The 57,671-nt window shown below is 44.6% G+C and carries 60 protein-coding genes and 1 tRNA gene (2 of these 61 cut by a window edge); 52 read left to right on the plus strand and 9 right to left on the minus strand.

Annotated elements, in window-relative coordinates; all coding sequences use genetic code 11:
- The 14 genes from J4N44_RS05290 to ybgF form a co-directional block, all read left to right on the plus strand.
- Positions 1-1,084 carry the 3' portion of a methyl-accepting chemotaxis protein gene (locus J4N44_RS05290; RefSeq protein ID WP_252044920.1) on the plus strand. The gene continues 368 nt to the left of window position 1, outside the view, so only the last 1,084 of its 1,452 coding nucleotides appear in the window; its start codon lies beyond the left edge, outside the window; its stop codon occupies positions 1,082-1,084.
- A 78-nt stretch (positions 1,085-1,162) separates the two neighbouring features.
- Positions 1,163-1,777: a Holliday junction branch migration protein RuvA gene (gene ruvA, locus J4N44_RS05295; protein WP_009698278.1), complete on the plus strand. Its 615-nt coding sequence runs from the start codon at positions 1,163-1,165 to the stop codon at positions 1,775-1,777.
- 21 nt (positions 1,778-1,798) lie between these two features.
- Positions 1,799-2,803, plus strand: coding sequence for a Holliday junction branch migration DNA helicase RuvB (gene ruvB / locus J4N44_RS05300; protein ID WP_009698277.1), 1,005 nt, complete (start codon positions 1,799-1,801; stop codon positions 2,801-2,803).
- 461 nt (positions 2,804-3,264) lie between these two features.
- On the plus strand, positions 3,265-4,851 hold the full coding sequence (gene cydA / locus J4N44_RS05305) for a cytochrome ubiquinol oxidase subunit I (RefSeq protein WP_005450312.1): 1,587 nt from the start codon (positions 3,265-3,267) through the stop codon (positions 4,849-4,851).
- A gap of 17 nt (positions 4,852-4,868) precedes the next feature.
- On the plus strand, positions 4,869-6,005 hold the full coding sequence (gene cydB / locus J4N44_RS05310; protein WP_005450311.1) for a cytochrome d ubiquinol oxidase subunit II: 1,137 nt from the start codon (positions 4,869-4,871) through the stop codon (positions 6,003-6,005).
- Positions 6,006-6,017: 12 nt separating this feature from the next.
- Positions 6,018-6,125, plus strand: coding sequence for a cytochrome bd-I oxidase subunit CydX (gene cydX / locus J4N44_RS05315; RefSeq protein WP_000270284.1), 108 nt, complete (start codon positions 6,018-6,020; stop codon positions 6,123-6,125).
- The gene (gene ybgE / locus J4N44_RS05320; RefSeq protein ID WP_017188312.1) at positions 6,118-6,420 is read left to right on the plus strand and encodes a cyd operon protein YbgE; all 303 of its coding nucleotides are present in this window, start codon (positions 6,118-6,120) and stop codon (positions 6,418-6,420) included. The genes cydX and ybgE overlap by 8 nt, the downstream gene beginning before the upstream one ends.
- Positions 6,421-6,591: 171 nt before the next feature.
- Entirely contained in the window at positions 6,592-7,011 is a 420-nt protein-coding gene (ybgC, locus tag J4N44_RS05325) for a tol-pal system-associated acyl-CoA thioesterase (RefSeq protein WP_045488017.1), read from the plus strand.
- Positions 7,001-7,699, plus strand: coding sequence for a protein TolQ (gene tolQ / locus J4N44_RS05330; protein ID WP_005450306.1), 699 nt, complete (start codon positions 7,001-7,003; stop codon positions 7,697-7,699). Before ybgC ends, tolQ begins: the two co-directional genes overlap by 11 nt.
- Before the next feature lie 3 nt (positions 7,700-7,702).
- On the plus strand, positions 7,703-8,146 hold the full coding sequence (locus J4N44_RS05335; protein ID WP_053049287.1) for an ExbD/TolR family protein: 444 nt from the start codon (positions 7,703-7,705) through the stop codon (positions 8,144-8,146).
- A 13-nt stretch (positions 8,147-8,159) separates the two neighbouring features.
- Positions 8,160-9,224 carry a cell envelope integrity protein TolA gene (gene tolA, locus J4N44_RS05340; RefSeq protein ID WP_252044921.1) on the plus strand — a complete coding sequence of 355 codons (1,065 nt, stop codon included), beginning with the start codon at positions 8,160-8,162 and terminating at the stop codon, positions 9,222-9,224.
- Between the two features lie 16 nt (positions 9,225-9,240).
- Positions 9,241-10,593 carry a Tol-Pal system beta propeller repeat protein TolB gene (gene tolB / locus J4N44_RS05345; RefSeq protein ID WP_009698274.1) on the plus strand — a complete coding sequence of 451 codons (1,353 nt, stop codon included), beginning with the start codon at positions 9,241-9,243 and terminating at the stop codon, positions 10,591-10,593.
- A gap of 32 nt (positions 10,594-10,625) precedes the next feature.
- A complete protein-coding gene (pal, locus tag J4N44_RS05350; protein ID WP_005450296.1) occupies positions 10,626-11,147 on the plus strand; it encodes a peptidoglycan-associated lipoprotein Pal in 522 nt (173 codons plus the stop codon).
- A gap of 15 nt (positions 11,148-11,162) precedes the next feature.
- On the plus strand, positions 11,163-11,918 hold the full coding sequence (gene ybgF, locus J4N44_RS05355; protein ID WP_005450293.1) for a tol-pal system protein YbgF: 756 nt from the start codon (positions 11,163-11,165) through the stop codon (positions 11,916-11,918).
- A 72-nt stretch (positions 11,919-11,990) separates the two neighbouring features.
- On the opposite strand, the gene J4N44_RS05360 is transcribed toward ybgF, so the two are convergent.
- From J4N44_RS05360 to ptsP, 4 genes are all read right to left on the minus strand, one after another.
- Positions 11,991-12,968: a KpsF/GutQ family sugar-phosphate isomerase gene (locus J4N44_RS05360; protein ID WP_017819044.1), complete on the minus strand. Its 978-nt coding sequence runs from the start codon at positions 12,966-12,968 to the stop codon at positions 11,991-11,993.
- Positions 12,969-13,053: 85 nt separating this feature from the next.
- On the minus strand, positions 13,054-13,512 hold the full coding sequence (locus J4N44_RS05365) for a heme-degrading domain-containing protein (protein ID WP_017819045.1): 459 nt from the start codon (positions 13,510-13,512) through the stop codon (positions 13,054-13,056).
- 1 nt (position 13,513) lies between these two features.
- The gene (locus J4N44_RS05370) at positions 13,514-14,554 is read right to left on the minus strand and encodes an oxidoreductase (protein WP_074050268.1); all 1,041 of its coding nucleotides are present in this window, start codon (positions 14,552-14,554) and stop codon (positions 13,514-13,516) included.
- 67 nt (positions 14,555-14,621) lie between these two features.
- Positions 14,622-17,129, minus strand: a complete 2,508-nt coding sequence (gene ptsP, locus J4N44_RS05375; protein WP_252044922.1) for a phosphoenolpyruvate--protein phosphotransferase — start codon at positions 17,127-17,129, stop codon at positions 14,622-14,624.
- 432 nt (positions 17,130-17,561) lie between these two features.
- Between ptsP and J4N44_RS05380 the strand changes: the two genes are divergently transcribed.
- From J4N44_RS05380 to J4N44_RS05410, 7 genes are all read left to right on the plus strand, one after another.
- Positions 17,562-18,635, plus strand: coding sequence for a PTS fructose transporter subunit EIIC (locus J4N44_RS05380; protein WP_114321294.1), 1,074 nt, complete (start codon positions 17,562-17,564; stop codon positions 18,633-18,635).
- A 103-nt stretch (positions 18,636-18,738) separates the two neighbouring features.
- Complete coding sequence (locus J4N44_RS05385) at positions 18,739-19,062, plus strand: PTS fructose-like transporter subunit IIB (RefSeq protein ID WP_114321293.1); 324 nt, start codon at positions 18,739-18,741, stop codon at positions 19,060-19,062.
- A 133-nt stretch (positions 19,063-19,195) separates the two neighbouring features.
- Positions 19,196-21,496 carry a formate C-acetyltransferase gene (locus J4N44_RS05390; RefSeq protein ID WP_053049292.1) on the plus strand — a complete coding sequence of 767 codons (2,301 nt, stop codon included), beginning with the start codon at positions 19,196-19,198 and terminating at the stop codon, positions 21,494-21,496.
- Positions 21,486-22,337 carry a [formate-C-acetyltransferase]-activating enzyme gene (locus J4N44_RS05395; RefSeq protein WP_503064194.1) on the plus strand — a complete coding sequence of 284 codons (852 nt, stop codon included), beginning with the start codon at positions 21,486-21,488 and terminating at the stop codon, positions 22,335-22,337. Before J4N44_RS05390 ends, J4N44_RS05395 begins: the two co-directional genes overlap by 11 nt.
- 1 nt (position 22,338) lies before the next feature.
- On the plus strand, positions 22,339-23,202 hold the full coding sequence (locus tag J4N44_RS05400; RefSeq protein WP_114321291.1) for an SDR family oxidoreductase: 864 nt from the start codon (positions 22,339-22,341) through the stop codon (positions 23,200-23,202).
- A 103-nt stretch (positions 23,203-23,305) separates the two neighbouring features.
- Entirely contained in the window at positions 23,306-23,983 is a 678-nt protein-coding gene (locus J4N44_RS05405) for a fructose-6-phosphate aldolase (protein WP_114321290.1), read from the plus strand.
- Between the two features lie 128 nt (positions 23,984-24,111).
- A complete protein-coding gene (locus tag J4N44_RS05410) occupies positions 24,112-24,447 on the plus strand; it encodes a PTS fructose transporter subunit IIB (protein WP_026138354.1) in 336 nt (111 codons plus the stop codon).
- 3 nt (positions 24,448-24,450) lie between these two features.
- On the opposite strand, the gene J4N44_RS05415 is transcribed toward J4N44_RS05410, so the two are convergent.
- Complete coding sequence (locus J4N44_RS05415; RefSeq protein WP_017819053.1) at positions 24,451-25,320, minus strand: AraC family transcriptional regulator; 870 nt, start codon at positions 25,318-25,320, stop codon at positions 24,451-24,453.
- Positions 25,321-25,649: 329 nt separating this feature from the next.
- On the opposite strand from J4N44_RS05415, the gene J4N44_RS05420 reads away from it, so the two are divergent.
- The 8 genes from J4N44_RS05420 to J4N44_RS05455 all read left to right on the plus strand — a co-directional run bounded on the left by J4N44_RS05420 (position 25,650) and on the right by J4N44_RS05455 (position 33,363).
- Entirely contained in the window at positions 25,650-26,738 is a 1,089-nt protein-coding gene (locus J4N44_RS05420) for a glycerol dehydrogenase (RefSeq protein WP_038898151.1), read from the plus strand.
- Positions 26,739-26,811: 73 nt separating this feature from the next.
- The gene (locus J4N44_RS05425; RefSeq protein ID WP_252044924.1) at positions 26,812-27,486 is read left to right on the plus strand and encodes an HAD-IA family hydrolase; all 675 of its coding nucleotides are present in this window, start codon (positions 26,812-26,814) and stop codon (positions 27,484-27,486) included.
- Positions 27,487-27,525: 39 nt separating this feature from the next.
- The gene (manA, locus tag J4N44_RS05430; RefSeq protein WP_252044925.1) at positions 27,526-28,713 is read left to right on the plus strand and encodes a mannose-6-phosphate isomerase, class I; all 1,188 of its coding nucleotides are present in this window, start codon (positions 27,526-27,528) and stop codon (positions 28,711-28,713) included.
- A 246-nt stretch (positions 28,714-28,959) separates the two neighbouring features.
- On the plus strand, positions 28,960-30,021 hold the full coding sequence (gene nadA, locus J4N44_RS05435; protein WP_005450292.1) for a quinolinate synthase NadA: 1,062 nt from the start codon (positions 28,960-28,962) through the stop codon (positions 30,019-30,021).
- Positions 30,022-30,153: 132 nt separating this feature from the next.
- Positions 30,154-31,197, plus strand: coding sequence for a potassium channel family protein (locus J4N44_RS05440; protein ID WP_005450291.1), 1,044 nt, complete (start codon positions 30,154-30,156; stop codon positions 31,195-31,197).
- The gene (locus tag J4N44_RS05445) at positions 31,197-31,613 is read left to right on the plus strand and encodes a DUF350 domain-containing protein (protein ID WP_005450290.1); all 417 of its coding nucleotides are present in this window, start codon (positions 31,197-31,199) and stop codon (positions 31,611-31,613) included. Before J4N44_RS05440 ends, J4N44_RS05445 begins: the two co-directional genes overlap by 1 nt.
- Positions 31,614-31,621: 8 nt before the next feature.
- Positions 31,622-32,191: a DUF1190 domain-containing protein gene (locus J4N44_RS05450; protein WP_049535761.1), complete on the plus strand. Its 570-nt coding sequence runs from the start codon at positions 31,622-31,624 to the stop codon at positions 32,189-32,191.
- A 5-nt stretch (positions 32,192-32,196) separates the two neighbouring features.
- Entirely contained in the window at positions 32,197-33,363 is a 1,167-nt protein-coding gene (locus J4N44_RS05455; protein ID WP_029789032.1) for a glutathionylspermidine synthase family protein, read from the plus strand.
- 66 nt (positions 33,364-33,429) lie between these two features.
- On the opposite strand, the gene J4N44_RS05460 is transcribed toward J4N44_RS05455, so the two are convergent.
- On the minus strand, positions 33,430-33,999 hold the full coding sequence (locus tag J4N44_RS05460) for a YecA/YgfB family protein (protein WP_005450287.1): 570 nt from the start codon (positions 33,997-33,999) through the stop codon (positions 33,430-33,432).
- A 94-nt stretch (positions 34,000-34,093) separates the two neighbouring features.
- Between J4N44_RS05460 and J4N44_RS05465 the strand changes: the two genes are divergently transcribed.
- The 3 genes from J4N44_RS05465 (at position 34,094) to J4N44_RS05475 (ending at position 37,768) form a co-directional block, all read left to right on the plus strand.
- A complete protein-coding gene (locus J4N44_RS05465; RefSeq protein WP_050936873.1) occupies positions 34,094-36,514 on the plus strand; it encodes a hybrid sensor histidine kinase/response regulator in 2,421 nt (806 codons plus the stop codon).
- 572 nt (positions 36,515-37,086) lie between these two features.
- Positions 37,087-37,536: an L-alanine exporter AlaE gene (locus J4N44_RS05470; protein ID WP_005441741.1), complete on the plus strand. Its 450-nt coding sequence runs from the start codon at positions 37,087-37,089 to the stop codon at positions 37,534-37,536.
- 144 nt (positions 37,537-37,680) lie between these two features.
- Positions 37,681-37,768, plus strand: a tRNA-Ser gene (locus J4N44_RS05475).
- A gap of 122 nt (positions 37,769-37,890) precedes the next feature.
- Here J4N44_RS05475 and exsE2 read toward each other — a convergent pair.
- Positions 37,891-38,181, minus strand: coding sequence for a T3SS regulon translocated regulator ExsE2 (exsE2, locus tag J4N44_RS05480; RefSeq protein ID WP_005450284.1), 291 nt, complete (start codon positions 38,179-38,181; stop codon positions 37,891-37,893).
- A 7-nt stretch (positions 38,182-38,188) separates the two neighbouring features.
- Positions 38,189-38,635 carry a type III secretion system chaperone gene (locus J4N44_RS05485; RefSeq protein WP_252044926.1) on the minus strand — a complete coding sequence of 149 codons (447 nt, stop codon included), beginning with the start codon at positions 38,633-38,635 and terminating at the stop codon, positions 38,189-38,191.
- Between the two features lie 373 nt (positions 38,636-39,008).
- Between J4N44_RS05485 and J4N44_RS05490 the strand changes: the two genes are divergently transcribed.
- From J4N44_RS05490 to J4N44_RS05585, 20 genes are all read left to right on the plus strand, one after another.
- A complete protein-coding gene (locus tag J4N44_RS05490) occupies positions 39,009-39,416 on the plus strand; it encodes a YscW family type III secretion system pilotin (protein ID WP_005450280.1) in 408 nt (135 codons plus the stop codon).
- Positions 39,417-40,000: 584 nt separating this feature from the next.
- A complete protein-coding gene (locus J4N44_RS05495; RefSeq protein WP_005450279.1) occupies positions 40,001-40,861 on the plus strand; it encodes a helix-turn-helix transcriptional regulator in 861 nt (286 codons plus the stop codon).
- A gap of 143 nt (positions 40,862-41,004) precedes the next feature.
- Positions 41,005-41,985 carry a T3SS regulon anti-activator ExsD domain-containing protein gene (locus J4N44_RS05500; RefSeq protein ID WP_286037165.1) on the plus strand — a complete coding sequence of 327 codons (981 nt, stop codon included), beginning with the start codon at positions 41,005-41,007 and terminating at the stop codon, positions 41,983-41,985.
- A 12-nt stretch (positions 41,986-41,997) separates the two neighbouring features.
- Positions 41,998-42,426, plus strand: a complete 429-nt coding sequence (locus J4N44_RS05505; RefSeq protein ID WP_005450277.1) for a YscB family type III secretion system chaperone — start codon at positions 41,998-42,000, stop codon at positions 42,424-42,426.
- Positions 42,427-42,491: 65 nt separating this feature from the next.
- Positions 42,492-44,297, plus strand: a complete 1,806-nt coding sequence (gene sctC, locus J4N44_RS05510) for a type III secretion system outer membrane ring subunit SctC (protein WP_252045085.1) — start codon at positions 42,492-42,494, stop codon at positions 44,295-44,297.
- Positions 44,298-44,302: 5 nt separating this feature from the next.
- Complete coding sequence (gene sctD / locus J4N44_RS05515) at positions 44,303-45,604, plus strand: type III secretion system inner membrane ring subunit SctD (RefSeq protein ID WP_005450275.1); 1,302 nt, start codon at positions 44,303-44,305, stop codon at positions 45,602-45,604.
- Positions 45,591-45,797, plus strand: coding sequence for an EscE/YscE/SsaE family type III secretion system needle protein co-chaperone (locus tag J4N44_RS05520; RefSeq protein ID WP_005450274.1), 207 nt, complete (start codon positions 45,591-45,593; stop codon positions 45,795-45,797). Before sctD ends, J4N44_RS05520 begins: the two co-directional genes overlap by 14 nt.
- Before the next feature lie 15 nt (positions 45,798-45,812).
- Positions 45,813-46,061, plus strand: coding sequence for a type III secretion system needle filament subunit SctF (gene sctF / locus J4N44_RS05525; RefSeq protein WP_009698265.1), 249 nt, complete (start codon positions 45,813-45,815; stop codon positions 46,059-46,061).
- A 3-nt stretch (positions 46,062-46,064) separates the two neighbouring features.
- Entirely contained in the window at positions 46,065-46,421 is a 357-nt protein-coding gene (locus J4N44_RS05530) for a YscG family type III secretion system chaperone (protein WP_005441753.1), read from the plus strand.
- On the plus strand, positions 46,421-47,053 hold the full coding sequence (locus J4N44_RS05535) for a YopR family T3SS polymerization control protein (RefSeq protein WP_009698264.1): 633 nt from the start codon (positions 46,421-46,423) through the stop codon (positions 47,051-47,053). The genes J4N44_RS05530 and J4N44_RS05535 overlap by 1 nt, the downstream gene beginning before the upstream one ends.
- A gap of 8 nt (positions 47,054-47,061) precedes the next feature.
- The gene (gene sctI, locus J4N44_RS05540) at positions 47,062-47,406 is read left to right on the plus strand and encodes a type III secretion system inner rod subunit SctI (RefSeq protein WP_005450269.1); all 345 of its coding nucleotides are present in this window, start codon (positions 47,062-47,064) and stop codon (positions 47,404-47,406) included.
- Positions 47,407-47,408: 2 nt separating this feature from the next.
- Positions 47,409-48,152 (plus strand): type III secretion system inner membrane ring lipoprotein SctJ, encoded by a 744-nt coding sequence (gene sctJ / locus J4N44_RS05545; RefSeq protein WP_252044928.1) that lies wholly within the window; start codon positions 47,409-47,411, stop codon positions 48,150-48,152.
- Positions 48,145-48,810 (plus strand): SctK family type III secretion system sorting platform protein VscK, encoded by a 666-nt coding sequence (gene vscK, locus J4N44_RS05550; RefSeq protein ID WP_009698262.1) that lies wholly within the window; start codon positions 48,145-48,147, stop codon positions 48,808-48,810. Before sctJ ends, vscK begins: the two co-directional genes overlap by 8 nt.
- Entirely contained in the window at positions 48,789-49,424 is a 636-nt protein-coding gene (locus J4N44_RS05555) for an HrpE/YscL family type III secretion apparatus protein (RefSeq protein WP_017819085.1), read from the plus strand. The genes vscK and J4N44_RS05555 overlap by 22 nt, the downstream gene beginning before the upstream one ends.
- Before the next feature lie 224 nt (positions 49,425-49,648).
- The gene (locus tag J4N44_RS05560) at positions 49,649-50,044 is read left to right on the plus strand and encodes a hypothetical protein (protein WP_005450263.1); all 396 of its coding nucleotides are present in this window, start codon (positions 49,649-49,651) and stop codon (positions 50,042-50,044) included.
- Between the two features lie 3 nt (positions 50,045-50,047).
- On the plus strand, positions 50,048-52,939 hold the full coding sequence (locus J4N44_RS05565) for an ADP-ribosyltransferase (RefSeq protein ID WP_222325723.1): 2,892 nt from the start codon (positions 50,048-50,050) through the stop codon (positions 52,937-52,939).
- A gap of 482 nt (positions 52,940-53,421) precedes the next feature.
- Positions 53,422-53,862, plus strand: coding sequence for a type III secretion system chaperone (locus J4N44_RS05570; protein ID WP_005450259.1), 441 nt, complete (start codon positions 53,422-53,424; stop codon positions 53,860-53,862).
- A gap of 11 nt (positions 53,863-53,873) precedes the next feature.
- Complete coding sequence (locus tag J4N44_RS05575) at positions 53,874-54,851, plus strand: hypothetical protein (RefSeq protein WP_252044929.1); 978 nt, start codon at positions 53,874-53,876, stop codon at positions 54,849-54,851.
- Positions 54,852-55,071: 220 nt separating this feature from the next.
- On the plus strand, positions 55,072-55,530 hold the full coding sequence (locus J4N44_RS05580; protein ID WP_252044930.1) for a CesT family type III secretion system chaperone: 459 nt from the start codon (positions 55,072-55,074) through the stop codon (positions 55,528-55,530).
- A gap of 11 nt (positions 55,531-55,541) precedes the next feature.
- A complete protein-coding gene (locus tag J4N44_RS05585; RefSeq protein ID WP_045488059.1) occupies positions 55,542-57,020 on the plus strand; it encodes a single stranded DNA-binding domain-containing protein in 1,479 nt (492 codons plus the stop codon).
- A gap of 179 nt (positions 57,021-57,199) precedes the next feature.
- Here J4N44_RS05585 and sctU read toward each other — a convergent pair whose 3' ends face one another.
- Positions 57,200-57,671: the 3' portion of a type III secretion system export apparatus subunit SctU gene (gene sctU / locus J4N44_RS05590; protein WP_005450246.1), read on the minus strand. 581 nt of this gene lie beyond the right edge of the window; 472 of the gene's 1,053 nt are visible here — the last part of the coding sequence; its start codon lies beyond the right edge, outside the window; its stop codon occupies positions 57,200-57,202.

Genomic DNA, 57,671 nt, shown 5'->3' on the forward strand with positions numbered 1-57,671 from the left:
TGGCACTCGTATTATGGCGATCTCTTGGAGCGCGTTAGTGATAGTGCTTTCTGCGGTAATGACGTATCAGCATGTGTCTGGTTTTGGTTTTCCCCAACTCCTGTTGTCTGAATCGGCGCAGCGTGTGGAGATATGGTCAGGTACCGTGTTACCGCTGGTGGTGATTTGTATTGCGCAAGCCTTTACCGCCAAGCAGCGAGACATCGCGATTGAAAGTGCAGAGAAAGCTAAAGCAGAAAGTGAGTTGGTGGCACAAAAGGCGACAGAAGGGGAGCTACGTTTAGCAGAGGTGCTAGAACAGGCGAATCAAAACTCAAGTGAGTTGAAACAAGTCTCCCAAGTGTTGGATGAACAATCATCGCAATTGGATGCTCAAGTGAACGCCCTTAATGTAAACAGTGAATCCCAAGCCAGTGCAGCCGAGCAAATGAGTCAGCAAGTGCATCACATGACGACTGGGATTGAAGAGTCCAGCAAGTTTGTCGAAGAGCTGCGTGAGAAGAGTGAGGGCGTTCATCAACAAGCTGAGAAAAGCTCGGAATTATTGGAGGACTCTACCCAAGCTATCAGCCTGATCATTACCAGCCATGAAGACATCATGAAAGTGGCGGACTTGATTACGTCAGTTGCGGAACAAACCAACTTGCTCGCTCTGAATGCCGCTATTGAAGCGGCGAGAGCGGGTGAGCAGGGCAGAGGTTTTGCGGTCGTTGCGGACCAAGTGCGAGAGCTTTCAGCTAAGAGCAGTCAGTCGGCGGTGGAAATTCGGAACTTGCTTGATCGCAGTGAGCAAGAAGTGAAGCATGGTCAAAGCGTCGTGACATCGAGTACAGAGCGAATGAACACCATTATTCAGCAAGTTACCACCATCTCTCACGATGTGCAGAGTCTGTCTGGCATCATGGCGACGCAAATGACGGCTTTAAAAGAGTTAGATGAAGCCAGCAGTGAAGTTGCTAACGGCGTAGTGAACACCAAAACCATTGCCGAAACTGTCGCGCAATACGGCAGCGAACTGAACGGGCAAGTGGTCGCGGTGCGCAATCTGACTCAACAGCTTGATCAAGTTGTCTCAAAAATCTAACCCCACCGCATAAAGGACTGGATGTCTATCCAGTTCTTTATTATCCTGTCGCAAATTCATTTCCAAAGAGTATTTATAGTGATTGGACGTCTTCGCGGCACTCTGCTTGAAAAGCAACCACCTGAAGTTTTAATTGAAGTTAATGGCATTGGTTATGAAGTTCAGATGCCAATGAGCTGTTTCTACGAACTGCCAAATGTCGGTGAAGAAGCCATTATTTATACTCACTTTGTTGTGCGTGAAGACGCGCAATTGCTTTACGGTTTCAACACAGTAAAAGAGCGTGCGCTTTTCCGTGAAGTGATCAAAGCGAACGGTGTTGGGCCTAAGCTAGGTCTAGGTATCCTTTCTGGTATGACAGCGAGCCAATTCGTTTCTTGCGTTGAGCGTGAAGACATTTCAACGCTGGTGAAGCTACCAGGTGTTGGCAAGAAGACTGCTGAACGCCTAGTTGTAGAAATGAAAGACCGTTTGAAAGGGTGGGGTGCTGGCGATCTGTTTACGCCATTTACGGATGCAGCACCTGCGGACTCTGGCTCTGCGGGTTCTAATAACGCTGAAGAAGAGGCAATCAGTGCGCTCCTTGCTCTGGGCTACAAGCCGACTCAAGCGTCGAAAGTGGTTTCTCAGATCGCTAAACCGGATATGACCAGTGAGCAACTGATCCGTGAAGCACTAAAATCAATGGTGTAACGGAAAGCCCAAGGGAACAATATGATTGAAGCCGATCGTTTAATCGCTCCAGAAAATCCTTCGTTTCGTGATGAAGATGTCATCGACCGTGCGATTCGTCCTAAGAAACTGGCAGATTACCAAGGTCAGGATCACGTTCGTGATCAGATGGAGATTTTCATCAAAGCTGCTCAATTGCGAAATGAAGCGCTTGACCACCTTTTGATTTTTGGTCCTCCGGGCTTGGGTAAAACCACGCTTGCGAATATCGTCGCCAATGAGATGGAAGTGAACATTCGAACCACTTCTGGCCCAGTGCTTGAGAAAGCAGGAGACTTGGCGGCGCTGCTGACTAATTTAGAAGAAAACGATGTGCTGTTCATTGATGAGATTCACCGCTTAAGCCCAATGGTTGAAGAGGTGTTGTATCCAGCAATGGAGGATTACCAGTTGGACATCATGATTGGTGAAGGTCCTGCAGCACGCTCTATCAAAATTGATTTGCCACCTTTCACTTTGATCGGTGCAACGACGCGTGCAGGTTCTCTGACTTCGCCACTTCGTGACCGTTTCGGTATTACGCAGCGCCTTGAGTACTATAAAGTAAAAGACCTGCAAGATATCGTTCAGCGCAGTGCCGATTGCTTGGGCTTGTCGATGGAATCAGAAGGTGCATTGGAAGTCGCTCGCCGTGCTCGTGGTACACCACGTATTGCTAACCGACTATTGCGCCGTGTTCGTGACTATGCCGAAGTGAAAGGTAATGGTCATATATGTGCTGATACAGCAGACAAAGCGCTGAACATGCTTGATGTGGATGCAGAAGGCTTTGATTACATGGACCGTAAGCTGTTGCTTGCGATCATGGAGAAATTTGGCGGTGGACCTGTCGGTTTAGACAACATGGCAGCCGCGATTGGCGAAGAGAAAGACACCATTGAAGACGTTCTTGAGCCATATCTAATCCAACAAGGCTACTTGCAACGCACTCCCCGTGGTAGAATTGCCACAGATCGCGCTTATCTGCATTTCGGAATTGAAAAGTAAGATTCCATCGCTGGGCGCTTAGCGCTCAGCGTTTCACCAATGTTGACCGACCTCTCATTTATTAAATCTCTTCTAATACTAAATAGGTAATAGAAACTTATAGATTGTTAACTCTATGTTCTTGCCTAACTGATTATTTTCTCTCCTGATTACTCTCTATTAACATACTCATCGAATATCGATTGATCTGGATCAATGTGATGGATTTTTGTGCAAAATCAGCGCATAAAGATTGATGTATATCAAAGCGGTTTCCCGCCATAAACCTTTTGAAACAAACTGTTTTTACAAGTAATATTAGATCTAGCTATATTAGCTGATGCTTAACAATTAACTAACCAATGAAGCACATTTTTGCAACAAAGCGTTGTGATAATTCAACATTTTTCAAGTGTGAATAACACTTGTGTATGGATTGCAATATGTAGAGAGTGTCATTCAGCCGACACATAGGAGTTACCATGATTGACGTAGTTGATCTGTCGCGGTTGCAGTTTGCACTGACAGCGATGTATCACTTCCTATTCGTACCATTGACTCTTGGTATGGCCTTCCTTTTGGCCATTATGGAATCGATGTACGTAATGACGAACAAGCAAATCTACAAGGACATGACCAAGTTCTGGGGTAAGCTGTTCGGTATTAACTTTGCACTTGGTGTGGCTACCGGCCTTACCATGGAGTTCCAGTTTGGTACGAACTGGTCTTACTACTCCCACTATGTAGGTGACATCTTCGGTGCACCACTGGCGATCGAAGCACTGGTTGCTTTCTTCCTGGAGTCAACTTTTGTTGGTCTATTCTTCTTCGGGTGGGATCGTCTATCTAAACGTCAACACTTAGCGGTAACCTGGTTGGTTGCTCTGGGTTCTAACTTCTCTGCACTTTGGATTCTTATTGCGAACGGCTGGATGCAAAACCCAGTTGGCGCTGAGTTCAACTTTGAAACCATGCGTATGGAAATGGTGAGCTTCGCAGACGTTGTTCTAAACCCTGTAGCGCAAGTTAAATTTGTACACACAGTAGCGTCTGGTTACACATGTGGTGCAATGTTTGTTCTAGGCATCAGTTCTTACTACTTATTGAAAGGTCGTGATGTGGCGTTCGCTCGTCGTTCGTTTGCTATCGCAGCTTCTTTCGGTATGGCAGCAATCCTGTCTACTATCGTGCTAGGTGATGAATCTGGTTACGAGCTTGGTGAAGTTCAAAAAGTGAAGCTTGCAGCAGTCGAAGCTGAGTGGCACACAGAACCAGCACCAGCGGCGTTCACACTGTTCGGTTTACCAAACCAAGAAACAATGAACACCGATTACGCAATTAAGATCCCTTACGTTATGGGTATCATCGCGACACGTTCATTTGACGAGCAAGTAACAGGTCTACACGACTTACGTGAAGAGCACGTTGACCGTATCCGTACTGGTATGTACGCATATGAATTGCTTGAAAAACTGCGTGCAGGCGACAAGTCTGAAGCAAACATGACTGCGTTTGACGAAGTGAAGGGTGACCTAGGTTATGGTCTACTTCTAAAACGTTACACAGAAAATGTTGTTGACGCGACAGAAGACCAAATCCAAGCTGCTGCAGATGACTCAATCCCAACAGTATGGCCGCTATTCTGGTCATTCCGTATCATGGTTGCGTGTGGCTTCATCATGCTATTCGTATTTGGTGCATCATTTATCCAAACATGTCGTCAGAAGATCGAACAGAAACCATGGATTCTTAAAGCTGCATTGTTCAGCATTCCACTTCCATGGATTGCGATCGAAGCAGGTTGGTTTGTTGCTGAGTACGGCCGTCAACCGTGGGCAGTAGGTGAAATCCTACCGGTACACGTTGCGGCTTCAGCACTAACAGCAGGTGAAATCTGGACTTCACTATTTGCAATCCTAGCGCTGTACACTGCATTCCTAATTGCAGAAGTATACCTAATGGTGAAATTCGCTCGTAAAGGTCCAAGCAGCCTGAAAACTGGTCGCTACCACTTCGAGCAAAACGCTGACTCTGTTGAAGACAAAGTTAGCCGCCAAGTAGAAGCGTAAGGTAAGGAGACAACAAGATGTTTGATTACGAAATCTTGCGATTCATCTGGTGGGTACTGATCGGTGTTCTACTAGTTGGTTTCGCTATTACTGACGGTTTCGATATGGGTGTAGGCGCGCTTGTACCTGTTATCGGTAAAAACGACACACAACGTCGTGTCATGATTAACTCAATCGCTCCGCACTGGGATGGTAACCAAGTTTGGCTTATCACTGCTGGTGGTGCATTGTTCGCAGCATGGCCTTTGGTTTACGCGACATCGTTTTCTGGTTTCTACCTAGCGATGATCCTAACTCTAGCGGCACTTTGGCTACGTCCGATTGGTCTTGATTACCGCTCAAAAATCGAAGATCCAAAATGGCGTAACACTTGGGATATCTGTATCTCAATCAGTGGCTTCGTTCCACCAATCATCTTTGGTGTAGCGTTTGGTAACCTTCTACAAGGTGTTCCATTCCAGTTGAACGAATTCCTAATGCCAACGTACCACGGTTCATTCTTTGGGCTACTAAACCCATTTGCTCTACTATGTGGTCTAGTAAGCTTGTTCATGATCCTGATGCAAGGTGCAACTTGGCTTCAAATGAAGACAACTGGCGAAGTACATACTCGTGCTCGTAATGTGGCTCAGCTAACAGGTCTACTAACTGTTATTGCATTTGTGGTTGCTGGTTTCTGGATCCAAAGCATCGAAGGCTACGTTATCGTAGGTGGCATCGACACTGCAGCGGCTTCTAACCCTCTAAACAAAGAGGTTATCCGTGAAGCTGGTGCGTGGATGAACAACTTTGAAGCTTACCCACTACTATGGGCTGCACCTGTACTGGGTGTTGCTATGCCGCTACTAGCTGTATTGGCATCTCGCCTAGAGAAGTGTGGTATCGCGTTCCTAACGTCAAGCCTTGGCAACGCTGGTGTTATCTTTACTGCTGGTATCGCAATGTTCCCATTCGTAATGCCTTCAGACCTAATGCCAAGCCAAAGTCTGACAATGTGGGATGCAACTTCATCTGAACTGACTCTGAACCTAATGACAGGTGTAGCGTTTGTTATGGTTCCTATCATCCTTGCTTACACGTCTTGGACTTACTACAAGATGTTCGGCCGCTTGGATGACCAGTTCATCGAAGAAAACAAAAACTCACTATACTAAGGAGCTATTACTATGTGGTATTTCGCATGGATTCTAGGTGTACTACTTGCTTGTGCATTCGGTATCATCAACGCTCTTTGGTTAGAGCACTCAGAAATGATGGATAAAGACAGTGAGTAATCTCGCTGACAAGGTAGCGAAACTTCACGCACCAATGGACAAGACTCTACTGAGAGTCTTGGCCTTAATCCTCGGCTTTATGCATGTAGGGTTGGTGATGTGGGACCCAAACGCATACCATCGAGAAATTGGTGGCTTTAATGCGTTTATCGCACCAGCGCTGATTTGGGCAGTGTGCTCAAGCATGGTATATGGTGTGGGCTTCAAGCCAAGAAATTGGTACTGGCAGGTGCTGTTCAGTCCTTATTTCTCGCTCGCTATCTTAATTTATCTAACTGCACTGTATTTCATGTAAGCGTTACAGACTGAAATAAAGTCGGTTACTAAATCATCGAATAAAAGCCAGACTCATAGTCTGGCTTTTATTTTTTCTACAAATTTCAAAAATATTCCCTTAGCTCAGTACCAATTGCTGTCGCTTCAGTTATAGTAATTGCTTTAAAGAATTGAATATATTGGTACTCCCTTGCAAGGCACATCAAATTCCTTCCGCTGGCCAATCACGGTGTATTACGAAGACACTGATGCGGGCGGCGTCGTCTATCACTCAAATTATTTAAAATTCTTTGAACGTGCGCGTACTGAGTTATTGCGTGCAAAAGGCATTTCTCAAAATCTGTTGTTGGAACAAAATATAGGTTTCGTTGTCCGACACATGGATATCGATTTCAACCAAGGGGCTAGATTGGACGAGCATTTGACCGTTCTTACCCGAGTGTCAGAAATAAAACGTGCGTCTTTGCAGTTCTGTCAGGAATTAGTCAATGATGAAGGCAAAACATTGTGCAAGACAATAGTTAAGGTAGCATGTATCGATATTGAGAAAATGAAACCAATAGCTATTCCATCTTTTATCAATTCGGAGCTAACAAATAGTGACTGCTGATATTTCCATTTTAGATCTCTTTCTTCAGGCCAGTCTGTTGGTAAAGCTTGTGATGTTGACACTACTCGGTATGTCTGTCGCATCTTGGGCAATGATCATCAAGCGCAGCAAAGTGTTGTCTCAAGCATCAAAAGATGCCGAGTCATTTGAAGACAAATTCTGGTCAGGTACTGATCTTTCTCAGCTTTACCAAAAGGTAAAAGCTCGTAAAGATGACATCACTGGCACGGAAGAAATCTTCTACGCAGGCTTTACAGAGTTTGCACGTCTACGCAAAAGCAATGCGAATTCTCCAGCTTACATTATGGAAGGCACGGGTCGTGCGATGCGTGTCTCCGTTGCTCGTGAAGTCGATGAACTGGAAACGAGCCTACCATTTCTTGCCACAGTCGGTTCAATCAGCCCGTACATTGGTCTATTTGGTACTGTTTGGGGCATCATGCACGCCTTTATTGCATTAGGTGAAGTGAAGCAGGCGACACTTTCTATGGTGGCTCCTGGTATCGCAGAAGCACTGATTGCAACTGCTATGGGTCTATTTGCCGCTATTCCAGCAGTAATGGCTTACAACCGTCTAAGTAACAAAGTAAGTAAGTTAGAGCACACTTACGCGACTTTCTCTGAAGAATTCCACAGCATCCTGCACCGTCAAGCGATGGCGGGTAGAGACAGCGCAAGTAAGGAATAAGGCATGGCGGGTTACCAACCTAAAAAGCGTAAAATGACAGCAGAGATCAACGTCGTGCCATATATCGACGTCATGCTCGTATTGCTGATCATTTTTATGGCAACCGCTCCATTTGTCACCCAAGGTGTTGATGTGGATCTTCCACAAACATCGACAGCTGAATCGATGCAAAATATAGCGGGTGATACAGACAGCAGCTTTATCATCATTGAAATTGATCGCGACGGTAATTTAGGTCTGAGCGTGAATGACGAAGAGGTTCAGCGCGGTCTATCACTACAAGACGTGATTGTACGAGTGAAAGCAGAACGCTCTATCAAGCCAGATTCACCTGTTGCGGTGGGTGGCGATGCGGCGACGCCATATGCTGACGTTGTACTTTTGCTTGACGAGTTAAGTCGTGCAGGCATCCCAAAAGTGGGTCTGATGACTGATATCAAGGAATAGACATCGTACATCTATGAAAGACAACAAGAAGAAACGCAAAGAATACACCAAGCCGGTAGTGATATCGGTTGGTTTGCATGCGCTGTTAGTCGTTGCTCTGCTTTGGGGTACGGATTTCACAATGTCTAAGCCGGAACCTACAGGGCAAATGGTGCAGGCAGTGGTCATTGACCCTAAACTTGTTCAACAGCAAGCGAAAGAGATTCGTCAGCAACGCGAAAAAGCGGCCAAGAAAGAGCAAGACCGTCTTGATAAGCTGAGACGTGAAGCTGAGCAGCTTGAGAAAAATCGCAAAGCAGAAGAAGAACAGATTCGTAAACTGAAAGAGCAACAGGCGAAAGATGCCAAAGCCGCTCGCGAAGCCGAAGCTGCTCGCAAGAAGAAAGAGCAAGAGCGTAAGGCAGAGGAAGAACGCACTCGTAAAGAAAAAGAACGTGCAGCAAAAGCAGAAAAAGAACGTAAAGCCAAAGAAGAAGCTGTACGTAAAGCTGAGCAGCAACGCATTGCTAAAGAAGCTGCCGCAGCAAAAGCGGAACAAGAGCGTGTAGCGCGCGAGAAAGCTGCGAAAGAAGCAGAAGAGAAAGCGCGTCGTGAACGTGAGGCCGCAGCAAAAGCAGAGCAAGAACGTATTGCGAAAGAAAAAGCCGCGAAAGAGGCCGCTGAAAAAGCGCGCAAAGAAAAAGAGCGTCTTGAGCGATTAGAGCGTGAGCGTAAAGAGCAAGAAGCAGCGTTGGATGACATCTTTTCTGGTCTAGAAAGTGAATCTGAACTTAACCAAGAAGCAAAGAATCAGCATGTTAATTCGGAAGCTGATCGTTATGGTGCGATCTATAAACAGCTAATCGAAAGTCGTATCATCAAGGATGACTATCTTGTGGGAAAGTCGTGTAGGTTGAACATTAAGCTTGTGCCAACAGGAACAGATGGCGTAGTGAGTAGTGTTTCAATTATCAGTGGTGATGCTCGTTTATGTAGCGCAGCAAAGAGCGCAGTTAATCAAGTTGGTAATTTCCCTATGCCAAAAGACCGCGCCATTATAGATAAAATTCGTGATGTTAACTTAACGGTTGATTATTAAATTAAGGAACTGAGACGTGATTAAACGCCTTTTACTAGGAATGTTTGTACTGCTTGGCAGTCTAACGAGTGTGGCTCATGCTGCACTAGAGCTGGTGATTACCGATGGTATTGATTCAGCGCGACCAATTGCTGTTGTTCCATTCAAATGGGAAGGCAGTAAACCTCTTCCAACTGATATTTCAGCTGTGATTGCTTCTGATTTGCAACGCAGTGGTAAATTCAGTCCTGTACCAACGAGCAAAATGCCACAAACTCCATTCAATGAATCAGAGGTGAACTTTGATGCGTGGACTGGCCTTGGCGTTGATGCTCTGCTAACTGGTTCAATTAAGCAAAACGAGCAAGGTAACTATGTGGTTAACTACCAATTAGTGGACGTTGTTCGTGGTCAGCTAACGGGCGGTCAGAGTAAAGCTCTTGGTGGTGATGGTGAGCTGGTACTTTCTAAAGATCATGTTCTTTTCAATAAAGTAGCAACGGTTGAAGCTCCACGCATGCGTGAATACGCGCACCGCATTTCTGACCTTGTTTACGAGCAACTTACTGGCGAACGCGGTGCATTTATGACGCGTATTGCTTACGTTGTTGTAAATGACAAAGATCGCTTCCCATACCAACTTCGCGTTGCGGATTACGATGGTTACAACGAACGTTTGGTACTTCGTTCTAAGCAACCGCTTATGTCTCCTGCATGGTCACCAGATGGCCAGAAGCTAGCGTACGTGAGCTTCCAAAATGGTCAGGCTGAAATCTTCATCATGAACATCTATACCGGTGAGCGTGAGAAGGTAACGTCATACCCTCGTCATAATGGTGCGCCAAGATTCTCGCCGGATGGCAGTAAACTTGCTTTGGTACTGTCTAAGACAGGTTCACTTCAGGTTTACACCTTGGATCTAAAAACACGTAAGCTGACACAAATTACGCGTGGCAGATCAAATAATACGGAACCGTTCTGGCACCCCGATGGCAAATCGCTGATTTTCACATCAGACAGGGGTGGTAAACCTCAGATTTATCAAGTAAATTTGGGCAGCGGTTCAACTAACCGCTTGACTTGGCAAGGCAGTCAGAACTTGGGTGGACAAATCACTCCTGACGGCCGATTCCTTGTCATGGTGAATCGCAGTGATTCGGGCTTCAACTTGGCTAAACAAGATTTGGAAACAGGTGCTCTTCAGGTGCTAACAAAAACGTTGCTTGATGAGTCTCCGAGCATTGCCCCAAATGGTGGCATGGTTATCTATAGCTCGATTTACAACAAGAAAAACGTACTATCGATGGTGTCAATTGATGGTCGATTTAAAGCTAGATTACCGGCAACAAATGGGCGTGTAAGAGCTCCCGCATGGTCACCGTTTTTGTAGTAAGAAAAAATTGATTAATAAAGGAAAATAAGATGCAACTGAACAAGGTTCTAAAAGGGCTACTAATCGCGATTCCTGTGATGGCTATGACAGCATGTAGTTCAAGCGATGACGCTGCTTCTAACACTGGTGCAGAAACAAACACTGGTGCTGCAGAAACAACAGTCGTTACTCCGATCGACCAAAACGGTCAGCTAACGGAGCAAGAGCTAAAAGAGCAAGCGCTACGTGAAACTCAAACTATCTACTTCGCATTTGACAACTCAACAATTGCAGGTGATTACGAAGAAATGCTAGCAGCTCACGCTTCTTACCTAAGCAAGAACCCTGCTCTAAAAGTAACTATCGAAGGTCACGCTGATGAGCGTGGTACTCCTGAGTACAACATCGCACTAGGCGAGCGTCGTGCAGAAGCAGTATCAAACTACCTACAAGCACTAGGTGTACAAGCTGACCAAATCTCTATCGTTAGCTACGGTGAAGAGAAGCCACTTCTTCTAGGTCAATCTGAAGAAGTTTACGCTAAGAACCGTCGTGCGGTTCTAGTATACTAATTCGAGGTAAACCTCATGTTCAGTAACACTAAGCGCGCTGTTACGCTTACGTTACTGGCAAGTGCAGCGAACTTCGCGTTCGCTGCACCAGCTCCAGTATCAGATCTCAACAGCACGTCATCAGTATCTACTCGATCTTCTTCAGAAACCGACATCGAGCGTTTAGAGCGCTTGCTGCAAAATCGCAACCGCGTTCAGCTTCAAATGCAAGAGCAAATTGACCAAATGTCACAAGAGATCAGTGATCTACGTGGTCAGTTAGAGCGTAATAGCTACGAGATGCAGCAAATGCTGAAACGTCAGCGTGAGCTGTTTGTTGAGCTTGATCGAGTACGTGGCGAAATGAAAGCCGCACCTGTTAAAGAAACGAAACCAGCAGAGACGGGTGGTAAGTATACATCGAATGCCGATGAACAAACGGCTTACCAAGACGCGGTGGATTTGATCCTTAAAAAACGCGACTACACCGGTGCTATCGCTGCATTCCAACAGTTCCAAAAGGACTATCCTGATTCAACATATTCTGCGAACTCACATTACTGGCTAGGTCAGTTGTACTTCGCGAAGAAACAGGATAAAGAAGCAGTGAAGAGCTTTGCAGCCGTGGTTTCTTACAAAGATTCCAACAAGCGTGCAGATGCATTAGTCAAGCTAGGCGATATTGCTGAGCGTAACAACAATGCAGCGCAAGCGAAGAAATACTATCAGCAAGTGGTGGATGAGTACCCAGGCAGTGCATCGGCGAAAGTCGCTAGCTCTAAGCTGAAGTAAAACAACAAAAGGGAGCTCAGGCTCCCTTTTCTATTTCTGGTACTAGTAAAATCCCGTCAAAGCTTGGATTTACTAATAGATCCCTGCCTTTTGGATCGTATGCTGGTTAATTACTCCTACAAATACTCCGTCTTCGGTTAATACGGGGAGAGCAGTAATGGCGTTTTCACTCATCAACGCCAAGGCGTCAACGCAAAGGCTGGAATGCTGGACCGTGATTGCTCCCGGTTTCACCAAACTCTTAATAGCAGTACTTGGTGTTACACCTTTTGCGAACGCTCGTCGCAAATCACCATCCGTGAAGACTCCTCTTAAATTCCCTTGTTCAGCTATTGCAATTAACCCATAACCTGTTTGGCACATTACACTTACTGCGTCTTGTAATGTCGCATTGGGTGAGCAATGTGCGCTTTTGTGTTGGTCGTCTAACAGTTGTCCTACATTGGTTAATAGCCTGCTACCAAGTGATCCCGCAGGGTGAGATAGTGCAAAGTCATTCTGATCAAATTCTCGCATCGTCATCACTGTAATGCCGATAGCGTCGCCCAATAACAAGGTGTTGGTGGCGCTTGCGGTAGGTGCTAGACCAAGAGGGCATGCTTCCTTCTTAGCGGCGATGTCTAAGGTGATATCGCATTCTTTCGCTAAAAAACTATTGAGATTTGCGGTGACGCCAATAGTGGTAATTTTTTGGCGCTTTAGAAGCGGTACCATCATTTTAAATTCATTGGCTTCACCGGAGTTAGAAATCAGAATAACTACGTCGCCTTGGCGAGCCATCCCTAGGTCACCGTGTAGTGCTTCTGCTGGGTGAACAAAGAAAGCCGGTGAGCCCGTTGAAGCAAAGGTCGCTGCGATTTTTTTGCCGATATGACCAGACTTACCGATGCCCGTAATGATGACCTTACCTTCGCAATTGAGAATAGCTTTGCAAGCCTCTGCGAATGAAGTGGTCAGAGAGTCGAGTAGCAACCGAGCTTGGTCTAGCTCTTGTTCAATAACGCCGCGTCCTAATTGGCAAATATCTTCCGTGGAGTGCTGCTTATGCATATTGATTTCCTAACGTATTAAACATTTCATGCTGAGAAGGAGAAGAATAATAAAACTCTTGATGGTTTTCTGTTAAGAAAGTCATTTAGCCTAAGAAGGATTCAAGAGTTTCTATCACCAACAAATGGTCTTCGTACTGCGGTAACCCGGATACGGAAATACTACCAACAACACCGACGTTTCTTATAGAGAGAGGAAAGCTTCCTCCGAACGGCGCAAATTGTTTTGGATCCACAAGAGAAGCTTCTTCTATGCTTTTCCCCTTAGTTTTAAAGTACTGACCCATATACCAAGAGCTGTGTTGGTATCTGACCACAACATTACGCTTTCGAGCTATCCATTCTTGGTTGTCGATAGAGGTACCAGGCATCGCATATGAAAATAGGCAATGTCCGTTCAAGGTGATATCAATCGCAACGCTTGCCCCTTTATTTTCTGCATTTTGTTTAATTAGATTGCCTAGCTGCCATGCGATATTTGGGTTGAACTCGGTGAACTGAAGCCTGTCTTCTTGTGCGAGTAGTAAGTCTAAGTCTGTGATCATGCTACACCTCAGTAAGTTTGATTGTCCGTTGCTGTTGTGAGCTTGAGTAAGCTGCTTCTATGATACGAATTACGTCTAGTGCTTGCTCTAGTGATACAGGTAAATCGTCACCTTTTCGAATCGACTTCGCAAGTTGTTGATAGAAAGCTTCATAGCCACCTATCTGAGTCTCTATTGTGGAAACCTGCCCTTGATGACTGGTGATAGTGGCGAAGTACTCTGGTCGATCTTTACCCCAACCACATGTTTCTGGACCTTGTTTATTCCGCAAAAAGTCTTCTTGGGTGTCCATCCCATATTTAATCAGGCTCGTATCTTTAGCAAAGATTTGGAACCTTGGTCCTTCGGTTGTACTTAAACAGTTTCCATGCAAAATGACCTCGTGCGTGGGGTAATTGAGAATCAAATGGAAATGGTCAACAGCTTGGGAACCTGACCGTTGATTTCTCAATACTGCAGTGACGCTTTCCGGTTTGCCAAATAGGCACAATGCTTGATCAATGAGGTGAGCTCCTAGGTCGTAGAGAATGCCGGAGCCAGGTAAAGCTTGTTCGCGCCAACGGTCTTTGACTTCAGGACGAAAGCGATTGTAGCTTGAGTAAAAGGTATGAATGCCTGGAAGTTTTCCTTGCTCAATGAGTGCTTGAATAGTCTTGAAATCCCCATCGTAACGTCGGCTTTGGTAGACTGATACTCGTTGATCTGATTGTTTAGCAAGTGCGATTAGTTCTTTGCCTTCTTGGACTGAAACGCAGAAAGGCTTCTCGATAACTACATGTTTTCCCGCCGATAATGCAAGCTTGGCTTGAGGAACATGAAGGTTATTGGGTGTTGAGATAATGACTAACTCGATACTTTCGTCAGCAAGCATTTCGTTAATCTCAGAATAAACTTTTACATCTGTTAGTTGAGTATGAACTTTTTGTGCATTACTTGAGACAACGGCAGCAAGATCTAAGTCTTTACAGAAATTGATGATAGGAGCTTGGAAACATTGACCTGAAATGCCAAAACCAACAATGGCGGTTTTAATTGGAGTCATGGGCAATCCTAAAAAGGCAGCACCACCGGAGAAGTTGATACTGCCAAAATGCAAAATGGGGGAAGGCTTAGTTCAGTTCAAGTTCTTGTTTTAGCAAAGCCTCAATCTGATATGAGGTTTCTGCTGTCATGAGCTGCTCTCGGAAATCAGCGTGCATTATCTTTCTCGCGAGTTTGGAAAAAATCTTCATATGCTGATCGCCTGCAGCATGTTTGTTGAGAGTGAGCATAATGACAAATTGTGCTTCTTCATCCCCCCATTCAATCGATTTTGCAAGTCGGCATACGCTGATCGCAGATTGCTCGATATGTTCACTCTTGGTGTGCGGAATCGCAAAGCCAAAGCCAAGTCCAGTAGAAAAGACATCTTCTCGAGCCCATAAGTCATCCGCCAGTTTATTTGGGTATCGGCAGCGACCGGTTAAGAACAAATTGTCTGACAGTGTTTTGATCACTTCCTCTTTGTTTCGTAGATCTCTATCCAGGCTAATACAGTCTGCAGAAACCATTGGCGCTTCAGACTGAGTCATACGGAACTGAGCAAGCACATGCTCAACCTCTTGGATCGTTCGACATTGCATCGCTTTGTTGAGCAGTTGACGACATTCGCGGCTATCAAGTTTCGCAATGCGCTCTTTGGTTGCGGCAATACTTGGTGAGCTCATGCTTATTTCGTCGAGACCTAAACCAACAAGTAGAGGGAGTACCGAGCCTTTGGCACCAAGTTCGCCACATAGCCCAATCCATTTGCCGTGTCGATGAACTTCGCGAACCACATGATCCAGAGTGCGCAAAAAAGCAGGGTTGAGGCTGTTGTAACTAGCCGCCACTTTAGCGTTATCGCGATCCACTGCCATTAGGTATTGAGTTAAGTCGTTGGATCCAATTGAGAAAAAGTCTATTTCCTCGCAGCATTGATCAATGATGAAAGCGACAGATGGAACTTCTAACATGATGCCTAACGGAACTTTTTCAGCAAAAGGAAGGGCTTCTTTACGTAGCTCTTGGCGCACTTCAGCGAGAATGTCTTTTACCCACAATATTTCTTCTAAAGAGGAAATCATAGGGATCATAATTTTGAGGTTTCCATGAGCAGAAGCTCGTAAGATGGCGCGCAATTGAGTTTTGAACATCTCAATAAACTCGGGGTAGATCCGTACCGCACGGTAGCCTAGGAATGGATTGTTTTCTGCTGGAATATTCAAGTAATCAACAGGCTTATCACCACCGATATCAATAGTTCGAACGATGATGGATTTTCCATTTGCAGCGTCACACGCTTGACAGAAAATGTTGTACAACTCATCTTCATCTGGCGCGCTGGTTCGATCCATATAAAGCATTTCTGTGCGGAACAAACCGACGGCTTCTGCGCCGTTTGCGAAGGCGGCTTTCGCTTCTACTGAGTGAGCAATATTGGCTGCAACTTCAAGAACTTTCCCGTCGAATGTTTGTGCTGCTACATCACGAAATTGTGCTTGTCGGCTAGAGACAATTTCTTTCACTTTACTTTCTTGAACATAGTAACGTTCCACAGATTCGGCTATCTCTGTCACCACAATTCCGAGAGTGCCGTCAACAATCACTTCCTCGTCTAGAAGATCAGTTAGGCGAGAACCTTCAACCCCCACAATCGTCGGAATTGCGAAAGATCGCGCCAAAATTACGGTGTGTGAAGTACTGCCACCATGAGAGAGGATTAAACCTTTCAAGAGAGACTTATCTAACTCAAGAAACTGACTAGGGGTAAGATCGTCAGCTAAGCAAACAGTAGGCTGTGTGAGCTTGTTTTGACTGCCAAAACGTTCATCACCATAAATGCTTTGCAGTAGCTGGTAGCACACATCACGAATATCTAATTCACGTTCACGCATATAAGCACTCGATGAGTTCTTCATAACTTCACCAAAGTGTTTAGCAGTGGCAATAATCGCGTCTGCACTGCTTCGTCCTTCAACCAGGTTGCTCGCGATGGTTTGTCTAAACTCTTCATCTTTAGCGATTGATAGGTGTGCTTTGAGCACTTCGCCTTCAGTGTGTTCAGAAGAGTTCAACTGAATCGTCAGAGATTTAGCAACAGCCTCCAAGCCCGAATTGAGTTGTGAACGCTCTTCATTAAGAGGTTTTGCTGGTGGTAAATCAGTGAGTGCATCAAAGTTAATCGCTCCCATTGCTGTTAATACGCCTTGACCAAAACCTTCGCTGACACTGCGACCTCGAATATGAGTCACATTTAAATTCGAAAAGTTCCTTGGGAGAGGAGCAAGGTTTTCATCTTCGTGAGTGGTTGTGGCAAGTGGGGCGTCGCAATGAGGAAACTCGTTAGTAATAAACTGTTTTAGTTGCGTCAATGCACTGTCTTCATCTTGACCTTCGATAGTAATTAAGCACTCATCACCTAACAGCGTATCGGTACTAATTAGAGAGAGGACGCTTTTCGCATTTCCACTCATTCCTGTACGTTGGTTTTGCCATGTAATAGAAGAATCAAAGCTATTACAAACCGCTTCAACATGACTCGCAGGGCGAGCGTGAACTCCATTTGGAAGTTCGCAAGAGAAAGAGAAAGATTTCATTTCATATTGTCCTTTTACTTTGGCAATGCTCACTGCCTTTCGTTATGCATTCACAATATCAAAGTAGACAGTACAAACTATGGGACAAAACTACGAAAAACTGGATTTTTGTTAGGTTGAAAATTAACTGTGATACATCTCAAATTTATAGTTAAAAATGTGACTTTAAACATGGTCTAGGTTTGGTTTTTATTTTCGGTGTAACATAAGTATTTGTATTTTAAGTTTTTAATTATTCTTGTTTCATTCTGGATATTTTTCGAGAGACAGATCAACTTTTCTTTTTAATCGAACAAAAATCCAGTAAATAGAACTTTTGTCCTCTAACTGAATAGTACTATTGCTCACTATATTAGATACCAAAGCACGGCCGGCTGAAGTTTTAACCCTTTACGTGAAACAGTTTAAAAAAACTTATCCAAGGAGAAGTCTATGAAAGACTTAATCTCAATACTTAAGGACACTCGCCAACACTTGATGACTGGTGTCTCTCACATGATCCCATTTGTGGTTGCTGGCGGTATTTTGCTCGCAATGTCGGTCATGCTTTACGGAGAAGGTGCCGTTCCAGAAGAGGGCACATGGTTACACGATCTGTTTTTCATTGGTGTTGCTGGTTTCCAATTGATGGTGCCGATTCTAGCTGCTTACATTGGTTACTCAATCGCTGATCGCTCTGCCTTAGCACCCTCTGCGATAGCGGCGTTCATCGGCGCAAATATGTATAACACGGGCTTTTTTGGGGCAATTTTTGCCGGTCTGTTAGGTGGTATCGTGGTGTTCTACCTGAAGAAGATCAAAGTTCCATCTTACGCTCGCTCTGTAATGCCGATCTTCGTGATTCCAATCATTGGTACTTTCATCACCGCCGGTGCCATTGTTTGGGGGATTGGTGAGCCAATCGGTGCAGCGACTGCAGCTCTGACGGATTTTCTTAAAGGCATGCAAAACGAGAGCATCGTTCTTCTCGCTGTCATCATGGGTCTTATGATCGCCTTTGATATGGGTGGTCCTGTCAACAAAGTTGCGTATGCGTTCGTCATTATGTGTGTTGGTGAAGGTATCTATAACGTAGCTGGTATCTCCTCCGTTGCTGTGGCAGTGCCTTCTATCGGTATGGGTCTAGCAACATTCCTCAATAAAAAGCTTTACGACTACAGTGAGCAAGAAGCAGGACGAGCTTCGATTCTAATGGGCACGATGGGTATTACGGAGGGGGCTATTCCTTTCGCAGCTGCTGATCCATTGCGTGTGCTGCCGTCCATCATGATTGGCACAGCAATTGGTTCTGCAACAGCAGCGGTGCTTGGTGTGAAAAGTTATGCAGCTTGGGGCGGCTTGATTGTACTTCCTGTGGTTGAAGGTCGCTTTAGTTTCATTATCGCACTTGCTGTTGGCTCATTGGCTACTGCTTTGTTAGTCAACTTCTTGAAAGCACGTCGCTCTGTCACGCAAGAAAAAGAAGAAGAGTCCGATGATTTAGACCTTGATATCGAGATCGGTTGATCCGCAGAACAGACTTATAGCTTGGTGAGCTGAATAGCCGCCAAGGTAAATACAAAACAACGAAAAATTAAGAATTCTCCAAAACAATACAGGAAACAAAATTATGACTTCTATTATAGCAGTAACAGCATGCCCTTCAGGTGTTGCACATACATACATGGCTGCTGAGGCCATCGAAGCAGCAGCAAAAGCCAAAGGTTGGTCTTGCCAAGTGGAAACACAAGGTTCAATTGGTATCGAAAACGAGTTAGATGAAAGCACGATCAAAACCGCGGATGTCGTCATTCTTACCAAAGATATCGATATCAAGAATGCTGAGCGCTTTACAGGCAAAACCATCGTACGCATCGGTGTCAGTGATGCTGTAAAACGTGCATCTGCCGTGATGGATAAGATTGAAAAGCATCTTGAATCAGTAGCAGCTTAGCCTCCCACTAAATTACAGAGCAGAGAAATTTTGGTCTCTCTGCTCTGTATAGCTAAGTGACTCTCGTTAGGGTTTCTTAGCTATACAAAACCATTAAATCGCTCAACAACTAGGTATTCTCAGGAGTCTATATATGAGTACCCCACGCATAGAACGTCTTAAGTCCGCACTGTTTGCCGCAAAACGCGAAATCTCATTGGAACGTGCACTGTTGTACACAGAAAGTCATAAGCAAACAGAAGGAGAACCGACATTAATTCGTCGTGCAAAAGCAACTGCCTATGTGATGGACAATGTTGAAATCTCTATTCGTGAAGATGAGCTAATTGCTGGTAATCGAACGGTACAACCAAGAGCGGGTATTGCTTCTCCTGAAATGGACCCTTATTGGATTGAGAAAGAGTTAGATATTTTCGAATCTCGCCCTCAAGATAAATTCTTTGTTTCTGAGCAAGACAAAACAACCTACCGTGAGCAATTACTACCTTACTGGGCTGAACGGTCGATGAAAGACTTCATCAATGCTCAAATTCCGCTAGAGGTAAAATCTGCTGTTGGTCAAAAGATCTTTAGTGTTAACCAAACAGACAAAGGTCAAGGTCACATTATTATCGACTTTGATCGTCTGCTAGATAACGGTTTAGGTGCGCTTCTCGATGAGCTGCAAAGCTTGAGTTTTAGCCAGCCAGAGAACGAATTCTTCAAGTCAGTTGTGATCTTGTTGGAAGCGTCGATTCGTCATATTCATCGTTATGCCGAATTAGCCGAGAACATGTCGCAAGCCACTGATAACGAACAGCGTAAGCAAGAGCTGATTCAGATTGCGGCTATTTCTCGCAAAATTGCAACAGAAGCTCCAGATGGTTTTTATGAAGCATGCCAATTGTTCTGGTACATGAACATTATTCTGCAATACGAATCGAATGCGAGTTCTTTATCGCTGGGTCGCTTTGATCAATATATGTTGCCATTTTACGAGCAATCGTTAGCACGAGGTGAGTCTCCGGATTATCTTCGTGAGTTGTTGGAAAGTTTGTGGATCAAGACCAATGATATTGTTCTGTTACGTTCTTCAGGTAGCGCCAAGTTTTTTGCGGGTTTCCCTACGGGTTACACGATTCTATTAGGAGGTTTGAGCGAAGTAGGGCGCAGCGCTGTGAATGCACTATCCACATTATGTTTGGATGCCTACCAAAGTGTGCAGCTGCCTCAACCTAACTTGGGTGTGCGCGTAAACGAGTTCATGGATCGTGGCTTCTTAATGAAAACCGCAGAAACGATTCGTTTGGGGACGGGGATTCCTCAAATCTTTAATGACGAAGTGGTCGTGCCTGCCTTCCTAAATCGTGGTGTGTCGCTAGAGGATGCACGTGATTATTCGGTGGTTGGTTGTGTGGAGCTGTCGATCCCAGGCAAGACTTATGGCTTGCACGACATCGCTATGTTTAACCTCCTGAAGGTCATGGAACTCGCGATGCAACGTCATGCAAACAACCCAGATATTACCTTTGACAGCTTGATGAGTGATATTCATCAAGACATTAAGCACTACGTCAAGTTGATGATTGAAGGCTCTAACATCTGCGATGTTGGTCACCGTGATTGGGCTCCAGTGCCGCTTCTTTCATCATTTATCAGCGATTGTATCGAGAATGGTAAAGACATCACATACGGTGGAGGGCGTTACAACTTTTCTGGTGTTCAAGGAATTGGTATCGCTAATCTGTCTGATTCTCTCCATGCACTTAAGCGTTATGTATTCGAAGAAAAACGCTGCACGTTCAAAGAATTTATCGCCACATTAGATAGCAACTTTGAGGTGCCAAACGGTGAAAAAGTCCGCGCTCGTTTGATGAATAAGTACGAAAAGTACGGCAACGACATTGATGAGGTGGACGCTCTGGGCTCTGAGTTATTGCGTTTATTCTGTAAAGAGGTAGAGAAATACGATAACCCTAGAGGCGGAAAGTTCACCCCGGGCTCCTACACCGTATCTGCTCACGTGCCGCTCGGTGCTGTTGTGGGCGCTACTGCTGATGGACGTTTGTCAGGAGAACAGCTTGCTGATGGTGGTTTGTCACCAATGTTAGGAAAAGATCAATTAGGTCCGACAGCCGTTCTAAAATCAGTGAGTAAATTAGATAACTACTTGCTGTCCAATGGCAGTCTTCTCAACGTGAAATTCACACCTGCAACGTTAGAGGGGGATCAAGGTTTAAGCAAACTGTCCGATTTCATCCGCGCATTTATGAAGCTCAAGTTACAACATATTCAATTTAATGTGTTGAACGCTGAAACACTGAAAAAAGCGCAAGAAAAGCCAGAGGACTACTCAGGGTTGGTCGTTCGAGTAGCTGGCTACAGCGCTTTCTTTGTCGAGTTATCGAAAGAAATTCAAGATGACATCATTCGAAGAACTGCCCATGAGCTGTGATCAAGCTAATGGAAGCAAAAGTAGCGCGCGGATATTCAATATTCAGCGCTACTCACTCCATGACGGGACAGGGATTAGGACTGTGGTGTTCTTCAAAGGTTGTCCTTTGAGTTGTCCGTGGTGTGCCAACCCAGAGTCACGTTCACACAAAATCACTTATATGCGTCGTAAAGCACTATGCCTTGAGTGTGATGAATGTGAAATGGATGTTGAAGAGTGCCCAAGTGGAGCGTACGAGCAAGTGGGCACGGACATGACTTTGGATGAAGTGATAGCACAAGTTGCAAAAGATGATGTGTTTTTTGATACCTCAAATGGCGGTATCACGCTTTCTGGTGGAGAAATCCTTACCCAAGCGCATTTTGCCATCGAGCTTCTGACCAAACTAAAGCAACTTGGTTATCGCACCGCTGTTGAAACTTCTGGTCATGGTAATAGCACGCAATTGAGTCGTATTGGAGAGTTGTGTGATGAAGTGTTGTTCGATTTTAAAATCATGGATGCACAAAAAGCTAAAAGCGTGATTGGGCTCAACATGGAGAAAGTACTTGGAAACTTCAAGATGTTGGTTGAGCAGGAATGTAACGTAATTCCACGTTTACCACTTATCCCCGGTTATACCTTGAACTTAATCAATATTGAAAGTGTTTTGCGCTTTTTAAAACCTTTCAATATCAGAGAAATTCATCTGTTGCCGTTCCATCAATACGGCGCAAACAAATATGAGATTTTAGGGATGGATTATCTAATGAAAGACATTCCCGTTCCTACTCAATCTGAAGTGGAAGCCATCCGCAGCCATATACAGGCTAGTGGATACCAAGTAGTCATTGGAGGCTAATATGAAAAAGAAAATACTGATCACTGGTGCGAGAGGCTTCTTTGGGACGCGCTTTATCAACCGTTATCGCAATGAGTTCGATATTTTGGGGTTAGACGTTGAGCAACTTGATATCACCAATAAGAGTGCGGTCGATACAACATTCGCTGAATTTAAACCTGATTTCGTGATTCACGCTGCGGCAATTGCAGTCACGGATTTTTGTAACCAACACCCAGACATTGCGCACAAGGTGAATGTTCAAGGGGCAATTAATGTAGCGAACGCATGTAAAGCAAATGGTTCAAAACTCGTGTTCATCTCTACTGAACAAGTCTTCAATGGGAATATCGAAGCAGGACCATATAGTGAGCAAGATACGCCAGTACCAGACACTGTATATGGTCAAAATAAGCTAGAAGCAGAAGGTGAGTTGCGTTCTATTTTGGAAGACATGTGGATTTTGCGTTTTACCTGGCTATTTGGGTTACCTGAGCGAAATACCACCATTAATCCAAATGTGGTTTGGAATGCCATGCAAGCTTTAACAAACGGTGAAGTGATGCAAGAGCGCAGAAATGAGTTCCGTGGATTAACTTATGTTCATGAACTTATAGAGCAGTTTCCAAAAATCTTCACCATTCCATATGGCACTTACCATACGGGGGCAAATAACCCGGCAAGTCGTTATGAGATTGCTGAGCATATTTTGACCGAGTTGGGGCAACAAAGTCGCCTCGATCATCTACTTCAAGCGAATGACGCGCCCAAAACTCGAGATGTCAGACTCAACACCAATAAGTTGGCTGGGCAAGGAGTCGTGTTTACAGAGAGCAAAGCCGCAATCACTAAATGCTTACAAGAATTTCATTACATTTCTGCCTAATGGGCGGGAATGTAAACGATTTATAGACATTATTCTTCAAGAAAAAGACTCAGGCGAGTACTCCAAACAATTGAGTGGTCGCTGTTAAATTAGGAGTAGTACCATGATATTCATGCTAGATACGGCAAACATTGCTGCGATCAAAAAAGCAGTAGACCTTTATCCGATCGAAGGTGTAACGACCAATCCGTCAATTATTGCGAAAGAAAAACGCCCACTGAAAGAAATCTTATTAGATATCCGTGAGATAATTGGTGACGAGCGTATGTTACACGCGCAAGTTATGGGTAAAGATGCGGAAACTATGCTGAAAGAAGCCAGAGCACTGCGTTCAATTGATCCAGAGATCATTATCAAAGTGCCGGTAACGCCGCAAGGTATTAAAGCAATGAAGTTGATTCATGGAGAAGGCTACCGCATAACCGCCACTGCGATCCTGACTTCGCAACAAGCGCTTATGGCAGCGAAAGCGGGAGCGGAATTCCTTGCTCCTTATGTGAATCGTTTAGATAACATTTGTGGTGATGGTGTCGCTGTCGCGGCGGAAATGGCGCAAATCATCGATAACTACCACCTTGATGCGAAAGTGCTTGGTGCTTCATTTAAAAATGTTCAACAAGTCCATCAATTGGCGCTGGCAGGCATTCATTCTGTTACGATTGCCCCGGACGTTTTTGACCAACTGCTTGTGCATCCATTAACTGACTCGGGTGTATCGGGGTTTGTTTCAGATTGGGAAACGGTTTACGGCGAGGGCACTAACGTTCTTGATGTTCTTTAATGTGATCCAGTACACGCTCTAATAGTTTGTAGACTTGGTTGTAACGCAAAAGCTGACCAAGATTAATAATGACCATGCTTAATGAGATTAAACTCACTTATAAGCTTGGTCATTTTTGTTTTTATCTTATGGAAATAGTTGGTGTAACCGCATGTATTAGCGGTGTAGCGCATACTTATATGGCAGCTGAAGCGCTCGAAAAATTAGGGCGTAAGCTCGGTCACAAGGTGACAGTAGAAACCCAAGGCGCTTTGGGTAGCGAAAATCAGTTAACGCAAGATCTGATTGATGGTGCAGATGTCGCAGTGATCGTTTCTGATATTAACATTGAGGGCGCGGAACGATTTGAAAACAGTCGAGTTGTGCGTTGTTCTATTGCTCATTTTCTACGTAGTACGGAAGAGGTGATGAGCGCTATCGATAAAGTTCGTCAAGCGCCCCGAGGTGCTGAAATTAGTTTTTGAACATTAATCTTCTTCAACATGAGCGCTGAGGTATTGCGCTCGATACTCTGATGGCGAGCGCTCGGTTTGCGCTCGAAACACACGACAAAAATAGTTACTGTCTTTAAAGCCACAACGGTGCGCGACTTCTTTTACCTTCATATCGTATTCGACCAACAAAAACTTAGCGCGCTCTAAGCGAATGTGATTCAAATATTCATTGAACTTAATCTGTCCTTCCTTTTGGAACAGTTGTGAAAGGTAGTTCGGTGACACATAGAAGTGCTCGGCAACCGATTCACGAGTCAAAGGCTCTTGATAATGTTGTTCTAGGTAATCTCTCACCGATTCAAATAGCGCATGACTTTTTGAAGGCGTTTCAAGTGGTTGTTCGATAAGATCCACGATGTGGCTAAACAGCGAACTAACCAATAGTTTCATTGTTGCTTGTGACTCTATCTGTCGAGTCAATTCTTCTAGGGCATTAAGAATAAACGTGCCGACACGAGGTCCCCGACGTAAAACCGTTTCTTTGATCGCGGAGTCGAACTTCTCACCATCCCAACTTAACAAACTTAAGCCAAAACTTTGCTTACCAGCCATCACAGTCATAGTGACAACGGGTTTGCTTCCCCAGCTTGGTTGGTTCCAACTTTCTGCTGGTAAGTAAATCACGTCACCTTGCTTGAATACTCTTTTTTGTTCTACGCCGGTTTGGCTCCCTAGCTCCATCTCTAGCTCACCGAATAACACCATTTCAATACGAGGAAAATGGACTTGAAAGGCGAGTTGAGGTGGCTTAGGCAAGTTGCCTGCGCAAACCACATTACTGATTTCCCCACTGAGGTCTTTGTAATGATGAAGAGATTCAAGCAGGTAGTTTTTGTCGAGCATCAAGAGTAACCGAGTGAGCAAATAACAACATCAGTGTATGTCATTCAAGTGTGTCGCTGCTAGATACAATTTTCTCTATTTGTGAAGCGATACTGCTTTGAAATAACAAGAGGTAATAATAAGTGGCTTTATATAACCTCATTAATTTTTAATAACTTAGGTGGTTATTTGTATCGCCATCACAATTTGACTTTCTAAAGACAAATCTCCAGTTAGACGAACAAATATGCTATGTGATGAAGAGGTTTTGCTTGCTATTTTGAGGTAATTCCAAGTCGAGATGTGCTCTCGAATACAGCAAAAATTAAATCAGTTATCTAGGAGTTACCATGCTAACAACAACTATATTTCCAGGTCGTTATGTTCAAGGTAAAGATGCTCGAAAACAACTCGGAGCAGAACTCAATCGCTTTGGCAAAAAAGGTCTGATGATCTGTGACCCATTTGTTTATGACACATTACTTTCTGAGTTTGAACCTTATCTCGAGACCGTTGAAGTTGAGGTGGTCCGGTTTGCTGGTGAATGCTGTGACGAAGAAATAACACGTCTGACAACCATGTTGAAAAGCTTTGAGGGTGAGTTTGTGGTTGGCTTAGGTGGCGGTAAAACCATTGATACCGCGAAAGCAACATCCTATGAAGCGAGAGTTCCTGTGGCTATTGTACCGACATTGGCGGCGAGCGATGCGCCATGCAGTGCGCTATCCGTTATTTACACTCAAGAAGGAGAGTTTAAGCGTTACCTTATCCTTCCTCAAAACCCGAATCTTGTCTTGGTCGACACACAAATCATTGCCAAGGCACCTGTTCGACTACTCATCGCTGGGATCGGTGATGCGCTAGCAACATGGTTTGAAGCAGAATCATGCCAGCAAAGTTTTGCCTCGAATATGACAGGTCACGTCGGTTCTTTATCTGCATACGCCTTAGCGCATTTATGTTACGACACTTTGCTTGAATACGGCGTAATGGCTAAAACATCGAACGAACAAGGTGTGGTCACTCCAGCGCTCGAACGCGTTGTTGAAGCAAATACGTTGCTTAGTGGATTAGGTTTCGAAAGTGGTGGTCTTGCTGCCTCTCATGCGATTCATAATGGCTTAACAGTATTGGAACCAACACATGCGTTCTTGCATGGTGAAAAAGTCGCATTTGGTGTGCTCTCTTCTCTATTCCTTACTGACAAATCGGCTCAGACCATCGCAACTGTTTATGACTTCTGCGAAAAAGTAGGCTTGCCCACGACTCTGTCTCAAATCGGTTTAGAAAATGTATCTGATGAAGATTTATTGGCAGTAGCTGAAGCCGCATGTGCAGAAGGGGAGACTATTCACAACGAACCTCGAGCTGTCACTCCAGATATGGTGTTTGCAGCGATGAAAGCGGCAAATGCAGAAGGGTTACGTCGCAAGATCTAGCACTGCTTATCATTACATTCAGCCCCGCTTTTTCCTGCAAATCAGTGGGGCTGATTACTATTGGAGAACATAAATGATCACGATTCCTTTTGCGGGTTTATTGTTTGATCTAGATGGTACGCTAGTGAATTCTATTCCCTCAGTAACCCGATCTTGGACGACTTGGGCGATCAAAAAAGGCTTGGAGCCTGATTACGTTCTGTCTCGTATTCATGGACGTCCTGCTATCGATTCTATCTCTGAACTTTTGCCGAATGCATCTAGACAAGAAATTCAAAATGAAGTGATTTGGTTAGAAGAGTTTGAAGCTAGAGATACGACGGGCATTGAAGTGATTACTGGCGCTCAAGAGTTGCTTCATCAACTTAACGAATTTGAGGTGCCTTGGGCTATTGTGACATCAGGAACCATTCCTGTTGCCAGTGCTCGCATCAAAGCCGGAAAGCTGCCGATGCCCAACGTACTCATAACGCCGGAGCGTATTAGCAAAGGCAAGCCAGATCCAGAGCCTTATTTAAAAGGAGCCGAGGAGCTCGACTTAAACATTGAAAACTGTATTTGTTTTGAAGATGCCAGTGCGGGTATTCATTCTGGAAAAACAGCAAAAGCAAAGGTTGTCGGTATGTTTAGTCATGGTGAAAAGGATGCACTCATTGAAGCGGATTACATCGTCGACAATTGGCGTGATGTAAGCGTTATTAAAAATGAACTTGGCGAGTTTCAGATGATCTTAAGTCGGATGTTATGACGCCAAAACAATCCAAGTGTTTATGAAGTGAGGTCGTTTATGTCGATTTCAAAGCTCGATACTGTTATTCAAAACTATCAGTGGGGGAGTTTATCTTCTATTAACCGTATGTTCGGAATCGCAAATCCCAACGTAGAGCCTCAAGCAGAAATGTGGATGGGCGCACACCCGAGTGGTTGCTCTAAGATAAAAGATACAGGAGAGTTGCTCTCTCACGTTATCGGCGAAAATAGGACCGCAATACTAGGTGATTACACCAGTGCTCGGTTTGGAGAACTTCCTTTTTTACTTAAAGTTCTTGCCGCAGAGACACCGCTTTCTATTCAAGTTCACCCTAACAATGCAAAGGCCCAAGCTGGTTATAGAAGAGAGAACGAGCTAGGCGTTCCGATTGCTGCTGATACTCGAAATTACAAAGACCCAAATCATAAACCTGAGTTGGTATACGCACTCACTTTTTATGAAGCGATGAACGGTTTCAGGCCCATTGAGCAGATCATCGCATTATTTAGGGCTGCACAGCTTTCAGCGCTTGATAAAGAGTTGAAACATTTGGAACGCTGCCAAAACGCAGAAGGACTTAAGGCATTCTTTAGTGCTATTTTGTCGTTAAGTGGAGATAAGAAGCAGCAAGCTCTGCGTGAATTGTATGTCGCACATGAAGCAACTCAGATAACGGCTCTTAGTCGACAAGCAATACATTACAGTCGGTCATTTAAACAATACTATCCCGATGATGTTGGGTTGTTTGCGCCATTAATGCTTAATCTTATTGAGCTTGCACCTGGTGATGCGATGTTTTTTCATGCTGAGGTACCACACGCCTATATCCGAGGGACGGCGTTGGAGATCATGGCAAATTCGGACAATGTACTAAGAGCTGGTTTAACGTCGAAACACGTCGATATTCCAGAGCTGATTGATAACACAAGCTTTGTTCCGACTTCTTCGGAAAATTTACTTATAACACCACTGTGCAAAGAGAATCGAATAACTTATCCCGTGCCAGTTGATGATTTCAGCTTTGACATTATATCAGTCGATATAGAAGCCTCTCCCCAATATTTAAGAAGTGCAGAAATCCTCTTTTGCATAGAGGGTGAGGTAACTATTTGGTCGGATAAAGAAAGTATCCAGCTCCGAGTTGGTGAATCGATGTTCATTAGTCATGATACCAAGAGTTATCAATATAAAGGAAAGGGGAAATTGGCTCGCGCATATAATTAATCAAAAGGCTCCAAGATTTTGTTACAAATGATTTAGCCTAAATCCTCACTATAAACACGGCAGAAAATCATGATCGGCTTGCTTGCCGATCATTGATGTAATGAATGCTTCGCTGCAACAATCAGAATTGTCACTCACAACAAAGATATACGGCTAGACTGCTATAAATTCCGGTTACGGGTTGGTTTTTGAAAATCAACAAGGTTACAATACTCGGATTAAAGGAAGTTGCGTAGAGCAAGAGCAATGAGCCACATATTAGATAAAATCGACACAGTTTACCCATTCCCACCAAAACCAATCCCATTAAGCCAACAAGAAAAAGCCGATTACATCGAGCGAATCAAAAAGCTGCTTAAAGAAAAAGACGCGGTACTTATCGCCCACTATTACACTGATCCTGAAATCCAAGCTCTGGCTGAAGAGACCGGCGGTTTTGTTGGTGATTCGCTAGAAATGGCAAAATTTGGTAACCGCCATCCAGCAAGTACACTGATCATTGGTGGGGTTCGCTTTATGGGTGAATCTGCAAAGATCCTGACACCAGAAAAACGCATTCTAATGCCAACGCTAGAAGCAGAATGTTCACTGGATCTTGGTTGCCCGGCGGACAAGTTTAGCGAGTTCTGTGACGCTCACCCTGACCACACGGTGGTGGTATACGCAAACACATCTGCGGCAGTAAAAGCACGTGCTGATTGGGTTGTGACTTCTAGTATCGCGCTTGAAATCGTCGAGCATCTAGACGCAGAAGATAAGCCAATCATCTGGGGGCCGGATCGCCACTTAGGTTCTTACATTGCAAACAAAACTGGTGCAGACATGTTGCTATGGCAAGGTGAGTGCGTAGTTCACGACGAGTTTTCTGCAGATGCGCTACGCAAGATGAAGAACGTATACTCGGATGCGGCAATCCTAGTGCACCCAGAATCACCTGCAAGTGTTGTAGAGCTAGCTGATGCAGTAGGCTCGACAAGTCAGCTAATCAAAGCAGCGAAAGAGCTGCCTCAAAAGCAAATGATCGTCGCAACAGACAAAGGTATCTTCTTTAAGATGCAACAGTTAGTGCCTGAAAAAGAACTGATTGAAGCACCGACAGCAGGGGCTGGCGCGACATGTCGTAGCTGTGCACACTGCCCTTGGATGGCGATGAACGGTCTTAAAGCAATTGAGCAAGCGCTGCGTGAAGGTGGTGAAGAGCACGAAATCTTTGTTGATGAAGCACTACGTGTGAAGTCACTGATTCCGCTCAACCGCATGCTAGATTTTGCCGAGCAGTTAAACATGCAAGTTAAAGGCAACGCATAGTCATTCCGTCTACTTAGACTGTAGTTTGTTAATATAAATCTCAAAAACCAGCCGAATGTGGCTGGTTTTTTTATTTCTTACAATCAATAGGTTAGTATTTAGTTATAGCAATCAGAAAGGAATCGGAAACTTATGGCTGTATGGCTAGTACTGAAAAAGTGGCTAAGCACCCATCTTTTCAAATTAAGCAACCGAAACCTTCTCGTCATTAGTGGCGCATACATTGCCATCTCGTGGTTATTGTTGGCTCTTGCAGGAGAGCATGCACTGACCGAAAACTTCTCTAACTTTATTTACTACCTCATGGTGACTGCTTCAACGGTTGGCTATGGTGACTTATCACCCTCAAGTGATATGGGTAAGTGGGTTGTGGTTTTGTTTATTATCCCTGGTGGTTTGAGTTTATTTGCTGCCATTTTGGGGCGAGTGGCTGGTGGCGCAATTGACTATTGGCGAGCAGGCATACTGGGTAAACGGAGAGTAAGAGTGGATAACCATATCGTATTATTGGGTTGGAATGGCGCACGAACCATGCACCTTATCCGCATGTTGCAGCATGAAGAAGAGGGCAAACGCCCAATTGTGTTATGCAGTCGTTCAGACATTGAAAACCCATTACCAGGTGAAATTGGTTTTATCAAGGTGAACAGTTACACCGACGCGCAAGAGATGAAAAACGCCAACATCACCGATGCTAACTGTATTATTGTCGATAATCTTAGCGATGATATTACTCTCTCTGCCGCCTTGTATTGTGCCTCAGTGAATCCTGATGCACACTTGCTGGCTTATTTTAAAGATGAAGCGCTAGGTCGACTGTTGAGTGAGCACTGTCCAAAAGCGGAATGCATTCCAGCCGTTGGCGCGGAGATGCTTGCGAAAGCGGCAGTAGATCCGGGTTCGAGCGCACTTCATCAGGAGCTACTTGCTTCAACTCGGGGTATGACACAGTACTCGGTGATTTACCCACAAGATCAACCGACAACCAGCGTGGAAAAGATCTTCGGATTTATCAAGAAGCATCACCAAGCTACGTTGATCGCGTTCGATCTTGGTGATGGGATTGAACTCAACCCAGATTTAAATGCTCAAGTGCCGCCAAGCACTAAGCTGTTTTACATTGCCGACGAGCGAATTGATGACTTCGCTTGGACAGACATGAACAAGGACAAATAATGCATATGATTGCCGACCTGTTGGCAGGTTTTCCCAATTTTCTTCTCTACTTTTCTGTTTCGATCGTTTTCGTGCTGGCGTTTAAATTCGTCTACGTCAGATTGACGCCTTATGACGAATGGCATCTGATCAAGGAAGAGAAAAATACCGCTGCGGCAGTTGCGTTAAGTGGTGCTTTTCTTGGTTACTGTCTGGCTATTGCCGGCGCTGCGACTAACTCAGTCAATATTGTGGATTTCATGGTATGGGGCGTTGTAGCGATGCTGGCACAGATCATTGCGTTTGGTATTGTACGTTTTATTCTGCTGCCGAAAGTATCGGAGCGTATTGAGAATGATGAAGTACCAGCGGGTATTGTTTTAGCTGCCGTCTCTGTGTCTGTCGGTGTGCTTAACGCAGCTTGCATGACCTACTAGGAGGAACGATGAAACGCAGTTCCAATGTAAAACGCTCCTCAATGGACAAGAGTTTTAAAGTCGGACGAATCATTCCATTCGTTGCTTTTGGTGGGATTTTTTTCCTCGCAACTCAAGAATCAGAAACGGAAGGCTATATCTACGTCGATGCTGACGAGTGTAAATCTGCCGCGCCTGAATTCAGTGAGCAGTGTGACATCGCCTACCAAGAAGCAATGGCGCGTGCAGAAGAAAATGCGCCGCGCTACAACAACAAATATGAGTGCGAAAATGACTTTTACGAGGATGATTGTTACTACAGTTCTCGTCATCACTCATATGTCCCATTTGTTGGTGGTTACTTCTTCAGTCGCGCGGTGAGTGGGCTTAAGGGTTACAACAAAAGTTATTACTCAGAGCCGATGTATCGTTATAAATCGAAGTATTACAACGGTGCAGGGCAGTTTTACGGCTCTTATCGCAATCAATCCACTAAGGTTGCTACCAGTAGCCTAAATAAGCGCGGCGGCGGTACGATTGGTCGTGCGATGTCTCGCGGTGGCTTTGGTAAAGCTGTGTCAGTCAGCCGCGGCGGTTAACTGAAATGTTTCGACGAGAAATACAAGAAAGAGAAAACTGGCGTGAATTGGCACGCCAGTTTGGTTTTGGCTTCCATTCTATGTACGACCAACCGTATTGGGATGAGAGTGCTTACTATCAATTTACCCTTGAACAGATAGAGAAAGACATTGAAGACCCAACGGAAGAGCTTCATCAAATGTGTCTTGAAATCGTCGATCAGGTTGTGCGAAGTGAGCAGTTACTGACACAGTGTGCGATTCCTGAAGCAATGTGGTCACAAGTCGCTTCCTCTTGGCAACGAAGAGAGCCTTCTCTCTATTCGAGGATGGACTTTGCTTACAACGGCTCCTCTCCTGCAAAGTTATTAGAAAACAATGCAGACACACCAACGTCATTGTTTGAGACTGGCTTTTGGCAGTGGGTGTGGTTAGAGGATGTTGTCAATAAAGGTCGCATTCACCAAAGTGCGGATCAGTTTAATATTCTGCAAGACTTTCTGATTCAACGCTTTGCCGATATTGCCAAATTGCAGCCGGGTCAAACGCTGCATTTTAGTTGTTGCAAATACACCGAAGAAGATAAAGGCACGGTGCAATACCTCGAAGACTGTGCGCGAGAAGCTGGGTTAGCAACCGCCTTTGTTTTTGTCGAAGATATTGGCGTGACGCAAGATGGGCAATTTGTGGATGTCGATGGCAGAGCGATTCGCTGGATGTTCAAACTCTACCCTTGGGAGTTCATGTTCGAAGAGGAATACAGCCAGTACTTGGCAACTGCGAGTGTGAATTGGTTAGAGCCGATGTGGAAATCGATTCTGTCTAATAAAGCGTTGTTACCCTTGCTTTGGGAGAGGTTTCCAAATCATCCGAATCTTTTGCCCGCGTATTTTGCCAATGATCCAAAAGCGGCTAGCTTAAAAGACTATGTCATTAAACCTCTGTTTTCTCGCGAAGGTGCCAATATTGAGATTGTCAAAAATGGTCAGCGATTGGTGAAAACACCGGGTCCGTATGAATCGAGCCAAAACATCATTCAACAATATCATCCGCTACCTAAGTTTGGCTCAAGCCATACGTTGATTGGCAGTTGGTTAGTGAATGATAAAGCAGCCGGGATCTCCATTCGAGAAGACAGCAGTTTAGTTACCCAAGATATGGCGCGATATATCCCCCATGTCATTCTAGATTGATCAAAAAAGCTCTCCGGATTGGAGAGCTTTTTCATTCTGTCTTATGTATCTCACAGGGTGGTGAGTTTATTCTTGCTCAGCTAGCATTACGCCACGTTGAGTCAGTCCGCAAAGCATCATCGGCATTGCGTTGAAGATCTCTTCAAACTGCTCTAGACCTTCCATACCTTGCTCTGCAAGTGTCGTGATTGTCGTTTCTGGATCGTAAAGCATAGTTAGAGAAAGCAGTACGCCACCAAGCAATGCACTGTCTTCACTGTCATCAGGCATCAACGTTTCCCAATCGTCACGAGACAATTGCCAGCCTTGAAGTACACCCTCACAGAAATCACGCGTGTTTGCAGATACGATATCTTGATCATCCAGCTCGCATCCTTCAGGCCACAGCCATGCACCTTCCAGAAGCGCTGGGCGTGTTTGGTTCCACATTTGAATGATCTCATCGATGTACTGTTCTAGTTGCTCACCATCAGAGAAAGGTGCTGTTTCTTCACCGCCCCATAGGAATGGTAGCCACTCTTGAGGATTCAACACGTTTGGCGCACATGCCATAGACGTAACAAAGCCTTGAGTTTTCGCTAGGTTTAGTAGTTTTCCATCAAGTTCTGGAAGAGAAAGGATGTCTTGTAGTTTCAAAATAGAATACCATTTGTTAATGGGCTGGTTGGTTGGCTAATCTTACCAATCAATCAGTGATAAATCGATATTAGGGAATGATTCGTCTACATCTATGGAAATTCGTTCGTCACTCAGAAACAAAAGCATTCTCGCCCTGACACTTTACTTGTGTTTCTTCATCGCGACCATTGGTTCTGTTGTTTACCTTGTTGTTGAGCCACCAGTGCGTGAAAAGCTTGAGCGTAATTTGGATTTGCGAACTCAATTGCTCGCCTCACAGATTGAAGGACCGCTAACCAGTTCCGTTGGTTTGCTCAATAGCCTTGTAGGCTTAGGGCAGACGCCAACACCAAGTATTTCACTTCAAGATACGATTCCCCAGTTACTCGCGGTGAGCGACGACATCATCGTCAGTGGCGGATTATGGCCAAAACCAACATTGGAAGATGAACGTTGGCAATATACAAGCTTATTCTTCAATAAGAATGACAACGGCAGCTTGGATCAAATCCATTCCTACAATAATCCAGAGTCTGGTGGTTACGACAACGAACCTTGGTACCAGTCTGTTGCAAACAAACCTGCAGGGGCAGTGAGTTGGTCTGGCGTGTATATCGATACCTTCACGCAAGTTCAGATGATCACGGCTTCAGCGCCTTACTACAAAGAGGGTGTTTTTGCCGGAGTGGCAACCGTAGACTTGTCTTTGGAAGCGTTATTCCAGTTCATTCGTGAACATACAAATCAATACTCATTAGGTGTTGTGATTCGCGATGCCGATGACCAAGTTGTGATTGAGCACAACTTTCAGCTTACTAAGAACATATACATCAGCCAGCTCGGGTTTGGTGGCTTTAATTGGCGCATGGATGTGGTGAATGCCAAGGTCAAAGTATCGGATCAAGTCTTTAATCAAGTAATGAGCGTTGAGACTGGTGTTATCCCATTCCTACTACTCTGCGTGTTGGTGGGTTACTACCTATTAAACCGATACATTGTAGAACCGATTGTCCGAATTGCTAAGAAAGTGGATGACTCCAAAACGGGTGGCATTATTGATATCGCCTATGAGAGTGAAGATGAAATCGGGCACTTAATCACCAAGTTCAATGAAAAGACGGTTTACCTTGAGCGTGAACGGGTTAAGGCGCAGGCATCTACAAACGCAAAAACAGCCTTCTTAGCAACCTTGTCTCATGAAATCCGAACGCCGATGAATGGGGTGTTGGGAACCGCACAAATACTGCTGAAAACTCATCTAACTGACGAACAAAGAAAGCACTTAAATACCTTGTATGATTCTGGCGATCACATGATGACGCTACTGAATGAAATTCTTGATTACTCGAAAATTGAGCAAGGACACATTGAGCTCGACAACACGCCTTTCCCAATCGAATCGATTCTCGGTAGTATCAACAGTGTGTATCACACTTTATGTGCCGAAAAGGGGCTGCAATTTAGAGTTATTTCTAATGTTCCATTTGGACGTTGGTACAACAATGACAAAGCACGCCTGCGCCAGGTGTTATTTAACCTCCTCAATAACGCAGTGAAGTTCACGGATCGTGGTTTTGTTGAAGTCGAACTGACTGAGCATGTGAAAGATGGCATAACCAAACTAACCATTAGTGTAAAAGACACAGGGATTGGTATCAGCCCTGATGCGCAGAAACGCATTTTCCGACCATTCGAACAAGCAGAATCGTCGACAACACGTCGATATGGCGGCACGGGTCTTGGATTGGCGATAGTGAAGCAGATTTCAGAGCATATGGGCGGGAGTATTACTGTTCAAAGCCAAGAGTGTATTGGCACCAAGTTTATTGTCGAACTTGAGCTCAATCCTTGTAAGGCTGGGGTGTTAGAAGCATCTAATACACATAAACTTGATTGCCAAGGCTTACGTGCGCTTATCGTGGAAGACAACCGTACGAACACCATCATTATGGAGACCTTCTTGCGCTCTAAAGGGTTTGTATGTGTTTGTGTCGAGAATGGGCAGCAAGCAGTAGAGCAGGTGTCGAAGCATGAATTTGATTTGGTGTTGATGGATAACCACATGCCAGTACTTGATGGCGTAGGGGCGATTGCTGTTATTCGCTCTATGGATGCACCAGCTCGCTCGGTTTTGATCTTCGGCTGTACTGCAGACGTCTTCAAAGAAACGCAGGAGCGTATGTTAGATGTCGGAGCAAACCATATCATCGCCAAACCGATTGTTGAATCAGAACTCGATGATGCTTTGTATCGTCATGCGTCGATACTTTATCAATACCAAGACAAGCAAAGCGGAGAACAACCTAAACCTCAAAACGCCGAGGCATTGTTGCTGAACTTCTATATGGCATTAGATGATGGCAACTTGGAACAAGCAATGACGACACTTTCTCACATTTTCGAAAGTGCCAAACCAAATGTCTCTGATGAACTGAATAAAGTTATCCAACGCATCGAAGACTATTTGAGTAAAGCGCTTACCCCTGAGCAAGAGGACATCGACCAACTGACGGTACTGTTAGCAGAACACTAACTCCGTGCATTCACTAAGTAGTGTAGGGTACTTCCTACACTACTTATACCCAAGTGATTTCAAGATGCAGGACTCAGAGCGTTGTCATTTCTTGATTTAGAGTAACTAGATCTTTAAATCGCCGCTGCGCCTACAAACCAAGTCATCCTTGCTGAACCTAGCATCTCGATGTTACTTGGGTATAACCTCCATCTTCACTTCCCATTCTATAAACTTCGTGTTTACTCTGAATTTGCTTGATCCAATAGCATAAGACGATCTTTTTGAAATTCATTTGCCAGATATTTCTCTAGTTTTCTGTGTTTTTTCGCGAGCTAACTGGCTTAAAAGTAAATAAATTACGTTTTAAAACTCCATTTTGAAGTGTTTTATGGGGCTTTTTACTGATTTTGGTGAAAGCTGCTACTTTTTCTTTGAAAGTTAGTTATTAATTTACAACTCATATTTTAAAACGGAATCATAAACTAAAAATAATGTGATTTAATAGCGCTATTAACTGCTATGTGGTTTTAAGTGCAGTAAATGATTTTATAGATGTCGTTTTTATTGGTATTTGATTTTAGAGGTTGTAAATGAAGTCTCGTGGACCATTTTGTATTCGCAATGCCGCAGCGGATACTTTTGCTATGGTGGTTTTTTGTTTTATTACAGGGATGATTATCGAGATCTTGATTTCGGGTATGACGTTTGAGCAGTCTTTAGCATCACGCACATTGTCTATCCCAGTAAACATCGCGATTGCATGGCCTTACGGTATGTTCCGTGATTGGGTATTACGCCAAGGTAACAAACTATCACCCTCTTCGTTTATGAAGAACGTGTCTGACTTGGTGGCGTACGTATTGTTCCAATCTCCAGTCTATGCGGGCATTTTGCTGGCAGTAGGCGCGTCAACTGACCAAATCATCACGGCAGTAGCAAGTAATGCAGTTGTGTCATGTGGCATGGGTGTCCTTTACGGTTACTTCTTAGATCAGTGTCGCCGTTGGTTCCGAGTGCCAGGTTACTATCAAGAAGCCTAATTGCCCCAGTTTTGCGCAATTTAGCTAGATAGTGAGCAAACAAACGCAAAAGGGCGCTTTTTTTCGTGTTTAGCCTTGACCATCAGGAACATAATCATTAAATTAGCGCCTCGTTAGCCAACGATGCTAACCACAATTTGATTCGGTGAGTTGTCCGAGTGGCTGAAGGAGCACGCCTGGAAAGTGTGTATACGGCAACGTATCGAGAGTTCGAATCTCTCACTCACCGCCACATTCTTGAAAAAAGACGTCCTAGGACGTCTTTTTTTGTATCTGCAGTTTAGAAACAACAAAAGCCCCGAGAGTTCGGGGCTTTTCGTTTTTGGCGAAGCGAGTGCTTGTTTAAAGTCGGTCTTATTGAGGTTGACTGAGCACTTGAACCTTTCTATTTAACAAAGCTTGTACCGCATTGGAATCTTTCTCGAAGCTTAAGATTGAGTTGCAAATATCGACGTTGGCAAGCATCGACAGAGACTCACTTAACTCTAGCTTGGAGTTAGCTCGGTTCACCTCTCGCTCTTTAGGGCTTATCTGCACAACGGTTCGACCTAGAAACGAGCCTTGCTTTACAGAGGCTGTTTGCTCGGTATGTTCTAACCGGTCGATAGACAAGTTCTTTGGTGTTGGTTGGATGTCATTGGACATAGGGTACCTAAACTCTTAAGTCCGAGCTCTGAAGCATAGATGGTGAAACTTCCATTGCGATATGGGCAGACAACAATGACTCCCAAGATTCGCTCTGTGTGAGCAGCTCAGCAAGCGCACTCTCAAACAACTCATAGTCGAGCTGCTCGGCCTGAAGCAACCTGTTTAAACAAAGCTTGTGCCTGTGGTTATCTAGGCTAAAAAACAGTTGATGCTCAGACCAATGATAGTTGAATGCCAAAAAAGAACGATAAAGATCAGAATTAACAATTTGTAGGTCGACAATCTCTGCTTCTAGTTGAAGCGTTTCTGTATCTGGGTGGAAAATGAAATGCACTCTTAAGTTATCGTCAAAAGCTAAACCCAGTTCGTCTTCAGTCAAATGTAATTCAGGCAAACCTATTTGATGAGCAAACTTAAGCAAAACCTCATCTACGATTTGGCGCGCTGACATAGAAGCAGTCCTTTTTAGAATTTTATCATCGAAATTATGGAAAGTTAAAACTGATGTTTATCAATATTGGTTGGAATTTTTTATATAAGCGTTTTTTCTATGCGGATAATAAAAACTTATCAACTATGTTGCTTATGTCTCAAGTGTTGTACCACTTACCTTTGCAGAAAGTTTGAGCATTTATTTGGAAGCAGTATCAACTATAAAATAAAGGCAATAAAAATTCCTTATCAAATAATAATGAGTCTTACTTTTGAGAATCTATATTGTCCGAATGGTGTATAAAATAATAGTTGATCTTTTATATATTTGTGTACCAAAATTGCGCCTGCTCATTTTTATTTAAAACATATTCAGTCAAATAGAATCCATAATGAAATGTAATACGTATATTCCGATACTAAGTGCATTGCTTCTCAGCGCTTGTGCTACCACAAATACGGTATCAGATGGGTTTTCTAATCATATTCAAGGAACGCTATTTGGTTGGATAACGTTTGATGATTACGTCGCTCCAGTGAGTACTTCTGTAAACGTCGAAGTATGTCAGGTTTCAGATAATCAATGCTTTACAGTTGTACAGCAAGACTATCAAGGGGTTCAGTTACCTGTTCAGTACTCGGTTGTTATTGCTCCAATACAAGCTGGAAATGGCGAAATGAAAGTGCGCGCTATATTGCGTTCTCAAGGTGAAATTATCGCAAAAAAAGAAGAGCAGTATATTTTTACGCAAGGCAGTGTACATAAGGACTTAAAGCTAGAAGCTTATAAGAATTACTAAAAAAAGTAATCGTTTTCATTTGTCTTTATTATTTAAAAAAATTAAGACAATTGAAAGTAATATCTCCAGACCTAGGTCTCTATTAATCAATCAACTTAGGTCATCGGGTCAGTTTGTCTTTATATGAATATCGGTTGCGCCCATCATAATTTTTATGGTTATATCCACCGCCTTGGATACGTTGGCTAGGTAGAATGGTTTAAAAATAAACAGCTCAAAGTTGTTAGAAATATCAATATAAATGAAGTGGACTTTAACATTAGTACTTTCATTTATTCTAATATAAAAAGAGTTTTTGCTGTTTTAGTATCACTAGTTATAAGTTGAACTTTAGCAAAAGCTTATTAATTCCCGAAAACAATACATAACAATATCGGGAAGGTTTCTTTGCCAAGATTATTTTGCTACCAAAGGTAGCGCTTGAGCTATTCGTTATTATTCGGGGGGTATGGGAGTGTTATGCGCTTCTATGCTCTTTTCTTTGCTTCTTTAATTGAAATTGTCCTGCGTTTGTCTTCGCACTGCGGGACTTTGACAGTTTCTCTGATGGGGATTAGAGAAATTAAAATTATGAAGGGTAGAAAATGGATGTGTTAGGCCAACTAAACACAGAAAGGGTCGACTCGCGCTTGCGAAAAATCCATAGTGCTTGCTGCTATGAAAAACACGATGAAGTATTTCATTCTAGTCAATCTCACATTGTTGTCGTTCACAATGGTCAACTGAGAGTCCAAACAGGGGATTGCACGCTAGACGTTGTTGCTGGTTGTGGAATTTATCTCTCTCAAGGGGATTACTTACTAGAATACACACCGATAGATGGTCAATATACGGCTTCTGTTATCGAGTTTGACAATGAACTGGTGAGTCAACTATTGCAAAAGCATAGTGATCTTTTGATGTCGTTGCCAAAGGTTGAGAATGTTCAGTCTGGATTATTCCCTTTTACTCTCAACTTATTGATAGAACAGACACTATCAGGAATGAAGACGCTAGAAGAACAGTCTTTTCCTGATGCTATTATGCGCTTAAAGTATGAGGAAATGCTCATCTTATTGTTGCATGGGGACCAAGGTGAACACCTCTACGCGTTGTTATCACAACTGACAAACCGAACCTCAGATCGACTGCGTCGCTTTATGGAGCTTCATTACCTTAAAGAGTGGAAACTGACCGACTACGCCCAAGAATTTGGTGCGAGTTTGACTACGTTTAAAGAGCTCTTTAATGAATATTATGGTATTTCTCCTAGAGCGTGGATCAGTGAACGTCGTTTATTGCATGCTCACAAGCTATTGCTCACAAGTAAAATGAGCATCGTCGACGTTGCGATGGAAGCGGGGTTCTCAAGCCAATCTTACTTTACACAAAGTTATCGCCGCCGCTTCGGAACGACACCAAGTAAGGTTCGTTCTGGAGATGAACAAGTAGCAATTGCTAAGTGAAATGTCTGACGACTAAAATTTTCTGACTAATTTTGAAAGGCATTAACTGACGTAAACTCTATTATGCTCAGCGTAACAACGAACAAAACTATTACCTCTACTTCCTTCTGGATTGTTCGAAGTAGATGCGGAGAAGAACACAAATGAAAAAGCAGCATTGGCGACGCCGTTCGCTTTTTCCTAACAACATTGTGACGCAAAGGAAGGTCACTGTATTACAGCGAGGCGCACGATACGAAGGTTTATCCCAATCATCGCAAGAGCCCAATGTTGTTAATGTCAATCACCGACAGCTACTCAGTGAAGGCGTTCTGAGTTACGACCAATTGTCTTTACTCCAGCGCTTGCTTGATCGCAATGTCGTCGATTGTTTATGTGCTAGTCAGCTGATTAAGACATATCAAAAGCTTGGTACGTCTCTAGATCGATTTGCTATGCGCCTCTTTTTAGAGGTGGGTGGGCAACTCAGTGACAATCGTGCGTTGAGCACTTTTGAACAAAGACTGGATTACATTAATCACCGATTAGGTTACCGCTTCAATCTAGCGTCACCTAAAACGCTGATCCTTTCGATGTACTTGACTCTAAATGAGTGGGTTAATCAGCAGACGGATCAGACTGTGTTGCATGATTCCATCAAGCTTGAACAGTTAATCAATCAACTGAGTATTCAGAAAGAGTATTGGTTGAGATTGTCTGGAGAAGAGAGCAGTGCGATTTTTGCAGAGCAACAACTGGAACTGATTAAGAGCCAGCAGAGTGAATTGCATGAGCAGCTAAGTGTTCTCAATGAGCAGCAAAACCAAGTGGTTGAATCTCATCGAGCATTGGTTGAAGAGTGGAAACCAACTCTAGAAAAACTCAAGGGCTTATCTGAGTACAGCAGAACGTCGGATAAGTTTATCTCTGAATGGAAAATATGGTGTAGCGAAGCGCGAGTACAAGCGCCTGATCTAAACGATGTTTGGGATGCGTGTGATCTTGTATACAGCGACCTAAATGCCGTCGCAAAAATTTGGCAATGGTTTCAAGACATGCAAACCGTTGGCAGCGTAGATCATTACTACTTTGACATTCAGAGCAACCAGTGCGGTCAAGCTTGTAACCATCTCAGCCAGATTTAAATAGGGCTAAATATGTTAGATCAAATGATGAAATCTCTAGCGGCAACGCTAGGGGTTGGGGATTTTATTGCCTCAAATAATGGTTCCTATGACATCGAAGTCGACCAGATGCTGCTTAACATTCGGCAGCAATCATCATGGGTCTTGTGGGAAACCGTTCTCCCATTTCAGTTTGAACAGCACCTTGATTATCAGAAAGAACAGGCGCTAAAGCACTGTATGCAGCTCTCTTTGAAAACGTTGCGAGATACGCGTTGCACGTTAACGGTGAACGACAAAGCGCAGTTGATTGTGCAAGGCAAAATGAATATGGAAAGCGCAACGACAGAAGCGCTTTGTACGCAACTTTCTCAACACGTGAATTTGGTGGAGCAGTTCAGCGATTTGCTCGAGCACCAGCGTGTTAATCATACCGTTAGCCACAGTGTTTGGATTCCATAATGCTTGCAGTTTTAAAGACACAAATGCGCAGACTCGTGTTATCAGCGGTGTGTGCTTCAAGCTTGATGATGGCACTTCCTTCTCATGCTTCTGAGCTTAATTGGTCTGATCAACCGTTTCGTTACTACGCGGACAATGATTCGCTAAAAGAATTACTGAACAACTTTGGCGCAAACTACCGCGTTTCTGTATCGGTGAGCGACAAAGTAAATGACCGTGTCAGCGGTCGATTTACACCAGAAGACCCAGCCGAGTTTCTCGATTATCTGGCGCAAGTTTACAACTTGATGTGGTACTTCGATGGTGCGGTACTTCATGTATACAAAGCGACGGAAACTCGTTCGCGATTGCTACAGCTAGAACTGCTAACGGCTCGTGAACTGCGTAGCACGCTGATTTCAACCGGGATCTGGGATTCTCGTTACGGTTGGCGCGCAGCAGAAAACAAAGGTTTGGTTTACTTGGCTGGTCCTCCGAGGTACGTCGATCTAGTTGTCCAAACAGCAGAAGCGCTGGAAAGCCGACTGGTACAAAAATCCAACTCTACGGATGAGTTGTTTGTTGACATTATTCCGTTGAAGTACGCCTCTGCGACGGATAGAGAGATCACTTATCGTGATCAAGGGGTGACGGTACCAGGTATTGCTTCGGTATTGAGCCGAGTTCTATCCGGTGTTCAAACTCAAGTTAAGGTGGCGAATGAGAGCGACGAAACAGGAGCGAGTAAGTCTGCGACAGTGACTAAAAAAGCTTCTGTCCATAGCGGCGCATCGGTAGAAGCTGAGCCAGGGTTAAACGCGATCATTGTGCGCGATACGCAAGCTCGATTGCCGTTGTATCGTAAGTTGATTGCTCAGTTGGATCAGCCGCAGTCAAGAATCGAAGTGGCGCTTTCAATTGTTGATATCAGCGCGAACGATTTGAGTCAGCTTGGTGTTGACTGGCGAGCTGGTGTTGCGGTTGGTAACAACAGCATTCTGGATCTCAAAACAACGGGTGACGTCGGTGATGGCGATGTCGAGCTTGGCAGCGGACAAACCTTTAAGTCTTTGCTTGACGCAACGAACTTGAATTACCTATTGGCTCAAATCCGTTTGCTTGAATCTAGAGGCAGCGCGCAGGTAGTTTCAAGACCAACCTTGCTAACACAAGAAAACGTGGAAGCCGTACTCAATAACAGCAGCACCTTTTACGTCAAGTTGATCGGTAAAGAGACGGCAGCATTAGAGCAAGTGACGTACGGTACGTTATTGAAAATCGTGCCTCGTATCGTCGGCGATCGATTTGTGGAAAGACCAGAAATCAACCTGAGTCTGCACTTAGAAGATGGTGCGCAAATCTCTGATGGTGACATCGACGGTGTGCCTTCAATTCGCAAGACAGAAATCAGCACACTGGCGACAGTGAAACAGGGACAAAGCCTGCTCATCGGTGGTGTATACCGTGACGAAATCAGCAACAAGCTGCGAAAAGTCCCTTTACTAGGAGACATTCCATACCTTGGTGCTTTGTTTAGAAGTACGGAAAACACCACAAGAAGAACGGTACGTATGTTCATTATCGAGCCAAGAATCGTTGTGGATGGTATTGGCGACAACGTTCTCATCGGCAATGAATATGATTTAAGACCAAAGATTGGCACGTTAAACAACATTTCAAACAACAGTGCAGACCTTAAATCAGCGCTTGCCTTGTACAGCTGTACGACTCAAGTGCAAGCCGAGCGTTACCAGCAAGATTTGTTGTCACAAGGAAAGTCATCGTTGCTAGCAGAATGCGAGCTTCCTACGGGACAAAAAGGATGGCGAGTACAAATTAAAGAGTGTAATGGCTCAGAGAATCATTGCGTTCGACCATTAGAGGAGCAGTAGCCTCAATGCAGCAATGGAAAATTCGTATCCTCTCCGGTGTCCATTCCGGAGTGGAAGTCACCTTACCCAATGATTCATTGGTATTAGGTAGTGATGATTTTACTGCAGATTTGGTGTTAACCGACTCTGGCATCAAAGCAAGTCATCTTGTTTTGGTTTGCGATGGCGAAACAGTTTTATTGCGCGATTGTGAAGAGGTCTCCATCAACAATGAGAGTGTCACCGTGGATGCTGGTGGCATTGAGCTGGCGCGAAACGCGCTGGTCTCTGTGGGTCGTTTAACCTTTGCAGTCGGTTATCTAGAAGACGATTTGGTTATCGATGTGGCAAGCGATGCATCAGACAAGCAAGCTGCCCCCGTCAGCCATAAACCATCGTCAGGTTGGAAGAGAACACTGCTCATTGGATTGATGTGTAGCTTGATTCCAAGCGTGATATTTGCAGGCGTTTGGTACAGTCAAATTCATGCCAGTGACAAAGACGCCATCACCGCAGCAGAACCGATTGTCTTGGTGCGCAACATTCTTAGCGAGCTCAAACTTGACGATGTTCGTGTTGAATGGAACGCAAGTGCTCGACAGGCGGTACTTGAAGGTTACGTCGAAGACAGAACACAGAAACTCCAACTACTGGGTCGGATTGATGCCTTAGGTATCAACTACAAAAGTGACCTGAGAACGATGGAAGAGATACGCCGTGGTGTGCGCTTTATCTTGCGCAACCTCGGTTATCACCAAGTCAAAGTCGAAAATGGTGATGAGACAGGCACGCTGCTGCTAACGGGCTATATCGATGACGCAAGTCGTTGGAGCCAAGTTGAGCAGATATTAGAACGCGATGTCCCTGGACTTGTTGCTTGGAAGGTCGAGCTACAAAGAGCGGGTGCGTACATGGATACGCTTAAAGAACTGTTAGAAAAAGCGGAGCTCTTGAAGAAAGTTCAGCTTGTGACTAGCGGTGACCGCATCGAAGTTCGTGGTGAGCTTGATGACATTGAGACCACTCGATTTTATGGCGTAACGAGAGATTTCCGTGAGCAGTATGGCGAGAAACCTTATTTGGTTTTGAAGTCCATTCCTAAGGTAAGCAAAGGAACCAACATCGATTTTCCGTTTCGTAGCGTGAACTTTGGTCGAGTCCCTTACGTCATCCTCACAGATAATGTTCGTTACATGGTAGGTGCCCGCACTCCTCAAGGATATCGCATTTCTAGCGTTACTCCAGCAGGGATTGAACTCGTAAAAGGCGGGCGAGTGATCACTATTGATCTAGGGTACGAAGGTGAAAATACCAATGACAAATCTTGAGCAGTTATTACAAGGCGATTCAGGACAGCAAGAAAAAGAGGCGATCATCCTCAAGTTCAAGCAAGCGCAGTCAGCAGTAAAGCGTCAGCTCGATCTTGGTTGTTCACCACAAGAATATCAATTGCTACTCAAACAGCATGAGGCGTATCAAGCAGCCTTAACTGTAATTGAAACTTTCAAAGACAATAAATAAAAAGAGGCGATACCTATGTCATTTTATGATTCGAGTAAAAGTGTTTATCTCGACGACGTTAAGGCGAAACTAGAAGCACAAGCTCAAAAAGCGAACGAAGACGTAAACACGGCAATCAAAAACCTAGAAACGAACGCAGACGATCCGTCGAAGCTTGCAGAGCTGCAGCACACAATCAACAAATGGTCTGTGGTTTACAACATCAACGCGACCACAACTCGTGCAATCAAAGACGTGATGCAGTCGATTCTGCAGAAGGTGTAAGTTATGGATAAAGACATGCGTTTGCTGCTGGCTGAAACAGCGTTGATGGCAACCGGTCTGCATCGTCATGAAGAGGCAAATACCATCGCGGAATGCCTTGAGTCACAAGGTGGTGCAGAAGAAGTCGTCGCTATGATTCGTTCAATGAGTTTGATGAATCGTGGCTTGTACGAAGACGCTCATCGTCTACTTGAACCGCTTTGTATGACGTACCCAGACTTAATCAGTCTGGCAGCGTTAGCAGCAGGAAAAGCTGGGCTATCAAGCAAAGCGGAGTCTTGGCTAGATATGGCATCAAAAGGCAGTGAAGAAAACCAAGCCTTTGCCATGAGTTTCTCTAAGGACATCAGGAACCTTTAATGAAGGTTGAAAACAACGCATTCAACTACACGCTCGGTCATGTGCAGCAACCTTCTAGAGTTGATGCACATGATGCGAACAAGATGAGCCGTTTAATGAGTGATAGCTCATCAGATAAGAGCACATCGTCGACGCAAAAGAGCACGGACAGCGTCACACAAGCCGAAGCCAAAACAACGGCGATAAAGGAATGGTACGAGACGCTAAAACGTACTGGAAATTTCAGTGCTACTACGCTCAACAGTACGCTTGAAGGTGCGTTTTCCTCGCCTAGCGAGAAGAAAGAAGCGTTATGGTACGCCTTTAGTCAGGAGAGAAGTGCAAAGGGCACCGATAAAGCGTCACCAGAATTGTTGGCATCATTAGAGCAAGAGTTGTTGGGCAGTTTTTCGGGGCGCTTATTAGCGGAACCCCCTAAAGACCGCCAAGAGTTGAAAGCGTTGCTTTCTGAGCATTTCCCGCTTGGCGCGCAAAAAGAACAAGCGCTTTGGCACAGTTGGGCAGAGTTGAAAGACATCCCCGATCAAGCCCCAGTGTTGGACATGGTCCGAAAAGAGCTGAGCTTTGTTATACAAAAGAATGCCATGGTCAAGAACATGTTGACTTACAGCCATAAACTAGACCTCTCATAGGAACGGATATGATCAATACGCAGTACACAGAAGTAATGCAAACCAACCTCGAGCAAGTGCAAGACGCACAAGCTGAAGAGGGGCTTAGTGAGCGTTTCGAGCAAGCGATGCTAGCGCCGGAGGGAAACCACGGTTTAGAAGGTGGCTTGTTAGAAAACATTAGCGAACTGAAAAATACCATCGACAATGCAAAAACCAGTTTAACCGACAGCATGAAAATGGTCGGTGACGATCCCGCTCAACTTTTGCAGATGCAGTGGGCGTTGACTCGAATTACCTTTCAAGAAGAGCTGATTGCTAAGACGGTAGGTAAAACGACACAGAACGTAGAAACACTGTTGAAGGCCCAATAGTCATGATGAAGACAATGCGTGCCGCGTGCATGTTACTCGTTTTATTTTTAGTCGGTTGTCAGACGGAGCTATACACTGGAGTAAGCCAGAAAGAAGGCAATGAAATGCTGTCTATTCTGCTTTCTGAGGGCGTAGTGGCAACGAAAGAGCCGGATAAAGACAACACCGTTAAATTGATGGTCGATAACGCCCAGATTGCGTTTGCGGTTGATGCACTGAAACGTAAAGGTTATCCGAGAGAGCAATTTTCAACACTGAAAGAAGTGTTCCCGAAAGACGACCTGATCTCGTCTCCGCTTGCTGAAAGAGCGAGACTTATCTACGCGAAATCGCAAGAGCTGTCTTCAACCTTGTCACAAATTGATGGTGTGCTAGTGGCTCGCGTTCACGTTGTACTTGAAGATCAAAACCTTCGTCCAGGTGAGCGTCCGACGCCAGCATCGGCATCTGTGTTTATCAAACACGCAGCGGATGTCGCTCTGGATTCTTACGTCCCTCAAATCAAGCTGTTGGTGAACAACAGTATCGAAGGGCTGAATTACGATCGTATTAGCGTGGTTATGGTGCCATCTTCAGAAGTTCGAGTGACGGCTCAGGGCAACCAATTTGAAAGTATTTTGTCGATTCAAGTAACCAAAGACACGGCAAGCCATTTGATTGCAATCCTCGTATTCTTAGTGCTAATCGTCATTGGTTCTAACGCGGCGACGTTTGCATGGTGCCGCAGGAATGCAAAACGTGGTTAATTCTGATACGCCGGTTTCTCAGATTCAGCATCAGTTTAACTATTGTCCTTGCAGCTATATTGATGAGAGCTGGGTAAGCGAAAAACAGCCTTGGTTGTTACGACTCCAAGGCTGGAGGGAGCAAGCGACGATAAATCAGTGGTGTATTGAAGAGTGGCAGCTATCGTCGATTACTGACCATGTCTTTAATCATCCATTTAACAGTTTGGCACTGTTGCCAGCCGAAGCGACCAACAGATTGTTGTTGATGATTGGCGGAGCAATGTATTGCGAATCGATGCGCCAAGTCGTATTGAAACAGCCTAAACAGTGTCTCAATCATGTTTTTGGTGTCGATGAAACCCGCTTTCTTATTCAGCAAGGACCAATGATGATTTCAAACTGGCCAAGCGGTTGGCAAAAATCGTTGCCGCCGACTTTAGATGAAGCCAGCTTTGAAAAGACTGCCCGTGAGCTCGGCTATCTATGGATAAGATTCCTATTGGCAAAATCGCCCTCTGAGCTCGTGCAAAGATGGCAGTTCAAACTCGAACGTTCACTCACTCAAACCACACTCAATGCAGATTGGTTGGATGAAACGCATCGAGATCTTGCTTATCGACTTATAAAGAAAATCGCAAAACAGGTAATTCCTCAATGGTTTCATTTGTTGAAATAAAAACCGACAACTTACAGTTGGCTCCGGGTCTAAAAATTCTCAAAGCAAAAGATTATGTGAGTTACTTAGATTCGCAACATTTGGTTGAAGCAGCACATTCCAAAGCCGAGAGCATTGTTGCTAAAGCCGACGAAGCCTATGAGTTAGAAAGACAACGTGGTTATCAAGATGGTATCGATCAAGCGAAGATCGAGAACGCGGAAACCATGATGGCGACGCTAGCAAGATGTAATGAATACTACTTGCAGGTCGAACAGAAAATGACAGGTGTAGTACTGGATGCAGTCAGAAAGATCATCAGCAGCTTTGATGATGTGGATACAACTGCAAGTGTCGTAAGAGAAGCGCTTCAACTGGTTAGCAACCAAAAACAAGTGATCTTGCATGTGCATCCAGAGCAAGTGACTGAGGTTCGAGAAAAGGTTTCTTCAATACTCAGTGACTTCCCTGAAGTTGGTTATGTTGAAGTGATCGCCGATGCGCGACTCAAAAATGGCGGATGTATCTTGGAAACGGAAGTCGGCATCATTGATGCCAGTATCGACGGACAGTTGCAAGCGCTCAAACAAGCGATTACCAAGCAGTTCAGCGAGCGCCAACAGGTACTTTCATAACGCCTATCTTTGAAACTTGAAAGCTCAGCGATGCTGGGCTTTTTTGTTTTCAGTGGCTGGCTATTTCTAGATTCAGTATCAATTTTCTCTCACTAGCATGCAAATGAAAGCGGCGAGCGCTAACTGATAAAAGCCGCCCTAAAAACTTCTGACCAAAAGTGATATATGGCGAATGCCCTTGCGCTTATCGTTTTGATTATTCAATACGAAAAGGGGTCCTCGCAATGAACAAAGAAGAAATCATAAACAACTGGCTATCCGACTTATCTGGTGGGCAATGGCAGCTTTTGAATGGTCAATGTAACTTGGTTGGCGAAGATGGTATGCATTACGCCACGATTTTCAATTATGAAAATCGCATGGTGGTCATGTTCCCTTTGTCACCAGCCAAACAGCCAGAAGGGGGCATATCGCCTTCCAAACTGCTGGCGCTTAATTCTCACCCTGATGTCGTCGGCATTGCGTCGTTCTCGTTAGCGGCAGACAACGCTACTGTTGTACTCAATTTTTCACTGCCGGATGACTCCGTGGTGAATAGTGACCTCAATGTCTTTTGGCAAAATGCGCTCAGTTTACGCAGTGCCTTGTTTGATGCGATCACTGAATCCACTGCGGGGTGATCGATGCAAACGACGATTCGCACAGACGGGGCGACAAGTACCGCGGCTTTACTGTCCTCGCAACAGACACCAAGAGCGGTTAATACCTCTTTAAGTCAGACCCCATCGGTCTCCGTTTCCCTAGTTGGTAATCAGCCGCCGCTGAACACGCAACCTGTCTCAATGCCGCCATTGCGTCAGGCTGTGGAGGAGTTTAACCATGCCATCATGCGTGCTGCACAGTATGAAGGCAGCATTGAAAATTTGGTCCGAGATAAGGTGAATGCGCAGTTTCCAACAACCTCTGACGCGGTGAAAAACCAGATAGTTGCTCAGTCGGTGGAGAAGATTGCAGAAGCCAACCAAGCATTTGAGTTTAACCATTTGGGCAATGACCTGCTGCAGAACCCTGCAGTTGAGTACATGTCTCAATCGTTTTTGCGTCGAATCTTAGAAAACGTAGCGATCGCTCAAGCGAAAGATCCTTCAGTGCCAGTAGCAAAGACAAATGAAGACGCAGGTATCGGTTTTCTGGACGGCTGGAGTGACGACGACACTAAGTGGGCAGAGCAACTCAACAGCGTACTCAATGACCCTAAAGCCAATGCTCGGGTACTGACTACATTAGCTTATAGTCATTTGAGGGTATTTCGTGATCCTTCGCGACTTAAGATGATGGGCGATGCCGTGAATCAGCCATTGCTGAATGCTAAAGAAGCGAATCAAAGGCTGAACATTTTCCACTCACACGGTGCAGGGGCAAAACCTGAGATCTCGACTCCGACCACAACCCAGCCCCACGGTTGGGCATGGCTTAAGTATGCCGATTGGAATACAAGTGAAGCGCTTGGCAACAAAACCGGCAATGACTTTATCGGCAGTCGTCAAAACGGCGACCCTCATAAAGGGACCGGATTCAAGTTTCAAGGAATGCAGGAGGCCATGAAGCCTGCGGCTTATCACAACGACGCCGTTGCTTTAAAAGAGCGTTCAGAGCATGAGTCCGGCTATGGTGGTTTCGTTATCAATGATAAAACCTTAACCACGATTGGTCAGGATGAGCCAACTTCAGTCAACTGGCGCCAACAGAACATGGATAAGAAATTACCTATGTTTGCTGGACCATCTAGTACCACCTCTTTTATGTACGAAGTGGCACGCCTTCTCAAAATGCCCGCTTCTGAAGCGCAAGCATTTCGAGCCTTGCTATTGGGGTGGATGATTCAGCCACGTGATCACAGTTTTACAGAGATCATGGGAGCACTGGATGCTTATGCGATGGAGCACAACGACCACGGCGCTGCGACGGTAGACAGTGATGGCATGATGGCGTGGCAAGCGCGCGAGACGGGCAATTGGCTTGGTGCTTACGAGGGGCTAGTGAGCCAAGACATCGACTTACCCGGAATGGAAGCCAAGACAATCACGCTAAATGGGCAAGAAATTCATTTACCTGCGATTGAACCGGTGAAAATGAGTGTTGAGGAGTTCGACCATTCTGTGACTCAAGGGAAAGGCTACCCATCACAATATGCCGGGAGTGAATATCTTGACGCACTGGCGCAGGCTGCTCAGAGTCATCAAGAGGCGGACGATACCTTTGGTCTGGCTTCTGAGAAAATTCTCTACGCTGCACAAAATATGAACGACTTGAAGTTATACAATACCGAGCAGAGAACCATGCCGGAATTGCCTGAGCGAACACCGTCAGGACAGCCATTCATTGACGGTGTTAAAGCGGAAGCGTTAGGCAATTGGTTAGAGCGTCAGTCTCCTGAGCAATACCAACAGCTTCTCAGCAATGCTGCGTCTTTGTTGGCGGAATCTTCACAGGAAGGATCGCTGAGTAATGTTTTTCGTTACGGCGACCGTAATGATGTGTGGGATACTTTTCGTACGGTAGATAAGTCAAACATGCTTGATGCTCAGTTGGTGCTAAAAAACAAACCTGATCACCAAGATGCGTTGGCCTTTTTGCAAGATGTCGTGAGTAGCAAAGCTACGCCAGCTGAACGCCAACAAGCCGTATTAGAAGCCATTGGTGATGATGCGAATAACCAAGCGACGTTGATTAACGTGATGCTGCTGGCGACGACTCGATTCTACACAGGGAATGGCGCGAATATTATCAACCCAGGCTACGGCGACTTTGCTCCGCCAAAGAACGAGAGTGAAATGGAGATTCGTCTTCAATCGTTCCTAAAACGTAACCAATACACCAGTTCTGCTGAGCGAGCGCAGGCGAAAAAAGAGTATCGTCAGACCGTGGATATGTTGCAGGCTGCGCTAGACTCTCCAATGTTTGAGCGATACTCCGGTAAAGTCTGGCATGGCTGTCACACTAGTGTCGCCGATGCGGCGTTAGAGAAAGGAACCGGTTTTCAGTTTCCTGGATTCATGAGTACAACGCGTGCTCCAGACGTGGCACAAAGTTATATGGCGAAAGGTGCGCTTTTAGTCATCAACCCTACGCCAGACATCGGGATGAATATTGAACCTATCAGCAAAGCTGAAGGTGAGAGAGAAATCTTGGTTCCTGCGGGGACGTCTTTTACTGTTGAACAAAGCTACACCTTACATCTCGAGAAAGGTTACCCGTCTTCAGCCAATACTATGATGAAAAAGCGAATACACGATGCAGAAGTTGCGATGGGTCGCCGCCAACCTCATGTGACCATACGTGTGACGACGCCAGAGATGGAAAAAGCGGGTTTGAGTGGTAAAAGCGATCCAAAAGGAGAGGCGGAGCTTGCTGACTTGATTGATCATATCAAGAAAAATAGCTCGAACATGGAAGAGCAAACCAAAGTTGTGGTTTTGAGCCGAGAATCCAGTGCACCAAACGTCAGTGTGGCGAATGCGGATAAAGCGGCAACAGAAGCCTTTAAACCGATGTATTCTGGTGGCTTTGTTTAGCTAAGTCCTCATCTAATTAACGAAATCCATTCAACTTGAAGTATCTCAGCAGCTGTAACTTGCTTGAGATTGAAAGAGTAAAGCTGGGTATATGGTGAGATTCTTTGATTCTCACCATATACCCAAGTCATTCTCGCTGAACCTAGCGCCTTGAGGTTTCTTGGGTATACCTTTCTATAAACGGCTTAAAACGAAAAAAAGCCGACCATATCTGGCATATTTTGTCGCTGTTATTGAGCACAATACTCCCATCAACTGACAATCTGTTCATCTTTAAAGGCTTTACTATTGCCTCATAAGAGCGGAACGTTTGCTCAAGAATACTTAATTTGGTTTTTGCAGTAATGGTTAGTTTAATAAAGTTAACCATAGTAATAAAAAATAAAACAAAAATGATGTGATAGATGTATTTTAAATTCGAGATTTTATATCTGGTTGTTAAATTAATACATCAATATTAAATATCAGGATAGTAGGTGAGTATGGATAAGGTGAATACCTTACTAATTGAACTTGGTAACACGCTCGATATTGATCGAGTGACGGCATATGATAATCAAATGTGGGCTGTATATATGTCTGCAGGCAAAGAAGTTGAAGTTCAAAGCTTGGATGAGAGAGAAGAACTGTTATTTTCAATCAAGGTTTGCCAAGGTGAAGAAGCATTTGAGCTTAAAAAACTGCAGACACTTTTAGAATATAACTTCTTATACCGCGAATCAGGTGGCGTGCAGTTCTGCATAAACCCAGAAAACCAAGAAGTACACATGCAAGTAAGCATGCCAATGACGTCAGAAGTGAGTCGAGTTTCGACCATGATTACTCAGCTTATGGAGCTTTGCCAGTTGTGGAATCAATATCTAACGACTCAGCATCAGTCGGCTGAACAACACGAAAAGCTGCATTCTTTCATCTCTGTTTAAAGGTTAGGGTCATGGTAAATATCAATACATCACATATGCACTCGCTCAGCGAGCTGACTGCACACCTATCTACGCAAAATCAATCAGATGACAAAGAAGTTCGAGCTCATGGTGGCAAGGATATCTTCGTTAAAGAAGGTGCACCGAAAAACACAAGTGTAAGCGCTCGTATCAATCACCAAAACAAAGCGAAAGCGATTGTAGTGGGTTTATTGGTTAAGCAAGGTCTGCCGAAAGACGTCGCAAAAGCCATGATGCAAAACGTACTTAATGGTGAGAATAAGCTGACTCTTGGAAACCTTAAAGATTTAGAGCGACTATCGACAGGACCGCGAGAGAACTGGCCGAGTGTTTCAAGCACTTCAAAGCCATCCAGTACGGGTAAAACAGACCCTACAGATGCCCTGATCAGAAAGCACCAAGGCGCACTGCAAAAGCTGGGTGATTTTGCCTGTACTGACCTTAATACGTTCGGTGACAAGCGATCTGAGTTCTATCAATCGAAAGCGAAACCAAGATTAGAGGGGTTCTACGCCAACCCAGCGAGAGTTCAACAAGATAAAAAAGCAACCATGTCGGCAAACATGGTTCAAGTCGCAGCGCAAAGAGGCAATAGCCCTCAAATGGGCACACTGCAAAACATCGCGAAATCTGTTCAAGATGCTAAAGCCGGTTGCTGTACGACGTTTGCCTTTGCCGCCGCCTCTGAAATGATTCAAGGAATGCAAGGTGAAATGGATCAAAACACCAAGGTTGAAGTAGTGGCATTCAAGAAAGGACACTCAGGAACGCACTTGTATGTTCTGGTTGGTCGACAAGATGGTAGTGATATCAAAGACCCAAGTACATGGAATAAAGATGTGAAGATTGTAGACCCTTGGGCAGCATCAGCTTTTGGCGCAAGAATGTTTGGTGATATTGCTCATCCACCTGTTTCTAATATGTTCCCACCGTCTGAAGTTATTTTTGATAGCCATAAGCTAAATTAAAGATTTCATAATCGGTTGTTAATATTTAATCTCTTCAAAGAGCAGCATTTCGCTGCTCTTTTTTCATTTATTAAACTAAAAATTACTCATTGTTTATTTCTCATTTTTTGTGGTGCAAATCACGACAGTATCGTGAAACTAACAAAATAAAAGCCATTTTCGACATCGTAATTATGCCATTCGTTGTTTACTAGCAATAGTGAAACAGAAGGAATAAACGATGAATACATTACAAGTTCTATTGAAAGAGTTTTGCGAAATAAACGAGCTACCACCACTTTCTTTTTCTGAAGAAAATCGTTGCCAGTTATTGGTTGATGATCGTTACGTTATTTACTTTAGTGCGACAGAACAAAACGATCTTATTTTATCGGTGGCTTTTGGTGGGCTCGAAAAAAGCGGTGAACTGAGACTGAAAGGTCTCGAACTTCTCGCCCATGCTAATTATTTCGGTATTGCGGATGGGAGCTTAACGCTTTCACTTGCACCCAATGCTCGGCAGTTGGTTCTTGCGGGTCGAAAGCCAATTGAGCATTTAAACGCAGCGAGCCTATCAACTTGGTTCCATGCCCTCAATGAGCAAACGCAACTCTGGCAGGCTCGATTTGCGATGCTAGACCAAGACCCAACCCAATTTATCAATCAAGAACAATCTCACGTTCAGACGCTTCGAGTTTAAGGAGTTCTCCCATGGTAAGTCCAACCAGCAAAATCAGTCAAAGCCCCGTTCCGAGCTTGGATCAATTCCGTTCTGTCGCGGCACAAAAAGATGATCGCGTTATCAGTAAGCGCGGTGAAGTCAAAGAGCCATCGACCTTCCATAAAGGGCAAAAATTCGCAGCGGTGAGTGAAAACGTGCTGCGCTCGAAATATCAAAAGTACTTCCAAGAAAACATTAAGACTCACTTAGATTTAAAACAGGCGCTGTTAAAAGAAGAAAAACCAGAAACGGCATTGTTGGCGTTCTCTCTTGTTAGCCCATCAGGTTATCGCGGCGAGCCTTTGACTGAGCGTAAGATCCTTGAAGTCGTCAGCCTATTGGAAGAAGTAAAGGTTGACGGAAGCGCTTATGAAAATCTAAAAGGCACGTTCGATTCGATCAGCAAAGACCCACGTTTACAAGTCAGCATCGAAAACCAATACCCAGGAAAGATGGATGGCTTTGGTGCTGAGTTACTTGAGATGGCGAAAGAGAAGATTAAAGGGACTGGTGTCAACGCAGCGATTAACTTGGCGCTACCGGGTGTTGGCTTGTTGGTTGCCACTGGGCGTGAATTGCATAAAGCCGCCGTCAATGGTGATGCAGAGGCATACCACCACCAATTGGATCAAATTGCCCAGTTACCCGGACGTGACCAAAGGTTGGCACTGCCAATGCAGCAAGCGCTTGCACATGGGCACGCAACTCTGTCGGCAGAAGGCGCGATTGGTGCCACGTTAGGTATGGCAACAGGTAGCCTTGGAGCATTTGGTGTTACCTCCGTAGGTACCGCAGGTGTACTTCCTGTTGCAAAAGAAGCACTAGGCAGTGTGGCAGCATCGGGCTTAATCAGTGGCTCTGGTTTTGTTGCTGGTCAAGCTGGCTCTTACGGCTTGAACAACGAAGTTCAAGATCAACTTCGTCAAGAGCCGATGTCTGGCGTGTTACCACGTATTGAAGTGTCTAACAGCAAGGGTGACTTTACCTTCAGCATGCAAGATGCAGCATCAGTGCGCGCTTTAATGGCGTACTTAGGTCCAAAGGAAGACAAGTCTATGACATCGCCTCAAGCACCAAAAGAAGCGCAAGAAATGGAAGCTGCGCGTTTGACGCTTAAGAAGATGTTGGGCTCAGATGCTAGTGAGCATTTAGTACCAGATGTCGACCCTATACTTAAACTGAGTGTGGAAGATGCTCCAAGTCAAACTGAATCGGTGGCGAATGGTGCGTTTAAGAAACTGCTCAATGAAGATTGGGACTGGTTGATGCCAGCCGTCCGAGCCATTGATCAAGGTAAGGCGCAGGACATCAATAAGACTTTGACCTACAAACTGCCTCTTGATGCAGCGAATGGACGCGTGTACTTGGATAAAAGCCCGAACCTTGATGATGGGCAACTTTCGGCGCTGGAAAAGCTAGGTTCGCCAAGCCAACTACGTTTGATGTACTTAGCAGAAGGTTGGATTTAACTGATTTGGCTTTAAACCAAAGTCCGCAGTGAAATCCTAGCGAACAAGAAAACACAAAAGGGAGCAGATGCTCCCTTTTGTTTTTGATGAAAAACCGTCTAATGAAAAAAGTCAAAACAACCGTGGCCAAGGCTTGCTGTTGTAAAGACAAAACTTGCTTCTTTCTTCTTGTTTCTTATTTATTGCTCTTCAGATTGCTCCAAAGACGCAACCCAACGTAAGATCTCTGCGGTGGCTTCAATAAGATCGCCAGGTATGTATTGGTTTAGCTGGCCATCCGAATATAACGCACGTGCGAGTGGCACTTTCTGCATGACAGGAATCCCTTCTTCTTTGGCTATTGCAATCATGCGTTTCGCCATCGCATCGGTCTCTTTCAGGGTAATTACAGGTAGAGGTGTTTCGCCTTTCTTGTAGTACAAACCAATGGCAATGTGCGTTGGGTTTGTTACCAAAACATTCGAGCGTTTAACGTTATCTCTTTGGTTGGAGGCTTGCAGCTCTTGGTGCAACTGACGACGCTTACTTTTGATTTCTGGACTGCCTTCCATCTCTTTGTATTCGCGCTTCACTTCATCCTTGGTCATCTTCAATTGTTTGGTGTGGTCAAACTTTTGGTAAGCAAAGTCGGCAGCAGCAATCACAATAAAA

Origin of the sequence: Vibrio sp. SCSIO 43155 (assembly GCF_023716605.1) — a bacterium.
Classification (GTDB): Bacteria; Pseudomonadota; Gammaproteobacteria; order Enterobacterales; family Vibrionaceae; genus Vibrio; species Vibrio harveyi.

Bases quoted from the DNA above. Each gene is read 5' to 3' on its own strand.
- pal (WP_005450296.1), top strand. From the start codon at position 10,626: ATGCAACTGAACAAGGTTCTAAAAGGGCTACTAATCGCGATTCCTGTG.
- J4N44_RS05535 (WP_009698264.1), top strand. From the start codon at position 46,421: ATGAAGGTTGAAAACAACGCATTCAACTACACGCTCGGTCATGTGCAG.
- J4N44_RS05575 (WP_252044929.1), top strand. From the start codon at position 53,874: ATGGTAAATATCAATACATCACATATGCACTCGCTCAGCGAGCTGACT.
- J4N44_RS05410 (WP_026138354.1), top strand. From the start codon at position 24,112: ATGGAAATAGTTGGTGTAACCGCATGTATTAGCGGTGTAGCGCATACT.
- J4N44_RS05580 (WP_252044930.1), top strand. From the start codon at position 55,072: ATGAATACATTACAAGTTCTATTGAAAGAGTTTTGCGAAATAAACGAG.
- J4N44_RS05335 (WP_053049287.1), top strand. From the start codon at position 7,703: ATGGCGGGTTACCAACCTAAAAAGCGTAAAATGACAGCAGAGATCAAC.
- J4N44_RS05415 (WP_017819053.1), bottom strand. From the start codon at position 25,320: ATGCTCGACAAAAACTACCTGCTTGAATCTCTTCATCATTACAAAGAC.
- J4N44_RS05450 (WP_049535761.1), top strand. From the start codon at position 31,622: ATGAAACGCAGTTCCAATGTAAAACGCTCCTCAATGGACAAGAGTTTT.
- sctJ (WP_252044928.1), top strand. From the start codon at position 47,409: ATGATGAAGACAATGCGTGCCGCGTGCATGTTACTCGTTTTATTTTTA.
- J4N44_RS05400 (WP_114321291.1), top strand. From the start codon at position 22,339: ATGAAAAAGAAAATACTGATCACTGGTGCGAGAGGCTTCTTTGGGACG.
- J4N44_RS05440 (WP_005450291.1), top strand. From the start codon at position 30,154: ATGGCTGTATGGCTAGTACTGAAAAAGTGGCTAAGCACCCATCTTTTC.
- J4N44_RS05465 (WP_050936873.1), top strand. From the start codon at position 34,094: ATGGAAATTCGTTCGTCACTCAGAAACAAAAGCATTCTCGCCCTGACA.
- nadA (WP_005450292.1), top strand. From the start codon at position 28,960: ATGAGCCACATATTAGATAAAATCGACACAGTTTACCCATTCCCACCA.
- ruvB (WP_009698277.1), top strand. From the start codon at position 1,799: ATGATTGAAGCCGATCGTTTAATCGCTCCAGAAAATCCTTCGTTTCGT.
- J4N44_RS05370 (WP_074050268.1), bottom strand. From the start codon at position 14,554: ATGACTCCAATTAAAACCGCCATTGTTGGTTTTGGCATTTCAGGTCAA.
- cydB (WP_005450311.1), top strand. From the start codon at position 4,869: ATGTTTGATTACGAAATCTTGCGATTCATCTGGTGGGTACTGATCGGT.
- ybgF (WP_005450293.1), top strand. From the start codon at position 11,163: ATGTTCAGTAACACTAAGCGCGCTGTTACGCTTACGTTACTGGCAAGT.
- J4N44_RS05530 (WP_005441753.1), top strand. From the start codon at position 46,065: ATGGATAAAGACATGCGTTTGCTGCTGGCTGAAACAGCGTTGATGGCA.
- J4N44_RS05495 (WP_005450279.1), top strand. From the start codon at position 40,001: ATGGATGTGTTAGGCCAACTAAACACAGAAAGGGTCGACTCGCGCTTG.
- J4N44_RS05365 (WP_017819045.1), bottom strand. From the start codon at position 13,512: ATGATCACAGACTTAGACTTACTACTCGCACAAGAAGACAGGCTTCAG.
- cydX (WP_000270284.1), top strand. From the start codon at position 6,018: ATGTGGTATTTCGCATGGATTCTAGGTGTACTACTTGCTTGTGCATTC.
- ptsP (WP_252044922.1), bottom strand. From the start codon at position 17,129: ATGAAATCTTTCTCTTTCTCTTGCGAACTTCCAAATGGAGTTCACGCT.
- J4N44_RS05500 (WP_286037165.1), top strand. From the start codon at position 41,005: ATGAAAAAGCAGCATTGGCGACGCCGTTCGCTTTTTCCTAACAACATT.
- J4N44_RS05505 (WP_005450277.1), top strand. From the start codon at position 41,998: ATGTTAGATCAAATGATGAAATCTCTAGCGGCAACGCTAGGGGTTGGG.
- tolA (WP_252044921.1), top strand. From the start codon at position 8,160: ATGAAAGACAACAAGAAGAAACGCAAAGAATACACCAAGCCGGTAGTG.
- exsE2 (WP_005450284.1), bottom strand. From the start codon at position 38,181: ATGTCCAATGACATCCAACCAACACCAAAGAACTTGTCTATCGACCGG.
- J4N44_RS05490 (WP_005450280.1), top strand. From the start codon at position 39,009: ATGAAATGTAATACGTATATTCCGATACTAAGTGCATTGCTTCTCAGC.
- J4N44_RS05390 (WP_053049292.1), top strand. From the start codon at position 19,196: ATGAGTACCCCACGCATAGAACGTCTTAAGTCCGCACTGTTTGCCGCA.
- J4N44_RS05385 (WP_114321293.1), top strand. From the start codon at position 18,739: ATGACTTCTATTATAGCAGTAACAGCATGCCCTTCAGGTGTTGCACAT.
- J4N44_RS05555 (WP_017819085.1), top strand. From the start codon at position 48,789: ATGGTTTCATTTGTTGAAATAAAAACCGACAACTTACAGTTGGCTCCG.
- cydA (WP_005450312.1), top strand. From the start codon at position 3,265: ATGATTGACGTAGTTGATCTGTCGCGGTTGCAGTTTGCACTGACAGCG.
- sctF (WP_009698265.1), top strand. From the start codon at position 45,813: ATGTCATTTTATGATTCGAGTAAAAGTGTTTATCTCGACGACGTTAAG.
- J4N44_RS05420 (WP_038898151.1), top strand. From the start codon at position 25,650: ATGCTAACAACAACTATATTTCCAGGTCGTTATGTTCAAGGTAAAGAT.
- J4N44_RS05560 (WP_005450263.1), top strand. From the start codon at position 49,649: ATGAACAAAGAAGAAATCATAAACAACTGGCTATCCGACTTATCTGGT.
- sctI (WP_005450269.1), top strand. From the start codon at position 47,062: ATGATCAATACGCAGTACACAGAAGTAATGCAAACCAACCTCGAGCAA.
- J4N44_RS05520 (WP_005450274.1), top strand. From the start codon at position 45,591: ATGACAAATCTTGAGCAGTTATTACAAGGCGATTCAGGACAGCAAGAA.
- sctC (WP_252045085.1), top strand. From the start codon at position 42,492: ATGATGGCACTTCCTTCTCATGCTTCTGAGCTTAATTGGTCTGATCAA.
- J4N44_RS05570 (WP_005450259.1), top strand. From the start codon at position 53,422: ATGGATAAGGTGAATACCTTACTAATTGAACTTGGTAACACGCTCGAT.
- J4N44_RS05380 (WP_114321294.1), top strand. From the start codon at position 17,562: ATGAAAGACTTAATCTCAATACTTAAGGACACTCGCCAACACTTGATG.
- J4N44_RS05585 (WP_045488059.1), top strand. From the start codon at position 55,542: ATGGTAAGTCCAACCAGCAAAATCAGTCAAAGCCCCGTTCCGAGCTTG.
- sctD (WP_005450275.1), top strand. From the start codon at position 44,303: ATGCAGCAATGGAAAATTCGTATCCTCTCCGGTGTCCATTCCGGAGTG.
- J4N44_RS05395 (WP_503064194.1), top strand. From the start codon at position 21,486: ATGAGCTGTGATCAAGCTAATGGAAGCAAAAGTAGCGCGCGGATATTC.
- J4N44_RS05360 (WP_017819044.1), bottom strand. From the start codon at position 12,968: ATGCATAAGCAGCACTCCACGGAAGATATTTGCCAATTAGGACGCGGC.
- J4N44_RS05455 (WP_029789032.1), top strand. From the start codon at position 32,197: ATGTTTCGACGAGAAATACAAGAAAGAGAAAACTGGCGTGAATTGGCA.
- J4N44_RS05485 (WP_252044926.1), bottom strand. From the start codon at position 38,635: ATGTCAGCGCGCCAAATCGTAGATGAGGTTTTGCTTAAGTTTGCTCAT.
- J4N44_RS05565 (WP_222325723.1), top strand. From the start codon at position 50,048: ATGCAAACGACGATTCGCACAGACGGGGCGACAAGTACCGCGGCTTTA.
- J4N44_RS05425 (WP_252044924.1), top strand. From the start codon at position 26,812: ATGATCACGATTCCTTTTGCGGGTTTATTGTTTGATCTAGATGGTACG.
- J4N44_RS05445 (WP_005450290.1), top strand. From the start codon at position 31,197: ATGCATATGATTGCCGACCTGTTGGCAGGTTTTCCCAATTTTCTTCTC.
- J4N44_RS05405 (WP_114321290.1), top strand. From the start codon at position 23,306: ATGATATTCATGCTAGATACGGCAAACATTGCTGCGATCAAAAAAGCA.
- J4N44_RS05470 (WP_005441741.1), top strand. From the start codon at position 37,087: ATGAAGTCTCGTGGACCATTTTGTATTCGCAATGCCGCAGCGGATACT.
- manA (WP_252044925.1), top strand. From the start codon at position 27,526: ATGTCGATTTCAAAGCTCGATACTGTTATTCAAAACTATCAGTGGGGG.